The sequence below is a fragment of the Aeromonas sp. 603757 genome (assembly GCF_049171255.1).
Lineage (GTDB): Bacteria > Pseudomonadota > Gammaproteobacteria > Enterobacterales > Aeromonadaceae > Aeromonas > Aeromonas veronii_A.
Window position 1 is genome coordinate 57,672 of record NZ_JAAKOE010000001.1, and the last position, 57,671, is coordinate 115,342.

Genomic DNA, 57,671 nt, shown 5'->3' on the forward strand with positions numbered 1-57,671 from the left:
ATTCATTGCTGACCTCCTTCTTGTGCAGAGCGGGGTGCTGTGCGGGGGACGGAGAGCACTTCACCGCTCTTCTCTTCCCGACCCAGGTGATAGGCGGTTACCAGACCCGCCAGCAGCAGGATGGAGGCAAGCTCCACCGCCAGCACATAGGGGCCAAAGAGCTCGACACCCACCTGCTTGGCGGTCACCTCGGTCACTCCGATCAGGCCCCCGGTCACCCCGAGAATGCCGTGGGCCAGAAAGCCCAGCAGGATCAGCGAGAGCAGGGCTGGGCCCCCCCAGGTCATGGGGGTGAGCCACTTTTTCTCCTGTGCCTGGGCACTCCCCAGGTTCAGCATCATCACCACGAACACGAACAGCACCATGATGGCGCCAGCGTAGACGATCACCTGCAGGGCGCCCGCAAAGGCGGCACCCAGGCAGAAGAAGATCATGGCCACGGCGATGAGGGAGATGATGAGATTGAGCAGCGCATGCATGGGATTGCTGGTGCTGATCACCCGCAGCGTGCTGTAAATGGCCACCAGGGCCGAGGCATAAAATGCCAGTTCCATGATTGACTCCTCAGGGCAGCAGGCTCTTGACATCGATGGGCTTGGCTTCGTTTTCGGCATCCCCTTTCGGCTTGCCGTCGATGGCCATCCCGCTCATGCGATAGAAGTTGTAGTCCGGGTATTTGCCGGGCCCGCTGATCAGCAGATCTTCCTTCTCGTACACCAGATCCTGGCGGCGATACTCACCCATCTCGAAATCCGGTGTCAGCTGGATGGCGGTGGTGGGGCAGGCCTCTTCACACAGGCCGCAGAAGATGCAGCGAGAGAAGTTGATGCGAAAGAACTCCGGATACCAGCGACCATCTTCCCGCTCGGATTTTTGCAGCGAGATGCAGCCGACCGGGCAGGCAACTGCGCAGAGGTTGCAGGCCACGCAGCGCTCGTCCCCGTCAGGGTCGCGGGTCAGCACGATGCGACCGCGGTAGCGGGGGGCGGCATAGACTGCCTGCTCCGGATAGTTCAGGGTTTCACGGGGCCGCCAGGCATGGGAGAAGACCATGGCCAGACTGCGTAACTGGGTGCCGACACCCTGAATAATGCTAACAATTTTCATATTGAGTGCCTCACTGCGTACTTATCAGTACAACTGCCGCGGTGACCAGCATATTGATCAGGGTCAGCGGCAAGCAGACTTTCCAGCCAAACGACATCACCTGGTCAAAGCGCGGGCGAGGCAGGGAGGCCCGCAGCAGGATGAAGAACACCATGAAACAGGCGGTCTTCAGGGCAAACCAGATGAAGGGGGGCAGCCAAGGGCCGTGCCAGCCACCGAAGAAGAGGGTCACGATGAGCGAGGAGATCAGCACGATGCCGATATATTCGCCCACGAAGAAGAGGCCCCACTTCATCCCCGCATACTCGATGTGATAGCCGTCGGCGAGCTCCTGCTCGGCTTCCGGCTGATCGAACGGGTGACGGTGGGTGACGGCGACACCGGCAAACAGGAAGGTGACAAAGCCCAGGATCTGGGGCACCACGTTCCACAAGTCTGCCTGTGCCTCGACGATATCCCGCAGGTTAAAACTGCCGGTCTGGATCACAATCCCCATCAGGGAGAGCCCGAGAAACACCTCGTAGGAGAGGGTCTGAGCCGAGGCGCGCAAGCTGCCGAGCAATGAGTATTTGTTGTTGCTCGACCAGCCGGCGAACAGCACCGCATAGACCGCCAGCCCTGCGATGGCCAGGATGTAGAGCAGCCCCACATTGAGATCCGCCACGCCCCAGGTGGGGGTGATGGGCACCACCGCAAACGCCAGAATAAAGGCAGTGAAGGCGATGATGGGGGCCAGGATAAAGATCCGCCGATCAGCGAACGGCGGGATCCAGTCCTCCTTGAAGAACATCTTGATCATGTCGGCGGCCAGCTGGAGCAGACCAAACGGCCCCACCCGGTTGGGGCCGTAGCGATCCTGCCACAGGGCCAGCAGACGGCGCTCGATGAAGCTCATGAAGGCGCCAGCCCCCACGATCCCCACCAGCACGATCAGTGCCTTGCCCACCTCCAGCAACAGATCGATCAGCGACTCGCTCATGCGATCACCTCCTGCAGGTTAGTGATTGAGGCTTGTTGCAGGGCCGTCGGTAGGCCGTTCACCCCAAGGGGGAGCCCCACCAGACCGGCGCTCAGCTGTTCGCTCAGGCGCAGGCGCAGTTGCCAGTGGCTACCGCCCCAGGAGAAGGAGACCTGACTGCCCCCGTGGAGGGCCAGACGCTGCGCATCAAGGGGATTGAGCACCAGCTCGGGTTCGTTCATCCGGGCCTGAATGACCGGGCTGCGAGCGGAGAGCTCCTCGCCGCCAAACAACTGGACATAGTTGACCACTTGCAGCGCATCCTCTGCCTTGAAGGGGGAGGGGATGGTAGTAAACCAGCCAAGGGTATCTTCGCTTGCTTCCAGCAGACGGCGACCCGGATCGCCAGCACGCAGTTTGCCACCCACTTCATCCTGGAACTTGTTCCAGGCGGAGGGAGAGTTCCAGCCCGGCGCCCAGGCGAACGGTACTTGCGGCAGCGGCTGACGGGCTCCGGCATACCCTTCCATGGAGAAGTTGAAGGGGGAGTCGGGATCTTGCGCTACCCGTGGCTCGCTGACGTTCTGATCCGCCAGCATGGAGGTGCGACCGCTGTAACGATGCGGCTCACGGGCCAGTCGCATGCCACGGATCCGCAAGCCTGCGTTGGGCGCCGCTTCCAGCATGGTAGCCAGCAGCGTATTGCTGGTGGCGCAGTCATGGTTGACCTGGTCGAAGTTCTGCCAGCGCAGCGGCTTGCGTTCGATCGCCCCTTGCAGCGCCGCCAGCCAGCGCCACCCTTCACGCACCTGAATATCGGCGTTGTAAAAGGCGGGTGCATATACCTGGAAGAAGCGCTGGGCGCGCCCTTCCATGTTCACCAGGGTGCCATCGGCCTCGGCAAAACTGGCCGCTGGCAGCACCAGATCAGCCTTGTTGGCGGTCGGGGTCGCCTGATGGTCGATGACCAGCAGGTGCTGCAGCCGTGCCAGCGCAGCATCCACCCGGTTGCGCGGCGCGCGGCGGTAGAGATCGTTCTCCAGGGTGACCAGCGCCAACCCCTCTTCTGACTCGATACGCGCAAGGGCGGCTTCGAGCGGCTTGTCTGTCAAGGTTTGAGCGCCCAGCATGGCCAGACCCAGCGAGTTGGTCTCCTGGCCAACCAGCGCGATGTTGGCTTCCAGACCACGCCCTTTCAGGGCGCGGGCAATGTTGCTGGCTGCCTCAAGCAGCGCCACATCGCGGGCACTGGAGCCTGCAATGATGAGAGGCTTCCTGGCGTTGCCGAGCAGCTCGGCCCAGCGAGCCGCTTGTGCCTGCTGTTCGGGGTCGAGATCGGCCACGGCCGGTGCTACTGGGTCGAGCAGATTGGCGATGGCAAAGCCAAGGCGCGCCTGCTCGGCATAGGGGGCGTGCAGCTTGTCGGCCGCCACATCGTCCAGACGGGTGGTGTCGAGGCTGGTGATGAGCAGCGGGTAGCGCTCGTTCTGACCCAGAGTCTGAACGGCGGCGACTTGCCACAGATCGACCTTCATCTTGCGGGCCAGCTCGCGGGCCTTGCCCTTGGCGGCTTGGCGCAGCGCCAACGCGATACGGGCGGCGCTCATGGTGACATCTTCACCGAGCAGCAGAATGGCGTCGGCCTCTTCCATGTCCCGCAGGCTCGGGGTTGGCACGCCGCCCTGTTGCAGGATCTGCAGCATCTTCAGCTGACAGGCCCATTCGGCCTGCTCGACGCCAGCGTAGAAGTTGTCTGCACCCACCAGCTCGCGCAGGGCAAAGTTGCTCTCCAGCGAGGCGCGGGGCGATCCGATGCCGATGAGGCCGCGGGCCGTGCGCAGGGCATCGGCGGCTCGGTTGAGGGCGCCATCGACCGTGATGGCCAGCTGGTCGTTGCCATCTTTGAGCAGCGGTTGGCGCGGGCGGTCGGCCAGATTGACGTAGCCATAGCCAAAGCGGCCACGGTCACAGAGGAAGTAGTGGTTGACGCTGCCGTGGAAGCGGTTTTCGATGCGGCGCAGCTCGCCATAACGCTCGCCCGGACTGATGTTGCAGCCCACGGAGCATTGCTGGCAGATGCTGGGGGCAAATTGCATGTCCCACTTGCGGTTGTAACGTTCGGAGTGGGTCTTGTCGGTGAAGACGCCGGTGGGGCAGACCTCCACCAGGTTGCCGGAAAATTCACTCTCCAGGGTGCCATCCTCGACCCGCCCGAAATAGACGTTGTCGTGGGCACCATAGACCCCGAGATCCTCGCCACCGGCATAATCCTTGTAGTAACGGACGCAGCGGTAGCAGGCGATGCAGCGGTTCATCTCGTGACCGATGAAGGGGCCCAGCTCCTGATTCTGGTGGGTGCGTTTAGTGAAGCGGTAGCGACGGCTGTTGTGGCCTGTCATCACCGTCATATCCTGCAGGTGGCAGGCGCCGCCCTCTTCACACACCGGGCAGTCGTGGGGGTGGTTGGTCATCAGCCACTCCACCACGCTCTTGCGAAATTCTTTAGCCTCTTCATCCTCGATGGCGATGTAGCTGCCATCGGTGGCCGGGGTCATGCAGGACATGACCAGACGGCCGCGCTTGTCATCGGCATTCTGATACTGTTTCACCGCACACTGGCGGCAGGCGCCAACGCTACCCAGCGCCGGATGCCAGCAGAAATAGGGGACGTCCAGACCCAGCGACAGACAGGCTTGCAGCAGGTTATCTGCCCCGTCTACCTCGTACTCTTTGCCGTCTACATAAATGGTTGCCATACAACTTCCCTGAAACCTGTTTTGTGAAATCTGTGGTGTCGTTACCAGCGCTCGCCCAGCAGATTGGGCTGGATCCCTTTGACCGGCTTGCGGTTATCACCGCTGCCTTTGATCCCGGCCTCGAATTCGGAGCGGAAATATTTGATGGCGCTGGCGAGCGGCTCGACGGCGCCCGGTGCGTGGGCGCAGAATGTCTTGCCCGGGCCAAGGAAACCGCAGAGTTGCTCCAGGGTCGCCAGATCGCCGGATTGCCCTTCGCCACGTTCCAGTGCCCGCAGCAGCTTGACGCTCCAGGGCAGGCCGTCGCGGCAGGGCGTGCACCAGCCGCACGATTCGCGGGCGAAGAACTCCTCCATGTTGCGCAGCAGGGAGACCATGCTGATGGAGTCATCCACCGCCATGGCAAGACCAGTCCCCATCCGGGTGCCGACCTTGCCGATACCGGCGGTATACATCTGGGCATCGAGGTGCTCCGGCAGCAGGAAGCCGGTGCCCGCGCCGCCCGGTTGCCAGGCTTTCAGGCGATAGCCGCTCTTCATGCCGCCGGCGTAATTTTCAAACAGCTCGCGGGCGGTGATGCCAAAGGGCAGCTCCCAGACCCCGGGGTTGTTCACCTTGCCGGAGAAGCCCATCAGCTTGGTGCCGTGATCTTCCGAGCCCGGCAGCGCCAGCCCGTGATACCAGGCGACCCCGTTGCCGATAATGGCGGGGACGTTGCAGAGGGTTTCGACGTTGTTGACACAGGTGGGTTTGCCCCAGACGCCGGAAACGGCGGGGAATGGGGGTTTGGCACGCGGGTTGGCGCGGCGCCCTTCCAGCGAATTGATCAACGCCGTCTCTTCACCACAGATGTAGCGGCCGGCGCCGGTGTGGACGAACAGCTCGAAGTCAAAACCGGATCCCAGAATGTTCTTGCCCAGTAGACCGGCGGCCTTGGCCTCTTCCACCGCACGGCGCAGGTGGATGGCAGCATCTACATACTCGCCGCGCAGGAAGATATAGCCGCGATAGGCCTTGAGCGCCCGGGCCGAGATGATCATCCCCTCGATCAGCAGGTGGGGCAGTTGCTCCATCAGCAGGCGATCTTTCCAGGTGTTGGGCTCCATCTCGTCGGCGTTGCAGAGCAGGTAACGGATGTTCATGCTCTCGTCTTTGGGCATCAGCCCCCACTTCACGCCAGTGGGGAAGCCCGCACCGCCGCGCCCCTTGAGACCGGCATCCTTGACGGTGCTGACAATCTCGTCCGGGCTCATCTGGCCGAGCGCCTTGCGGGCGGCTTCATAGCCCTGTTTGGCCTGATACTCCTCCAGCCACACCGGCTGGCCGTCATCCCGCAGCCGCCAGGTGAGCGGGTGGGTCTCGGGGGCTCGCGGGGTGCGATTGGCGGTGCCAAGAGAGGCGAGGATCTTGTTTTGCGGCAGGCTCATGGGTAAGCCTCCAGCGTTTTCAGCAAGGTCACCGGATCGAGGCCGCCATAGGTGTCGTCATCGATCATGATGGCTGGCCCCTTGTCGCAGTTGCCAAGGCAGCAGACCGGCAGCAAGGTGAAGCGGCCATCCGGGGTGGTTTGACCGGGGCCGAGGTTCATCACCTCCTTGAGACCGGCCAGCAGATCTTCATGGCCATTGATGTAGCAGACCATGCTGTCGCAGACGCGGATGATGTGACGCCCCACCGGCTGGCGGAAGATCTGGCTATAGAAGGTGGCGACCCCCTCCACGTCGCTGGCGGGAATGCCGAGCTCGGCGGCGATGGCGTGAATGGCGCCGTCGGGTACCCAGCCTCTGGCCTGCTGCACGATCTTGAGCGCTTCGATGCTGGCGGCGCGGGGATCTTCGTAGTGGTGTTTCTCGTGTTCGATGGCATCGCGTTCAGCCTGGCTCAGAACGAAGTCGTCCTGTTTGCTGCTGCATGCCCCTTGCCCCTGTGGGGTCTGATTATTGTGACACTGACATTGCTGGCTCATGACTTGACCTTTGGTGGCTTGTCCTTTTACTGCTCGTTCGGTGATTCTAATTCCCGGCCATGGCCGGGAGGCGGGATCACTTAACGGTCCACATCCGACATAACGAAATCGATACTGCCCAGATAGACGATGAGGTCCGACACCATGCTGCCCTTGATCACCGAGGGGATCTGTTGCAGGTGAGCAAAGCTCGGGGTGCGGATCCGGGTCCGGTAGCTCATGGTGGAGCCGTCACTGGTCAGGTAGTAACTGTTGACCCCCTTGGTCGCCTCAATCATCTGGAACGACTCGGCAGCGGGCATCACCGGGCCCCACGACACTTGCAGGAAGTGGTTGATCAGGGTCTCGATGTGCTGCAGGGTGCGCTCTTTGGGCGGCGGTGTGGTGAGGGGGTGATCTGCCTTGAAGGGGCCCTCCGGCATGTTTTTCATGCACTGCTCGATGATCGACATGCTCTGGCGGATCTCCTCGATCCGCACGGTGGCTCTGTCGTAGGCATCGCCATTGCTGCCAACAGGCACTTCGAAGTCAAACTGGTCGTAGCCCGAGTAGGGGCGCCACTTGCGCACGTCGAAGTTGAGGCCGGTGGCGCGCAATCCGGCCCCCGTGGTGCCCCAGGACAACGCCTGCTCGGTGGTATAGGCAGAGACGCCTATGGTTCGACCGCGAAGAATGCTGTTGCGCATCGCCGCTTTTTCGTAATCCATCAGCCGCTTGGGCAGCCAGCTTAGCAGGTTGTCCTGCACCAGCCGCTGCCATCCCTTCGGCAGGTCGTGGGCCACACCGCCGATACGGAACCAGGCCGGGTGCATGCGGGCACCGGTGATCGCTTCGATGATGGTGTAGATCTTCTGCCGGTCGGTGAAGGTGAAGAAGACCGGGGTCATGGCCCCCACGTCCTGGATATAGGTCCCGAGGAACAAGAGGTGGCTCTGGATGCGGAACAGCTCCGCCATCATCACCCGGATCATGTCGACCCGCTGGGGCACCTTGATGCCAGCCAGCTTCTCGACCGCCAGCACATAGGGGAGGTTGTTCATCACCCCGCCCAGATACTCGACCCGGTCGGTATAGGGGATGTAACTGTGCCAGGATTGGCGCTCGCCCATCTTCTCGGCACCACGATGGTGATAGCCGATATCTGGCACGCAGTTGCGGATCTCCTCGCCATCGAGCTGCAACACCAACCGGAAGGCACCGTGGGCAGAGGGGTGATTGGGACCGAGGTTGAGGAACATGTAGTCCTCATTCTCGTTGCCGCGGGCCAGCCCCCACTCTTCCGGTTTGAACAGCAGGTTCTCCTGCTCCATGTCCTGTTTGGCGGCATCGAGCATGAAGGGATCGAATTCGGTAGCGCGCGCCGGGTAATCCTTGCGCAGCGGGTGACCCTGCCAGCTCTTGGGCATCATGATGCGGGTCAGATGGGGGTGGCCATCGAAGGTGATGCCCATCAGATCCCACACTTCCCGCTCGTACCAGTTGGCATTAGGGAAGTGGTTGGTGATGGTGGGCAGATGCAGGTCACTTTCGGCCAGCGCCACTTTCAACATCACATCGGCGTTACGGTCGATGGAGATGAGGTGATAGAAGACGGTGAAATCGCTCTGGGGCAGACCGTCGCGATGGCTGCGCAGCCGCTCATCGGTGGCGCTGAGATCAAACAGCATCACAAACGGGGAGGGCACCTTGCGCAAAAAGCCCATCACATCCTGCAGCAGTTCGCGGGGAAGCCAGACCACCGGCACGCCGGTGCGCGTGGTCTGCACGGTGAAGTGCTCGGCCCCGAAGTGGGCAAACAGTTCGCCAATGACTTTGGCATCCTTGTGGTCGCTGGGCTGCCACTGGGCCATGGCGTAATTGCTGGGAAAATCACGAGTCAGTTTCATGGTCAGATCTCATCCGGCGTGCGCAGGTTGGTCACATTGATCCGTTCGCCGCGCTTGCGCTCTTTTTCGGCCTGCATCTGGGGACGGTAGATCCCCTGATCGCCCACTACCCAGGAGAGGGGACGGCGCTCTTTGCCGATGGAGTCCTGCAGCAGCATCAGGGCTTGCAAAAAGGCTTCGGGACGGGGCGGGCAACCCGGAATGTAGACGTCGACCGGCAGGAACTTGTCTACCCCCTGCACCACTGAATAGATGTCATACATGCCGCCGGAGTTGGCACAGGCCCCCATGGAGATCACCCACTTGGGTTCGAGCAGCTGTTCATACAGGCGCTGGATGACTGGCGCCATCTTGATGAAGGGGGTCCCTGCAATCACCATGAAGTCGGCCTGACGGGGCGAAGCGCGGATAACTTCGGCGCCGAAGCGGGCCACATCGTGGGGGGAGGTGAAGGCGGTACACATCTCCACGTAGCAGCAGGAGATGCCGAAGTTGTAAGGCCAGAGGGAGTTTTTGCGGCCCCAGTTGACTGTGTCTTGCAGCACCTCCTCGAGACGGCCCATCATGATGCCGCGCGTCGCTTCTTGCGCCAGTGGGTCATCGACGGTCTGGCGCTGCTCCTGGGGGTAGCGCTCAACGGGTGCATCCGGGTCAATCCGGGTCAGGGTGTACTTCATGGTGCAACCTCAAGGAAAGGGTCTGTGGTTCAATCACTGTTTTTGTTGTTCAACTGCGGTTTGCGCGGTGACCAGTCCAGTGCGCCGATGCGCCAGAGGTAGATCAGGCCGATAAGCAGCAGTCCGATGAAAATGGTGGCTTCAATAAAGCCGACCCAGCCGCTCTCCCGCACGGAGACAGACCAGGCAAACAGGTAGAGCGCCTCGACGTCGAAGATGACGAAGAACATGGCGACCAGATAGAACTTGGCGGAAAAACGCAGGCGGGCACTGCCGACCGAGTCGACACCAGATTCAAATGGCTTGTTCTTGGTGCGGCCGTAGGCGCGACCTCCCAGCAGGGCAGCGAGGCCTATCATCACCAGACAGATGGTGATGGCACCGATGACATAAATGGCAAAAGCCCAATGTTGAGCAGAAATATCAGCAAACATAGAGGTTTTTCCTAACCAAATTAATCAAGCGACTTAACAATAATGTTACGCATTATGACACTTTCGCACTGATTTACATGTCATTTTTACGGGTTAATTATTAATCGGTTAACCGGTAATTAAATTTTGTTAAGAAGCGCACTTTTTTGCTGGTTATGGCGGGTGGGAAAGGCCTGGAAAGCGCAGAGAGCTGCTCCTCGTCATCACCTGAAAGGGGTAAATGCCGCGGGCGAAGCCGGATCAGGTCGGTATCGCGGGCAGGGGGCACAGGCGGGAGAAGAGCGTGATGGCGGGTTAGGTAGGGGGCGGCAAGAGCAATAAAAAGAGAGGCTTTCAAGCCTCTCCTGTCATAGCGTTCCGGTGTCGAGCGTGGGGCGGTCAGGGTTTATTGGCGACCAGCAAGACCTGGTCTGGGTAGGCGCCAATGGCGCGAAGACCGATATCTCCCGAGGTGATATCCAGATACGCCCGCTGACCATTGGCGGAGGTCACCGTGCTGCTCATCAGATAGACATAGCCCTCATTGACCTCTTTACCGCCCCCCGCCATGGCGCGCGGGAAAATGGCTTCATTGAGAGAGGGCTGGTAGCAGGCATGCTCGACCAGGGTTGCCAGCTCCTTGATGTCGGGCAGGCGCCACTGGCTGATACCGCCGAAGTGATAGAGTGCATGGCTGCTGTCACTGCGGATCCGCTCCGCCACTTGCAGCCCCTGCTGCCAGTAGTAAACGGTCGGTTCACCCAGGCAACTGCTGCCACTCCATGTCTGCCCCAGTTTGCATCGCATCCAGGTGAGGCCGGTGTGTTGATCCGTGACGGTGCCGTTGCCATGGTCAAGAAAACGGGCAGAGGGGGCGGTGCGATCCATGGTGTCATCACAAATGGCAGCACCGTGGGCCAGGGGGGCCATCAGTACCATCATGGCGAACGAAAAGCGATAAAGGCTCATGATATTCCTCGGATTATTGGGGAGTAGCGACCAGTCGTACTTGCATCAGCTCGATATATTCATCTTGCTGCACTCGCGCGGGATAGGTGGTGCCCGCATCTTCTCCCAAGAGCAGGACTGTGCGTTTGCTGATGGGGCCACCGGAGAAGCGCTGGGCGGTGTTGCTGGTGGCGCTCCAGTAGTAGCCATGGTAGGTGTCATCTTCCGAGGAGGCGATATCCGGGAAGTAACGGGTATCCACGATGATGCGCTGACCCAGCGGGTCCTTGGCCAGGCTACCGTAGTGCATCAGTGACATCAGCTCACCCATGGTGGGCAGCCGCCACTGGCTGATGCCGCAGCGCTGCTCGCCATTGAGCCACTGCTGATACGCGCGGGTGGTCAGCATGGTGGTCAGCGCCTGTGCCCGGGCGAGGGCCGCCAGATCTCCTTCGGCGGTGAGCTGTTCGATCCTCTTATGAATATGCTGGTAGGCCTCTTGCTGCTCGCCTGCGGTCGCCTTGAACTGCTCATCCTCATAGGCAAAGGGTCTGCTTTTCCAGTCAGGACTCAAGGGATCATCCGATTTGACCTCCCACACCAGACCGGTATTGAGATCCTTGACGCACTGCCAGCTCGGCGCGTTGTCGGGGAGCACCTGACCGCGATCATCGAGCTTGCGATAGGCAAGTTGGGGACGAGTGCGATTCCAGCTGGCATCTTGTCCCGGATAGTCGGCGGGTTCCTGTTCCAGCAGCGGGTCGTTGCCATCGCTAAAGGTGGTGACGCCGGTGACGGTCAGCAGGTTGCGTGGCTGCTGCTGCACCAGCAGGGCCAGCAGCTCTCTTTGGGTCTCTTCAGCAAACTGGCCGTTGCGTTGCCACTCCTGAGCCAATTGCGCCAGCATCAGGCTGATGGCGCGATAGCTGGTGGTGAGCAACTGGGTCTCCTTGGCGTTGGCAAGTCGTGCGCGGGCCTGTTGCTGCAAGCTGATCGCCACCTGCTGCAGCGCCTGATCAAACTGGCCGAGGCCCGCGAGGGCGGCGCGGTCGCTGCCCGGTTGCAGCGGGGCGAGATCGGCCAGCAGCAGTGACAGAGCGCGATCGGCGGCCACCCCTTCGGCAATGCGGCTCTGCCACAGGGTACTGAGCAGGGTTGGTTGCAGCCGTTGTGGATCCCCTTTGGCGGCCGGATGCGCCAGCAGCAGGCCTCCGCTCCTCGGTACGAACAGCAGGGGCGAGTTGACGATGTTGGCCGAACGGCTGACCAGGGCCACCGCTCCTTCGCCGCTGACGGCAGGGTCGGCAGGATCACATTGCCAGTTCTGATCCAGATCGGCGCACAGGGTACCTGCGGTTGGCAGGGCGACATCGACCCGGTAGTCCGGGATCGCCAGTGGTGCGTTATCTTCCCCGCCGCCACAGGCGCTGAGCAGGGCTGAGAGGGTTGCAATAACCAGTACGGATGGTTTCACTTCACATTCCTTGATTCGGTCACAGGTTCACGGGGGCGGTAACCCCCGTGGTACAGGATTCAATGGCGCGGGGTGCTCCGGCGCCAGAAGCGGGACCAGAGGGCCAGCAACAGCAGCAGGGGGGAAGCCGTGCCGCCACCCCCTTCATCCTGTTCAAGGGGGATGACGCCGGTGTTGGGCTGGGCTTCATCCTTGTCGCAGCGGGCGCCGACTTGCTGGGCGACCCGCCAGTTGCGCAACTGACCGCTGTCACCGGCGCTGGTGTCGTTGATCTCCAGCAGCCAGCGGCCAGCGAGCGGTTCGCCGTGCAGCTTGTCCAGCGATTCGAACGGTACCAGTTCACGGGGAAACTCCCCCTTAAGCCGGGTATGGCTGGCGTAACCCTTGTTCCACAGGCTAATCCGGGTGCCGTAAGGGGAGGTGAGCCAGATCTCCAGCTGCTCCAGCTTGCTGTGCTCCAGATCGAGGGCGACCACGAATCCGCTGTCGATGCGGGCCTTGCTCTCGGGCAAGGTGAGGGTGAAGCGGGACAGGCCGTGCCGTTCATCGCTCACCGCATCCTTGATCTGGCCACCCTGGCCGATGGCACGCTGCCAGAGCGGTTCACCGATCGGCAGTTGCAGGTCAAGACGGGTCTGGCGCTCGGTGGGGCTGGGCAGGGTGAGCTGGAACTGCAGCGGCAAGGTGACTGCCTCGCCACAGGTCAGGTTGCTCGCTGCTTCCAGCGGCAGGGTCCAGCGGGCGGTGCCATCGGCGTTGAGCTCTCCCTGCCAGTGACCGTCACCCATGAGCCCCTTGGTCGGGAGCTGGCTGGCGTCAGCCACGGTCAGGGGGCGGCCGCTCTGGTTGGTCAATTCGATGGCGAGGCTCTTTTTCTCCCCGGGCAACAGGTAGCTGTCATCGGCAAGGCGGGCCGCGATGGGCGTGGGCAGCAGGGCGTGGTGGCGGAAGGCCTGCTCCAGCAGCTTGCCATAACTGCGATCCGGATAGAGGCGGTTGGCGGTATCCACGGTGACCCGCGCCAGCTGGGGCATCCGCACCTGCGGGCCGAGGCCGAAGTGGGATTCAATCAGCAGGGTATCGAACTCGTCACGGGCTACCTCGCCATATTGTTCAACGGCCTGGCGCAGCGCGGTGAAGAGCGGGGTGCCCCACAGCTGGTCGCCGTTGCTGCCGTTGATGGTGAGGTGAGCCGGATAGAGGAAGCCCGGATGATAGCGCGCCCGCAGATCATCGAGCTGACGGGGTGTCCGGCCGCTGATCCTGGCATCCCAGTTGAAGACCATGAAAGGCTCGAACTGGCGGGCTTCGGGACTGCGCTGGCGCCAGCTGGCGGCCAGATAGTCGCTAAAGCCCTCGCCGATGGCGCCCCAGTCCCCCTCTTCTCCCATGTCGGGCAGGATATGGTGCTGCACCGCATGGCCAAATTCGTGCCAGATCACCATGGGATCTTCCGCGTCGGGCACCCCTATCCGGCCAATTTCCAACCGGCGCAGGAAGGGGTCATAGAGGGAGTTGTCCTGCTCCCCGGCATCGGTATCGATGGCCAGGGGGCCGCCCATCAGCGTCGGGTAGCCAAGGGATTCCACATGGCGCTGGGCCAGATCCAGATGGTAGTAGCCATTGATATCGAGGAAGGCGGGCTGCTGGTGATCCAGCTGGAAGCCATCGGCATCAGGGCTGCTAAAGGGGGCAGTTTCCGGCGCCGTGCCATCCACGAACCGGGCGCGTGGGCCACTCAGCTGGTAGGTGTCATCCACCTTTTGTACCGTGAGCGGCACGGTGCGATAGGCCCGGTTGTCCAGCACCAGATCGTGGCGCCACAGCAGGTTGCCATCTTGCAGTTGGGTGCGTGGGTCGAGGGCAAAGATACGGGCCTGCACCGTGGCCGCTTCCCCTGCCAGCGGGACCGCTTCGGCACGGGTGTTGGCCTCTTGCAGCGTGCGCCCCAGCAGGGCGCTGCCATCGCAGGTGACAAACAGTTGCCAGTGGCTGCTCTTGCTGTTGCCCGGCTGGCTTTCCACCGCCAGCAGACGCCAGGCCGCAGTCAGGGTGTCGCCATCCTGCCAGTACCAGGGCTGGGCTTCGTCACTGCCAGCGAATTGCCACACCGTACCATCCAGCGTGGCGGTATAGGCATCCACCCCGGCGCGGCTTGCTTCATCACATGGCGTCGCCTGTGCCTGCATCAGCCGGGTATTGTGATAAAGGCGCCACGGGCGACCCTGCTCATCGAGACTGACGGCGGCCATCAGGCCGGCGATCGGTGCGCCATTGAGCTGCTGGCGATAATGCAGATAGTGGCCCAGCTTGCCTTGGCGCTGATAGGCCGGGGCATCACTCAGGGTGACGCCGAGCTGCTGTTCGAGCCAGAGGCGGGTATCGGCCGGGGCGTCCTGTTCGACAAAACGCAGTTCGGCGGCCTGAGTGGAAAAGCCAGCCAGCCCCAGCAAGAGGGCGGGCAACAGGGGTTTCATAGTGGTACTCCCAATCAGCGGCAGGGTCATTGATTGATCCCCGCCAGATGCAACAAGAAGGCAAATTCACGAGCCCGATCGCCACCACCGGCGCGGTGGCCTCCCTCCAGTTCGGTCAGCAGCAGGTAGGGGCCGGAGCCCGTGCTGTGCTCCCGCAGGCGGGCCAGCCACTTGACCGGCTCCCAGTAGGGCACCTGGCTGTCGTGCAGGGCGGTAGTGACCAGCAGGGACGGGTAGGGGGCGCGGTGCAGGTTGTCGTAGGGGCTGATGCGGCGCATCGCCTGATACTCTGCGGGCTTGGCCGGGTTGCCCCACTCCTGATACTCCTGACGGGTCAAGGGGAGGGCGGGATCACTCATGGTGCCGAGCATATCGACGAAGGGGACCTGCAACACGGCGCCGCTAAAGAGTGTCGGTTGCTGGTTTAGGGCCGCAGCAACCAGTGTGCCCCCCGCGCTGCCCCCCATGGCAAACAGGGGCAGGGGAGCAGAGTCGGGCGACCAGTGGCGCAGGGTGTTGCCGGCAGCGATAAAGTCGCTGATGCCGTTCTGCTTGTGGATGCCCCGCCCGTCGCGGGTCCACTGCTCCCCCAGCATGCCGCCGCCGCGCACATGGGCAATGGCGTAGACAAAGCCCCGATCCAGCAGGCTCAACAGCTCTTTCTGGTAGTAGGGGCGCATCGGCGTGCCATAGGCGCCATAGCCGTAGAGCAGTACGGCGCGAGGGGCCAGATCCTTGCGCCACACCAGCGAGACAGGCACCCGGGTGCCATCGGCAGAGGTGATCCAGCGCCGCTCGCTCTGATAGGGCAATGCTTTATTGCCTGCGGTGTGCTGGTCGTTGATCCAGTGGCCGCTGGTCAAATCCAGCCAGCGTTGGCCGGGGGGCTGACTCAAGCCCTGACTGCGCACCAGAATGCGGTCGCTGGCCGGGTCATGTTCTCCTTGCAGCCAGCCGGTACCGGCGCCACTGGCCAGCGGCAGGCGCTGGCGTTCATGGCCGTTGCGATCGAGCAGGGCGAGCCAATCCTCCCCCTGCTGGCGAAACTGCACCACCAGATGGCGATCAAACAGTCGCCACTTCTCGGGATCGCCGAGATCCGCCCCTTTGGCGGGCCACAGGCGCTGCCACTCACCGAGCGGCGTGCTGGCTGAGTAGAGGGCAAACGCCCCCTCCCGGTTGCTCTTGATCACCCAGCCAGACTGGCTGTCCAGATAGTATTCCACCCCGCGCTGGCGGGGTTTGACCTGCTGCGGCTTGCCCGAGTCGAGCAGGTACTGCTCCGAGCTGTCGTGGTTGTTGCCCTGCAACACCAGATGCTGGCCATCCGTGGTGCGATAGAGGCTGAGCAGCCAGGCGGGATCCTGCTCCTCATAGAGAGTCTGCTCCTGGCCATCCTGCCAGCCGCGCAGCTGCCAGGGGCGCAGGGTGTAGCGCTCGTTGGCGATGGTGTAGAGGGTGCGACCATCTTGTGACCAGGCGAGATCAGCGCTGCGCTGCGCCAAACTGGCCAGCGCCTTGCCGCTTTGGAGATCGAGCAGGGTGACCTGATAGTCGAGATCGCCGCGCCTGTCTTCGGCGATGACCAGTGTGCGGTTATCCGGGCTCAGGGCCCAGCCGCCCGCTTCGTAATAGCCCTCGCCCGCTCTGGCGGGAAGCCGTTGCTGCACCTTGCCCCCGTGGCGTTGCCAGAGTGAGCCATCCGGGCGCAGCAGCCATGCCTGATCGCCGCGGACAAGCCAGTTCTCTGGCACAGATTCCCCCGCCGGATGACGGGCAAACTCGGCGCGCAAGGTCGCTTCCAGCGGCTGCTGGGTGGCGAGTTGCTGCTCGCTCCAGCGATTTTGCTGCTTGAGCAGGGCGAGAATGGCCGGGTTGCTACGGCTCTCGTCCCGCAACCAGAAGTAGGGATCCTGGCGTACGGGATTGCCTGAAATCAGGTGCGATTGGGACGGGATCGGCGGTGGCAGGGCCTCTTGCGCCCACGCCAACGGGGCGGCCAACAGGGCCGCCATGATTGCATGATGTTTCATCACATCCCCACGAAACGGTAGCTGAGGCTGGCTGACAGGTAGCGGCCGCTCTGGCTGTAGAGGGAGGTATCGCTGCCAGCCGGAAGTCCGGCCACATCCTGATAGCGGACGTAGCGGGTATCGAGCAGGTTGCCGATGGTGGCATTGACCTTGAGCGCCTCGGTGATCTGCCAGTCGCCGGTGAGATCAAGGCTGAACCAGCCTGCGCTGCTCTGACAGGCACCGTTGTAGCCAGTCTGCGCATTGGCGCACTGTGGCACCTTGGTCATGGCGGCGGCATAGTTGCCACTGAGCTCAACCCCCCAGTCGAGCTGTTGCCAGCGCAGGGTGGTGTTGCCTTCCAGCGGTGTCTGGGTGCGCAGCGGCTCACCGCGGTGATCCTTGCCATCCATCCAGGCCAGATTGGTCGAAAGCTCCCACTCGTCGCTCAGCCAGAGGCTGGCGGCCAGCTCGGCGCCCCAGGTTTCTGCTTTGGCGACGTTGCGATACTGGCGCAGGAAGACACCGTCATCGAGGCGAAAACCGGTCTGGCGCCAGTCGATGAAGTTGTAGTAGCGGTTGTAGAAAACGGCCGGTTTGACGCTCCAGTTGTCGCTTTGGCCATTCACTCCCCACTCCAGACTGTGGCTGGTCTCCTCCTTGAGGTTGGGGTTGGCAATGATCTCGAACGGCGGCATGGCAAAGTAGTGAGGAATGTTGCCGTAAACCTGATCGTAAGCGGGGGCGCGGAAGCCGTTGGCATAGCTGAGCCAGCTGCGCCATGTTTCGTTGAAGCGGTAACTGGCCGCCACACTGGGGGAGATGTGGTCGCTGTGGTTCTCGGCCAGATTGCTGTCCGGTGCGCGCAGGCGCTGGCGGTCAAAGCGCAGGGTCGGGGTAAACTGCCAGCTGCCCAGATCGATCACATCGCTCAGCCAGATGCCATCGCGGCGGGTCTCTGCCTTGCTGAAGGGGGCTTTCTGTCCCTGGGTGGTGATGCCATCTTCCAGGGTCATATTGCTGACCGGCCGCTCGTGGTTGGCCTGCTCCAGCTCCACACCGTAGCTGAAGGTGTGATCCAGCGAGCCGGTGCTCAGCTTGCTCTGCAACTCCAGCTCGCTGCCAAGGCGCAGCTCCTCGAACGTGGAGAGGGTGCGCTGGCTGCGATATCTGGGATAACCGCTCAGGGCATCGTTGCGCAGCAACTGGCGCTGGTTGGCTTCGTTGCGGGACTGATTGCCAAACAGGCTCCAGTTGAGGGTCTCGACCATGCCCAGATCGCTGGCTTCCCAGCTGAACTTGCCGCCCTGGGTGCGCTGATCGCCATCTTCCTTAAAACCGACCACGTCCCAGCTGCCATCGGGTTGGGGCACCGCTTTTGGCCCCATCTGGCGTTTGGCGTGATCCTCGTAGTAGTCCAGCTCCAGCCGCAGAGCGTGATGGGCATTGAGGGGGAGGCGGCTGCTGGTGGAGGCACTCATGCCATCCAAATCAGCCGGAATGCGGTTCTCTTCAAAGTTGGCGGTTTCGTTGCCACGCCAGCCGGAGAGGCGTAACAGATGTTCGCTCTCCAGTGCCCGCACCGCGCCGGTCATGCTGAGCTTCTTCTTGTTGCTGTCGCCACCGTAGAGGGTCTTGGCCGCCAGATAGCTATCTTGCTGTTGCAGATAATCTTCCGGCTGCTTGGTATTCATCACCACGGTACCGCCGATGGCATCGGAGCCATGCAGGGAGGAGCCGGCCCCCTTGGCCACCTCAATCTGTTTGATGTCATCGAGATCGAAGTTGAAGCGACCCACCTTGTCATTGATGTTGTCGGCGCCAAAGCCGTCACTGACGCGCACCCCATCCTTGATCAGCAGGATACGGTTGCCACCGATGCCGCGCACGCTGATGTTTTGCGGTCGCCCGGCAGAGCCGGTGACCGAGACACCGGGGATCTTGCGAAACACATGAGTCAGCTCGCTGGCGACCTGACGGTCCAGCTCTTCCTGGGTGATGACGGTGATGGAGCCGGAGACATCGGAGAGTTTCTGTTGTACCCGTTGCCCGGTGACAATGATGGTGTCGTCGCTGCGCGCCTTCTCCACAGGGGGAAGATCGGCCGCGCCAGCGGAGGCACACAGGAGTGCCGGCCATGCCTGAAGCAGTTTGTTCATAATGATAATTGTTTTTATTTAAGCCTGAGGGGCGGCATTATTGCAGAGGCCTGACCACTTGACAATAAATAGCAATCATTATCATTAAGATCTTATGGTGTTGATATTATTGAGTTATTTGTTTTTAAAAAGAGGCTCCCGCGCGAAGCGGGAGCGGGGGGATCAGGGCTTGAGCAGTTGCAGCGACTCTTCTGCGGCCTTGCCTTGGGAGAGGGTGATATCGACCCGGCGGTTCGCCTGGCGATGTTCTGGGGTGTCATTGGCAAAGCGGGGTTGGGTGTCGGCAACACCCTGAGCGATGACTCGTCTGGCATCCAGCTGGGGGTTGGTCAGCATGGTCTGCACGATGGAAGAGGCCCGCAGCACCGAGAGCTCCCAGTTGTTGCGATAGAGCTCCACCGGCGCCTGGGAGTTGTCGGTATGACCGGTGACCACTACCTGCCCCGGGATGTTGGCCAAAATGCCGGCGATCTTGTTGACCAGCGGGATGAACTGGGGCTGCAGGAACGCCGAATCGGCGGGAAACAGCGCCTTCTCGCCGATGCGGATCACCAGCTGACTGCCAAGCTGCTCGACCTCCAGATCCTTCGATTCAATCTGGGCCTTTAGCTGCTGCTCCAGCTTCTGCTTGGTCACCTGCACCCACTCCTGCTCCTTGGTCTTGTGGGGCCAGGCTTCGGTGGCGCTCGGTTTTTCCGAGGCACCTATGGTCTCGTTGAAGGGGTCCGATGCCGCCATGGGGGCATCTTTCTCCAGCACTGTCTCCTCTTTCGGGCTGCTCGGCGTAGTTTTTGATTCTGGCTCGAGAATCCCTGTGCCCCCCTGCATCAAGGGGGAGCCGGCAGGCGGGGAGATGAGGCCGATTTTACCCAGCGACTCGATAAAGCCCTGGATAAGCACCCGGGTTTCGGACTGTTTGGCCATGGCAAAGGAGTAGAGCACCACAAACAGGGCGAACAGCAGGGTCATGAAATCGGCATAGGAGACCAGCCAGCGTTCATGGTTCTCCGGTGCTTCAGCCTTTTTCTTTTTCGCCACCGTGACCTCCCAGATAAGGTTCGAGGGTAACTTGCAGGCGTGCCTGGGACTCGCCATCCACGATGCAGAGAATGCCGGTCAGGGTCATCTCCTTGTAGTGGCGGATCTGGTGGGCAAACCCTTTGTAACGGTTGCCGAACGGCAAGAAGATCAGGTTGGCGGCGGATACCCCGTAGATAGTGGCGATAAAGGCCACGGCGATGGCGCCGCCCAGCTTGTCGGGGGCATCCAGCAGACCCATGGCGTGGATCAGGCCAAACACCGCGCCGACGATCCCCATGGTCGGGCAGTAGCCGCCCATGGCTTCGTAGAATTTGACCGTCTGTTCGAGATCTTCCTGCTCGAACTCGATCTCGTTCTCCAGCACCTCGTGTATCTTGGTCTTTTCGTAACCATCAACCATCATCTGCACCCCTTTCTTCAGGAAAGGATCCTTGATCTCGTCGATCATCCCTTCCAGCGCCAGCATGCCGCTGCGGCGGGCGTTGCCTGCCAGGGTCTCCAGCAACTGGGCCTGTTCATGCATATCGAGCTTGAGGGGGGAGAGCAGCCATTTGAAACGCTTCATGGTGCTGCCGACGACGGAGAAAGGGAACTGGGTCAGCGCAGCACCTATGGTGCCACCGATCACAATGAGGAATGCGGGCAGATCGAGCAGTGCACTGGGGTGCCCCCCCTCGATCATGTTGCCGCCAAGGATGGCGATCAACGCCAGCACCAAGCCAATCAAGCTCATTTTTTACACGTCCCTGTATGGTGATAATCGCTAGTGTAGCTAGTTAAGTATCAGTTTTTCAAAATGATATCCAATCGCTGAGCAATTAATCGGCGTGGTATGTGGCAACGGGTGTGGCGCACAACGCTGGGGGTGCTGAGTGCTGTTATGGCATCTGTGGCTAGAGACTGATCCCATAAGAGCAAGGAGCGAAACAAGCAGTGCGCAATCATCCAGATCCGGGAATCCATGTCGCCCAATAAAGAGCTTCTCCTCTCGGGACCATGTCCTAGTGATTAGGTGAACGTGCTTATAAAGAAGGCGACCATAAGGTCGCCTTCTTGTTTCGTATTTTGCAGAGCATGGTTCGATGCCAGAGTGGCTATCAGAGCACCATGGCGGCAATCCAGCCGAAGATCACCAGCGGGATGTTGTAGTGAATAAAGGTGGGCACCACGCTGTCCCAGATATGGTCATGCTGGCCATCGGCGTTGAGGCCGGAGGTGGGGCCCAGAGTTGAATCAGATGCAGGTGAACCCGCATCCCCCAGCGCGCCTGCGGTACCGACCAGGGCGATGATCGCCATCGGTGAGAAGCCGAGCTGCAGACAGAGCGGCACATAGATGGTGGCGATGATGGGCACGGTGGAGAAGGAGGAGCCGATCCCCATGGTGATGAGCAGGCCAACCAGCAGCATCAGGAAGGCGGCGATCCCCTTGTGCTGACCGATGCCGGAGGCGACCACCTGAACCAGAGAGTCGACCCCGTGGGTCGCCTTCATCACGGCGGCAAAACCGGCGGCGGAGATCATGATGAAGCCGATCAGCGACATCATCCGCACCCCCTGGGTGAAGGCATCTTGGCTTTCGCGAAACTTGATGACGCCGCCGCAGGTGAAGATGACAAAACCGGCTAGCGCACCCAGTACGATGCTGTTGGTCATCAGTTGCAGCCCCAGCGCTACGCCAATGGCCAGCAGGGCCACCCAGATGTGGGTGAGGTTGAGCTCGACCGCTTCGGGCTCGGCATCCAGGATCTTGGCCAGATCGTACTGGCGCGGTTTGCGATAGCTGATGAATACCGCAATCAGCAGGCCCAGTACCATACCGGCAACCGGAATGGCCATCGCCAGCGGGATCTGGCTGGTGGTGATGGGCACGCCGTTATCGATCAGGTTCTTGGCCAGAATGTTATTCAGGAAGATGCCACCAAAGCCGACTGGCAGCACCATATAGGTAGCTGTCAGGCCAAAGGTGATGACACAGGCCACCTGACGACGGTCGATCTGCATCTGCGCCATCACATGCAGCAGCGGCGGGATCAGGATGGGAATAAAAGCGATGTGAACCGGGATCAGGTTCTGGGACGAGATAGCCACGGCCAGCACGGAAGAGAGCAGCAGGGTTTTGACCCACATGATGCGGGTCGAGCTGGCATCCTTGCCCAACTGGCTGATCACCTTGCGGGCCAGCAGGTCGGTGATCCCGGAGCGGGAGATGGCAACTGCAAAGGCGCCCAGCATGGCGTAGGAGAGGGCAATCTCGGCGCCACCGCCCAGGCCACCGCTGAAGGTGGTGAGGGTATCTGTCAACGACAACCCGCCCACCAGACCGCCCGCAATGGCACCCAGCGCCAGGGAGACCACCACATTGATCCGCAGCAGACTGAGCACTAGCATCAGCCCGACTGCGATAACAACTGGATTCATTTGATTTCCTTATAGTTTGTTATTGCTGTCTGTCATGTGAAGGGGAGTTAGTTTGCGAAAAATGTGACAAATGTCGAGAAAAAAATCAGTCAAACCCCTCATATTGCAGCAGCATGTGGCACAAGGTTGCTCAACCTGAGGGTTTGTGACCTGTTTGTCTCCGCGCATCCCGCGCTCAGCGGTGGATAGTGACCTTGATAGCGATTTCCGGTGCGCTGTGCAATCAATCACTTCCCCAAAAAGCGAAGGCTGCCAGTGGCAGCCTTCATCCGTTTATTCTTGTCCCTCATCATCGGTAGGGGCATCGGTTGTGTCATCATCCGGATGCGCAGGCGGCCAACCCCCCATGCTCTTCCAGCGGTTAACGATATGACAGAACAGCTCTGTGGTGCGTTCGGTGTCATAGAGGGCAGAGTGCGCCTCTTTATTGTCAAACGGGATGCGGGCGCTCTGGCACGCCTTGGCCAGCACGGTCTGACCCAGCGCCAATCCGGAGAGAGCCGCGGTGTCGAAGGTGGCAAACGGGTGGAACGGATTGCGCTTGAGGCCAGCGCGCTCGGCGGCAGCCATCACGAAGCCGTGATCGAAGGTGGCGTTGTGGGCCACTATGATGGCGCGGCCGCAATCCTGCTCCTTCATCCCCTTGCGGATCCCCTTGAAGATCTCGGTCAGTGCCTCTTTTTCCGAGACAGCGCCACGCAACGGGTTGTAGGGGTCGATGCCGGTGAACTCCAGCGCAGCCTTTTCCAGGTTGGCCCCTTCGAAAGGCTCGACATGAAAGTGGAATACCTGATCGGGAACGAGCCAGCCCTGCTCATCCATTTTCAGGGTGTAAGCCGCGATTTCGAGCAGGGCATCGGTCTTGGCGTTGAACCCGGCTGTTTCAACATCGATGACGACGGGGTAAAAACCACGGAAACGGCCCTTGAGGGTATGAACTGCGTCGGTCATGGGATCTCGGTCGGGATAAAATGAGGCGGCATTATGGCAAAAAAGCACAGGCTTGTCCTCCCATCCCACGCAGTTGGCCGCGGCAAGATGGCGCGCGATTCAATATCTGTGCAGCCACCAGCGGGCGGCAATCAGCGCCGTGAGCGTACCCAGCAGGGCGCTGGCCAGCACATCCACCGGCCAGTGCATCCCCATCACCATGCGCGACAGACCAACCCCCAGCGCCCACAAAGGCAGCAGCCAGACGCCTGTGGGGGCGCGGGCCAGCCAGATAAGGCCGAAAAATTGGGCCAGGCTGATGGCGGCGATACTGTGGCCGGAGGGGAAGGCGTAGTTCACCTCGGCCTGCCAGTGGTGGCCGAGCCACTCAGGCAGGGCCAGCAACTGGCTGGCGGCATGAACCTGTTCACTGCGCACATCGATGCTACTGGCGTAGAAGTGCTTGATGGCCGGGATCAGCGACTGACTCTCCAGCCAGATCAGATAGGGTCTGGGCTCTTCGGTCAGGTGTTTGATCAGGCTCTTGAGCACCCAGTCGCTGGCGAGCAGGGCTGCCAGCGCGCATCCCAGCGCAATGAAGGGGGTAAGCTTCAGTTTGAGTTTGTAGCGGGTCAGCAACAGCAAGAGGGCGCCACTGACCCCGATCCCGGGAATATCGACCATGCGGGTGAGGGCGTATGACCACCATAGCCAGCCTGATTGCAGGGAGTCGATCAGAAAAGGCTGCCAAGGCAGGGTGGCGAGCAGCAGCAGGGGCAGGATCAGCAGGGCAGTGAATCCAAGCACCTGACTGCGGGTGAGTGAGGAGACAGAGAGCGACGAGAAATGTGGCGGCATGGTGGGTGTGGTCGATCGCGAAAAAGAGGGGCATTGTGCCACCGTGACATGCCCGGACAAAGCCGATCAGCACGTTTGTTACCTCTGCTTACACATTTGTGGCGACATCCTCGGTTTGAACAGCAGGAGAGAGTGGCCACCGAACAATGTGGTCCCCTTTCGCGCCTGATTGCATCACAGGCTGAAATCTCGGGCGGCTTTGCGCTAGAATGGCGCCCCCGTGGCGGTTGTGACCAAAGAGAGCCCGATGAAGATAGTCGTTGATGAGAATATGCCCCATGCCGTGGAACTGTTTGCCGAATTTGGCGAGGTGATCGCCTTGCCCGGACGGCAGATGCAGGCCCGCGATCTGCTGGATGCCGATGTGCTGCTGGTGCGTTCGGTCACCCGCGTCAACGGCGATTTGCTGGCGACCAGCCCCAAACTCGGGTTTGTCGGCACCGCCACCATAGGCACCGACCATGTGGACAAGGCGCTGCTGGCAAGCCGCAATATTCCCTTCTCCAGCGCCCCCGGTTGCAACAAGTATTCGGTGGGGGATTATGTGCTCTCAGCCCTGCTGGTGCTGGCGGAGCGTTACGAACTCGAGCTCTCGGCCATGACTCTGGCGGTGATTGGCGCGGGCAATACCGGCGAGTGCGTGGCTGGCAAGGCCCAAGCGCTTGGCATGAGGGTACTGCGCTGCGATCCACCCAGGGCGCGTAATACCCCCGATGCGGGCTTTGTCGATTATCAGACCGCTCTTGGTGCCGATATCGTCAGCTTCCATGTGCCCATTACCCGTGAAGGGCCGGATGCCACCTACCATCTGCTCGATGCCGAACAGATTGCCGCGCGTCCTGCCGGGCAGATCCTGATCAACGCCTCCCGTGGCGAGGTGTGGGATAACCGGGCCCTGCTGGCGCGCCAGTTGAGCGATAAGCCGTTGCGACTGGTGATGGATGTGTGGGAGAACGAGCCCGAGCCACTGGCTGCGCTGGTGCCCCATACCGAGATTGCCACCCCCCATATCGCCGGTTACAGCCTGGAGGGGAAGGCCCGCGGTACCTGGATGCTCTATCAGGCGCTCTGCCAGCAGTTGGGACGCCAGCCTCGTCAGGATTTGAGTCGGCTGTTGCCTGCCCCCGATGTTCAGGCGGTGATGCCGGGCCGCGCACCGGATCAGGCGCTGATCAAGCAGCTGGTGCATCTGGTCTATGATGTGCGCCGCGATGATGCCCGTTTCCGGGCCCGACTCGGCTTGCCCGGCAGCTTTGACGAGCAGCGCAAACACTATCCAGAGCGCCGTGAACTATCCTCCCTGCAGGTTGAGGGGGCGTTTGCCGACCAGGCGCTGGGCGAGCTGGGATTTGCGCTGTCACGCCCCTGAGTTGGGGACTAGGAGTTGGAAGATAACCGGAAGGGGTGAGCCGTACTGGCTACCTCGAACCCATTTTTTACTGAGCTGGCGCAGATGCTACTGCGCCAGCTCAGCCATATCAGGCAGCGTCATCTCGCCGTGCGGGAGCCTGCCGACCATGGTGCCAGCCGGCGCCATTGCAGCATTATCAGAGGAGAACAGAATGAGCCAGCAGTTTAACGTAGCGGTATTGGGTGCCAGCGGCGCCGTGGGTCAGGCGATGATCGAGATCCTGGAAGAGCGCGAATTTCCGGTAGCGACCCTCTATCCGCTGGCTTCCAGCCGCAGCGCCGGTGATACCGTGCGCTTTGGCGGCAAGAACCTCGAGATCCTCGATGTGGAGGAGTTTGACTGGAGCCAGGTGCAGATCGCACTCTTCTCCGCCGGTGCCGAGGTATCTGCCAAGTGGGCGCCGATTGCTGCCGAGCACGGTTGTATCGTCATCGACAACACCTCCTGCTTCCGTTACGACGAAGATATCCCGCTGGTGATCCCGGAAGTGAACCCGGATGCGCTAGCCGATTTTCGCAATCGCAACATCATCGCCAATCCCAACTGCTCCACCATCCAGATGCTGGTGGCCCTGAAGCCGCTGCACGACGAAGTGGGCATTGCCCGCATCAATGTGGCCACCTATCAATCCGTGTCAGGCTCCGGCAAAGAGGGGGTCAGCGAGCTGGCGGGTCAGACCGCTCATCTGCTCAACGGTCGTCCGGTGGAACCGACCCTCTATCCGCAACAGATCGCCTTTAACCTGATCCCGCAGATCGACAGCTTCACCGACAACGGCTACACCCGTGAAGAGATGAAGATGGTATGGGAAACCCAGAAGATCCTCGGCGATGCCAGCATTGCCGTGAACCCCACCTGCGTGCGGGTGCCGGTCTTCTACGGCCACGCCGAGGCGGTACACGTCGAGCTGCACCAGCCGCTCGATGCCGAACAGGTCAAGGACCTGCTGCGCAGTGCGCCGGGTGTGACCCTGTTTGATGACGAAGGGGACTATCCGACCCCGGTGCGTGACGCAACCGGCAAGGATGAGGTGCTGGTGGGTCGGGTGCGTCAGGATATTTCTCATCCGAGTGGTATCAATATGTGGATCGTGGCCGATAACGTTCGTAAGGGCGCGGCAACCAACAGTGTACAGATTGCCGAGCTGCTGGTTCGCGACTATCTGTAAGGCTGGTCAGATGCCACAGATGGGCAGCAGGGAGTGCTGCGCATCCGGCCTGTGATAAATCGGGGGTGTGACCCATGCCGCACTCCGTCACTTCAAGATTCTGTTGCGATATCAACTGATTAAGTTTTTTCCTACACTCAGAGTCAAGTCGGGTGCTAAATGTGTCGGACTACTGGCTTGCGACGCGAGCCTGATTTATATTGAACCGACTGTTTTGGGGTAACTATCCAGACTTTTCAATGTGATAGGGCCGTCATACGAAGGAACGAATATGGGACATTCCCGCATAACATTGGCAACGCTACTCGCATTGGGTCTGCTGGGCTCCGTCCAGGCTGAAGACGCTGCGCGGGAGCCTTTTTTTGTCGAGCTAAAAGGCCCTGACGAGCCCGCACCTCCCGCCGTCAATTCCCAGCCGCTGGCGCAACCGGTCGCCAGACCCGTTGCGCAACCGGTACGTGCAACCGCCCAGCCTGTGGTACGTCAGGTCACGGCCAATGCCGGTAGTTATGGCCCTGTTCGTCCAACCGATACCCTCTGGAGTCTGGCGAGCAAATATCGTCCCTCCAGTAGTGTCAGCGTCTACCAGACCATGGTGGCGATCTACGAGAAAAACCCCCGCAGTTTTGCCGATGGCAATATCAACCACATTCTGGTGGGGTCACGCATCCTGCTGCCGACCGTGGCTGAAGCGAGCGTCATCACCGATGCCCAGGCGCGAGCCAGATTCCGCAGTGACAACGCCAGCTGGAAGGGGCTGAGTCCCAAGTATCTCGCCGAGAAGCATGCCCATGGCGCCAAACCAGCGGCCAAGCCCGTGAAGGTTGAGACTGCCAAAGCCGAACCGGTGAAAACCGCGCCAGCTCCCTTGCCTGCGGCAAAAGCGGCACCCATTCCTGCTCCTGTCGTAGCACCGCAACCGTCTGCTGAAACCAAAGATGTTGTCAAGGCGAGCGAGCCTGCGCCAAAAGAGGCGGTGGCCCCAGTCCCGGCGACGAGCGCCGCAGCAAGCACCACACCGGCACCTCTGCCTTCCGATCTGGAAAAACCGGTGGGCAAACCGGCCACCGAGATGGCGCTGGCACTGGAAGATGCCAATGCCCAGCTCGGTCAGGTGACCGAGATGAACCACAGGCTCAAGCTGCGTCTGCAATCCCTGACCGAAGAGGTCGAGACCCTAAAGGCCCAGTTGCAGGATCAGACCGCGCTGCAAAAAGAGCTCGCCGAGCTGAAGGCCAGACCTGTCCCCCCCGTGGTGGCAGAGCCTGAACCCAAGCAGCACTGGCTGATGGAGCTGCTCTCCTCACCGCTCAACCTTGCCATGATCATCCTGCTGCCGGTGCTGCTGGTATTGGCGCTGGTGACCCTGTGGCTGCGGGCCCGTGCCCGTCGCGAGCTGGAGGAGCAGGAGAAGAGCCTCTCCGAGTCCACCGCCATGATGATGGATCAGGAGCAGAGCGAGTTTGACGATCTGCTGAGTGTCGATGTGACCGACAACGAGCCGGTACGCCCGGTGCCGGATCTCAATACCCCTGATGGCTTTATGCCGGTCGAGCCAGATGAACCGGCTAAAAAGCCGGATGTTGATCTGGTTTTCAGCGACGATGGTGAGATCGATCTGCAAGGTTTCGAGCCGGAGCGAATGGCTGCCCAGTCAGCCAGTCGTGACCCGGATCTGGTGCCGGATCTCGATCTCTCGCTGGATGAGCCTGTCGCGTTGGCCAATGAACCCGACATGGATCTGGCCAGCGAGTTCAATCCCAAGTCCAGGGATGCTGATGAGCTCATGAGCGAAGAGGAGCTGCAGGCAGCCCTGTTTGCCGAGCTGGATGCGGATCTTTCGGCTGATCTGGAACCGGAGTTGAGTGCAAGCAGCAAGAGTACGGCTGCTGATGATCTGGCCAGTTTTGATCTGGGTGATTTTGAAAATGAGCTGGATAAACCGGCTGCGGGCGAGGGCAATAATGCCATCGACTTGAGCGTGGATGGTTCGGCTGATGATATGTTGGCCGAGTTGGGGCTTGAGCCAACCAAAGGCAAGGAGACCGAGCTCGATCTTGAGTGGGATCCCAACGAACTGGCGCTCTCCGATTTCGAGGATGCCTTTACCGAAGTGGAGTCTCATCCGGCAGAATTGCAGCCAAGGGAACAGGCCCAGGCAAGCGGTTACGTCGAGATCGACAAGCTGCTGGCCGATGCGGATGCCACCGCGCCGGAGCAGGAGCCCTATCAGGGTCTCTCGCTGGACGTGGGGCTCGATGGTTTCCCCGAGGTGTTGCCTGAATCCACCGGCTTTGATGTGGATGCCGATGACGGCGGTGTGGGGGCCAAGCTGGATCTGGCCCGCGCCTACCTCGAGATCGACGACAAGGATAGCGCCCGCGAGCTGCTGCAAGAAGCGGCAGAGCAGGGCACCGAGCATCAGCGTGCCGAGGCAGAAAAACTGCTCAAGCGGTTGGGGTAAAATTGTCCCTGTTGCGGGATCAGCAAGAAGGGGGCAGCCATTGGCTGCCCCCTTCTTCATGGCAATTTGCACAGGGTGAATTCTCCGCCCATGCAAGCCAATCAGGCGGTTTGTGGGACTTTTCGAGTTGAGCGCGTATAATCCGCCCCGTTTCTTTCACTGCGTTTCACAACAAGACAAGTTTATCCATGCGAATTGCCCTAGGTATTGAATATGACGGCAGCCGGTATTTCGGTTGGCAGCGTCAGCGTGAAGTGATCAGCGTGCAGGAGGAGTTGGAGAAGGCCATCAGCCGGATCGCCAACCACCCTGTCTCCATCCAGTGTGCCGGGCGCACCGATGCCGGCGTCCATGCGACCGGCCAGGTGATCCACTTCGATACCGAGGCGAACCGTGCCGAAGGGGCCTGGACCCTGGGGCTCAACTCCAACCTGCCGCCGGATATCGCCGTGCGCTGGGTCAAGGAGGTGGACGAAACGTTCCACGCCCGCTTCAGCGCCACCGCCCGTCGCTACCGCTACGTCATCTACAACCACAACTTCCGTCCGGCGATCCTCGGCAGTGGCGTCAGTCACTACCACGAGACCATCGATGCCGAGTTGATGCACCAGGCGGGCCAGAGCCTGCTGGGGGAGCACGACTTCAGCACCTTCCGTGCCGTTGCCTGCCAATCCAACACCCCGTGGCGCAATGTGACCCATCTGTGCGTCAGCCGCTCCGGCCCCTACATCGTGCTCGACATCAAGGCCAACGCCTTCCTGCACCACATGGTGCGCAATATCACCGGCTCCCTGCTGCTGGTGGGGCAGGGGCTCAAACCGGTGGAGTGGATTGCCGAGGTGCTGGCTGCCAAGGATCGCAATCTGGCCGGGCCGACCGCCAAGGCCGGTGGCCTCTATCTGGTCGACGTGGATTACCCGGCCGAGTTTGCTCTGCCGCAGTTGCCGCTCGGCCCGCTGTGGCTGCCGGACTCGGCACCGGGTACGACCAGTTTTTAGTAACTGCGCCCGAAAAATTGTGGTTTAATGACCCGTCATTTGTTGCCATCGAGCTATTAAGTCATTGAACAATCTAGGCTCGATGCGTTTTGTCAGGCACAAAAGCATTAAGGAATTCCATGAGCTGGCTTGAGAAGATTCTTCCCAAGAGCAAGATCACTGCACCCCGTCGTCACAACATTCCGGAAGGGGTGTGGACCAAGTGCAGTGCTTGTGAACAGGTGCTCTACCGGGCAGAGTTGGAGCGCAACCTCGAAGTGTGCCCCAAGTGTGATCATCATATGCGCATCAGCGCTCGCGCCCGTCTCGAGAGTTTCCTCGACGAGCAGGGTCGTACCGAGATCGGTGCCGAGCTGGAGCCGCAGGATGTACTGAAATTCAAGGATTCCAAGCGCTACAAGGATCGTTTGTCTGCCGCCCAGAAAGCGACAGGAGAAAAAGATGCGCTGGTGGTCATGAAAGGGACCCTCAAAGGGGTGCCGGTTGTCGCCTGTTCCTTTGAGTTCTCCTTTATCGGTGGCTCCATGTCCTCCGTGGTCGGTGCCCGCTTCGTGCGCGCTGTCGAGGAGTGCATCAAGGAGGGCCGCGGTCTGGTCTGTTTCTCCACTTCTGGTGGTGCCCGCATGCAGGAAGCCCTCTTCTCCCTGATGCAGATGGCCAAGACCAGCGCGGCGCTAGACCGACTCTCCAAGGCTGGCCTGCCCTTTATCTCTGTGCTGACCGACCCCACCATGGGGGGGGTCTCCGCCAGTCTGGCGATGCTGGGTGACATCAACGTGGGCGAGCCCAAGGCGCTGATCGGTTTTGCCGGCCCGCGCGTTATCGAGCAGACCGTACGCGAGAAACTGCCGGAAGGCTTCCAGCGCTCCGAATTCCTGCTGGAGAAGGGGGCCATCGACCTGATTATCGATCGTCGCGACATGCGTAACCGTCTGGCCAGCCTGCTCGCCAAAATGCTGAATACTCACGTCATCGAAGAGTGAAGATGAGTTCAAACATGCAACAATCCCAAAGCCGGTCGCTTGTCGACTGGCTTTCTTATTTGGAGCAGATCCATCCGGTCAATATCGACATGGGTCTGGATCGGGTCGGTGCCGTTGCCCGGCGTATGGGGCTGACCCAACTGCCGTTCAAGGTGATCACGGTGGCGGGTACCAACGGCAAGGGCTCCAGCTGTGCCATGGCGGCCAGCATTCTGATGGCCGCAGGCTATAAGGTCGGCGTCTACTCCTCTCCCCATCTGCTGCGCTTTACCGAGCGGGTGCGGATCAACGGGGCCGAACTGGCCGACAGCGATCACTGCGCCGCCTTTGCCGAAGTGGAAGCGGCTCGCGGCGAGATTGCCCTCACTTTCTTCGAGTTCGCGACACTGGCTGGGCTGTGGCTGTTTCGCCGCGCCGCGCCCGATGTGCTGCTGCTGGAGGTGGGGTTGGGTGGCCGGCTCGACGCCACCAATGTGGTGGAGTCCGATGTGGCGATGATCACCTCCATTGCCCTCGATCACTGCGACTGGCTGGGTGATACCCGTGAAGCCGTGGCGGTGGAGAAGGCTGGGGTCTATCGCGCCGGCAAACCCGCCATCAGCGGTGAGCCCAATCCACCTGCGACTATCGCGAGCGAAGCCCAGCGTCTTGGCGCCAACCTGCGTCAGGTCGGTCTCGATTTTCGTGGTGATGAGCACGAGAGCGGTTGGGATTATCACGGCCTCAACCAGTGGCGGGATCTGCCAAAACCGGCGCTGCCGCTGATGAACGCGGTGACCGTGCTGGCGGCGCTGGAATCCCTCGGCTTGCCGCTGCCGGAGTCCGCCATTCGTGACGGGCTTGCCAATGCCCGGCTGGCTGGCCGGATGCAGCAGTTGCAAAGTGCGCCGCTGGTGATCGTCGATGTGGCCCACAATCCCCATTCGGCAGCCTATCTGGCCGCGCAATTGCGTAAGATGCCCTGCACGGGTGTGCGCCGTGCCGTGGTCGGCATGCTCAAAGACAAGGACATGGCGGGGTCACTTGCTGAGCTCGACGGTCTGATCGGCGAGTGGTATCTGGCCAGCCTCACCGGCCCGCGCGCCGCCACCGCTGCGCAACTGGCTGCGGCGCTGGGGGAGGGCAAGGGGCCTGCCAGGGAGTTTGATGATGTCAGCGCCGCTTATCAGGCAGCGTTGGCCGCATCGAGTCCGGACGATATGGTCATTGTGTTTGGTTCGTTTTACACTGTCGCCGACATTCTGGCGGGTGTCGCCGTCTAGGCCACACCCCGGCTCCCCAGCCCTTTGGCGGGGAGCCAAATCGCATATTGAGTTACGTAAAGGTAGGATTCAACTTGGCCTCGAAGTTTCAAAACCGTCTGGTGGGCACCGTCATCCTGGTGGCCCTGGTTGTTATTTTCCTGCCGGACTTGCTGGATGGTCACAAGCTGGCACAAAAGGAGGAGGCCTTTGCCAAGATCCCGCTGCGCCCCGAGCTGGAGCCTGCCAAGCCTGCGCTGCAGGTCTCGGCAGCCAGCAGCCTGCCCGCCGATCATCTGGCCAGCCAGCAACAGGCCTCTGCGGCCCAGCAGTGGCAAGTGGAAGAGGTGGCTGACCCCATGACCCTCGCCGGTCAGGGCAACGGTGCGCAGCTGGCGACAACCCCTGCCGCACCGGCACCGGTTCAGCCGCAACAGAATGCCCAACCCAAGCCACAGCCCAAGCCGGAAGTGGTGGCCAAAAAACCGGTCGAACCGCCAAAGCCAGCACCCAAGCCGACGCCAGCCAAACCGGTTGAAGTGGCCAAGGCACCCGCACCGACCAAACCGCAGGCGGGTCAGATCAAGTCCCTCGACGATCTGATTGAAAGCAAGATGACCCAGCCGACCACTCCCGCGCCTGCTGCGGCACCGGCGCAGGGCAGCTGGATCCTTCAGCTTGGCGCCTTCAAGAACGTCGACAGCGTCAACGCGCTGGTGAGCAAGCTGCGGGCGGCGGGCTACTCTGCCCACACCTCGCCGCGCACACCGGTGCAGGGTCAGCTCAACCGTGTCTTTATCGGGCCGGATGTCTCCAAGGCCAAACTGCAGGGGATGCAGGGACGGATCTCCCAGATGACCGGCCTCAGTGGCTCGGTGGTCTCCTACAACCCGTAATGGCGTTGCCGTTTGCAATGGCCCTCTGAAACAAACACCGCGCCCCGTGCGCGGTGTTTTTTATCTGACCGTCGTGATTTTTAATGACGGCGTCGTACAGGCCACCACCCGGTTGGGATTTGCTGTCAGTTGGGGTAGTCTGGGGCCTTCTGCTACTCACAGGAGTTCAAGATGATCCTCTCGACGACCCCCACGCTGGAAGGCAAAACCATTCGTGAATACCGCGGCATCGTGGTTGGCGAAGCCATTCTCGGCGCCAACATTTTCAAGGATCTCTTTGCCGGGATCCGCGACATCATCGGCGGCCGCTCCGGCGCCTATGAAAAAGAGCTGGCCCGTGCCCGCGACATCGCCTTCGATGAGCTGAAAGAGCGCGCTGCCGCCCTTGGCGCCAATGCGGTGGTCGGTATCGATATCGACTACGAAGTGGTGGGGCAAAACGGCAGCATGCTGATGGTCAGCATCAGTGGTACTGCCGTGCTGGTGTGATGCGCCACGCAAGGGTTGCCGACAACTGCCGTCGCAGGCAGGGTCACGGATAAAGTGGATAACTGCTGGCTGCCCAAGGGCCGACAACCCGGTTGTCGGCCCTTCTCGTTTATTGATCAATTTCTGTCGTTGCTATACCAGTCGAGCTGGTCGGCCAGAGTGACCACCGAGCCGATGATGATGAGGCTCGGGCTCTTCACCTGACGGGCCAGTTCGGCCAACTGCTGCAGCTCGCCGCGCACCACCCGCTGACTTAGCTGGGTGCCTTGCTCCACCAGCGCCACCGGGGTATGACCGGGCATGCCGTGGGTTTGCAGCTCATCCTGAATGCGGGCAGCGTGGGCCAGCCCCATGTAGAAGACCAGAGTCTGGCGGCGGGCCGCCAGCGCCGACCACTCCTGGGCGATATTGCCCTCCTTGTCGTGGCCGGTGATGAACTGCACCCGCTGGGCATGATCGCGGTGGGTGAGGGGAATGCCGCTGTAGGCGGCGCAGCCCGACGCAGCCGTAATGCCCGGTACTACCGAGAAGGGGATGCCCGCCTCGGCCAGGGTTTCCAGCTCCTCGCCACCCCGGCCAAAGATAAAGGGATCGCCCCCCTTGAGCCGCACCACCTGTTTGCCGAGGCGGGCCTGCTCCAGCAATAGCTGGTTGATCGCCTGCTGGGGCACACAGTGGCGGCCCGCCTCCTTGCCAACAAAGATCCGCTCGGCATCCCGGCGCACAAGTGCCAGCACCTCCTGCGACACCAGCCGGTCATAGACCACTACATCCGCCTGCTGCAACTGCTGCAGACCGCTTAGGGTAAGCAGTCCCGCATCGCCAGGGCCGGCGCCCACCAGGGTTACGCTTCCCTTGCTCTGCAGTGGCTCATTCAATAGCTCTGCGACGCTCTGCTCGGCAGCTTGCTGCTGGCCGCGGGCCAGCTGGCATGCCAGTCGCTCATGGCTAAAGAGTCGCTCCCAGAAGCGGCGGCGGGCCAGCTTGTCCGGAATGAGTTTGACCCGCTCGCGCAGCTTGCCCGCCAGCGCCGCGAGCTGGCCGAGGTGTTGCGGCAGCATGGCTTCAAGTTTTTCCCGCAGCTGGCGGCTTAGAACCGGGGCCGCGCCTGCGCTGGAGATGGCCACCATCAGCGGCGAGCGGTCGATGATGGCAGGCATGATGGCGCTGCAGTGGGCCGGAGAGTCCACCACATTGCAGAAGATCTGGCGCAGGCTCGCCTCATGAAAGACCTGATGGTTGACCTCTGGATTATTGGTGGCAGCGATCACCAGCCACTTGCCATCGAGCAGTTCGGGATGAAAATTGGCGGCGCAGATGGTCAGGCGGCCCTGCTCGGCCCAGCTCATCAGCTGGGGTTCCAGATGCGGGGCATTGATGGTGATCTTCGCCTTGGCATCGAGCAGCAGGCGCGCCTTGCGTACCGCCACCTCACCGCCGCCGACGATCAGGACCGGTTTGTTTTGCAGCTGACAAAAGAGAGGGAGAAAGTCCATAACAGGCTCCGGATGCTGGCCCGCTCGCAATGCCGCGCCGGGCGAGATAGCAGGGCGCGCCGTGACGCACCCCGGATGGTCGGGGGAAAGATCCCCCGACGGGAATAAAAAAGGGGAAGGGTGATCTACGCCCGGGCCAACGACAGATCCCCACCGGTGTCGGCCACTTGATCACGCTTCCCCAAACGAGGTTTTTCCTATGGCACTGCTTTGACGTGCATGTTGGCGACGTACTGATCTTCGGCCCAGAAGATGCGGTCAGCGACCATGGCTTCCGGATTGAGGGTGACGCCGCGCAGCACCCGCTCCTTGAACTTGTGATAACCGGCCCGGTCGATAAGGTGACCCATGTGCAGATAGATGGGTTTGCCATCCAGCATCTCGGTCTCGAACTCGAACAGGTTCTTGATCACCGCATGCAGCACCTCTTCGGTGACCCAGTTGAGAAACAGCTTGCCGGTACGGGGAGTCTTTTTGCTGGTGCGTCCTCCCAGCTTGACCATGTAGAGCTGCTTGGGATCCCGCTGCCAGGCCAGGGTCGGGCAGGCCAGTACGCACTCGCCACAGCCGATGCACTTGCTCTCCTCCTTGACCGCCTTGCCATGCTTGATGGCGAGGCAATCCACCGCGTGGTGGCTGCATGCCTTGACGCAGGCGCCGCAGCCGATGCAGCGCTCGGCATTGAAGTGGATTTTGGCGATGCCGAGGATGCCGAAGTCGGCCATGTTGGCCTTGGCGCAGTCGTTGGGACAGCCGGCGATCACCATCTTGAGGTGATAGGGGTTGGGGTAGAGGTGTTTCTCCATCCGCTGAGCCAGCCCGGTGCAGTCGATATTGCCCTTCTGGCAGATGGTGTTGCCCTGACAGGCGACGATGTTGCGCCCGCCGATGGTCTGGTAACCGGCGCGGGTGTCCTCAACCTCGATGCCGCAGGTCTCCACCTCGATCTCCTTGATAAAGGGTTCGAGGGCGGCGTTGACCTTGTCCATGTCCTGATACTTGATGCCGGGCATCGCCAGCTTCTGGCGGGTAGTGAGGTGGATCAGGCCGTTGCCGTACTGTTCGGCGATCTGCTGGGCCACCGCCAGCAGGTGGGCGGGCATGATCCCGCCGGGAATGCGCACGCTGATCATCGCCTCACCGCGCACCTTGGAGAGACGGTATTCGTTCTTGGCGCGGGCCTTGATGATGTCGATATCGAGACTCATGGTGTTCTCCCTTAGTCGATCAGATGCTGGGCCTGGTCAAAACGAAAGACTGGTCCATCCACGCAGATATAGGTGTCGCCCATCCGGCAGTGGCCACACTTGCCCACGGCGCAGGCCATGCGGCGTTCGTAGTCGACCCAGATGCGATCCTTGGGGATGCCGCGCTCAAGCAGGGCGAGTACCACGAAACGGATCATGACGGGAGGGCCGACCACGATGGCCTGGATATCCTCGCTATCCGAGAGATCCAGCTGGTCGATGTAGTCGGTGACCCGGCCGATGCGAAACTGCTCGCTCTCCTTGCCCTCGTCCAGAGTGACGATGAGGTTCTGCTGTTCGGCCCAGAGTTGCATCTCGTGGCGATAGAGCACCGCCTGCTCGTTCTTGAAGCCGAGGATCATGTCGAGGGACTTCACCTGTTCCGGATGCTTGCTAAAGCGACGCAGCAGCCCCTTGACCGGGGCGACGCCGGTGCCGCCCGCCACCACGATGAGGTGCTGGTTGCGGTAGGTCTCCAGCGGATAGCCGTTACCGTGGACGCCGCGCATCCACACCTTGTCGCCCACATCGAGGGCAAACAGCGCATCGGTCACCTTGCCGACTTTGCGGATCAACAGATCCACATAGCCATCGCCATAGTCGGAGACCGAGATGGGCGCTTCGCCGACGGTGGGCAGGGAGATCTCCACAAACTGGCCGTAGTGGACATCAAAGTCGCGGGAGACCCGAAAGTTCCACTCAAGCTCGGTGTGGCGCTCGATGGCCAGAATGGTGTAGGCCTTGGGCAGCAGGCGGTTTTCGACCACGCCCTGCTGCTGTTCTGCTATTGCGGTTTGCTGGCACTGGCACATATCAGTTCGCCCCCTGCGCGTTGTCGGCTGCGATGGTCTGTTCGACCACATCGGTCATCTTGTTGATGATGTTGCTAAAGGAGATGTAGTGAGGGCAGCGATCGTCGCAGCGGCCACAGCCGACGCACATGTGCTCCTCTCCCTGACGGGCCTTGTAGTCGTTGACCTTGTGCAGGGCGCGATAACGCAGGCGCTCGCCATGTTTGGCGCGAAAACCGTGGCCACCGGCCATGTCGCTGAAGCCATCCACCATGCAGCTGGCCCATTGGCGACGGCGCTCGCCCTGCTGGGGGTTCTCCGCATAGGTGAGGTCATGCACGCTGTAGCAGCTGCAGGTCGGGCAGGAGGTGGTACAGCGGCCGCAGCCGATGCAGCGGCTGTCGTACTCGGCCCAGACCGGATGGGCGGTGAGGATCTGGCGGATCCGCTGGGGGTCGTCACAGACGCTATCCGGGGTGCGTACCTTGACCGGGTTGCTCTGGACAAATTCCGGGGTGAAGTCATCGGCTTCGCCCAGTTCGGCAAAGTAGCCGAGCAGCTCGGGATCCTTCACCTCGATGCGGGCACCCTCATCGCTCAGACGAATGGCGGCGGCGTAGTCCTGGGTCTCGTTGCTGCCCATGGAGACGCAGAAGCAGTTCTCGAAGCTCTCGCGGCACTCCAGCAGCACCAGCTTGAGCTTGCTGCGCAGCCGGGCGTAGTAGACGTCGCTGTTCTGGCCATTTTTCAGGTAGACCTGATCCAGCCTGCGCAGAGCGTGGATATCACAGCTGCGCAAGAACAGCAGGGTGGGCTTGGCCTCCACCTTTGATTCGCGCAGCTCCAGATTGTCGAAGTGGAACAGGGTCTGGGTGATGGGGAGCACCACCTCTTTCGGGGAGAAGTGGGACTTCTCCTGCCACACCAGATCGGCCGGATGGCGGATGCTGTGGTAGGTGACGTTGTCGGTGTCGGAGAAGCGGCCGCCCCGATATTCGGCCGCGGGCGCCATGATCCGGTAATCGGGCAGCAGCCGCTCGAACAGCTGCGCCAGCGCGGGATGGGTGAGAAGAAACGACATAAATAAACACCTTGTATGAGGGTGAGATGCCCTGGCATAGGGATGAGGAGCGGGCCGGTCAGGATGTCTGGCACCGGTTCTGGCCGCGCTTGCCTCGCCACGGTCTGTTTTTATGACTCATGTTGCTCAACTGACCCGATTGTTATTGTGTTGGCGGCGCGTGCGTCGCGGCAGGTCGGGTCATGCCTGTAAAAGCCTTATCAATTGAGCAGGGCGGCCTGATAGCCTGCGCACTTGCCCATCACGTATCCCATCTCCAGCTTGTTGATATCGCGGGTAAAACGGGAAACGGGGAAGTAGTCAGCCGGGGCGATCACCTCGATCTGGCAGTCCTCCGGCGGATTGGCGATAAAATCGAGCGCCTCGTTGTAGCTGCGATCCCGCTGCTCCAGCGCCTGTGCCAGCGCGGGGCGGGTCTTGAGCAGAGTGCGGATCATCCAGGGGAAAGGCATCGGCTTGAGCCGATAGCCAAGGGGCTCGGAGAGGATCACCGTCAGGTGACGGGCACCGCGGCGGTAGGCTTCGATCACCGGGATGGAGTCGGCCACCCCGCCATCTGTCATCGGTACCCCGTGCACCTCCGGGTATTCGTGGGAGGCGAGGGGAATGGCGCAGCTGGCGGGGAGCACCTCGTTCATGTTTTCCGGCTTGACCCGGATGTACTCCGCCTTGCCGGTCAGGGTATTGGTCACCACCGCATAGAAGGGGATGCCGGTCTCCCGGTAGGCGTGAATGTCGAGGGGATACTTGCGGCAGCTGGTGTTCCACAGCCAGTGGATATCCACCAAATTGCCTCCTTTGGCAAAACGCAGGGGATCCATAAACTGCTGGCTGCACGCCAGTTTGGTCAGGATCTCGTGGCTGCGACCATGCTGGCTGGCGAGATAAGCCAGCAAGTTGGTGGCTCCCGCCGAGACACCGATGGCGAAGTCAAAGGGGCGATAGTCATGCTCGATAAACGCATCCAGCACGCCGCTGGCAAATATGCCGCGCATGGCGCCGCCTTCTACAACCAATGCGCTGGGGGATGCGTTTTTGTTCATGACAGGCACCTCATTGATAAGTCAGAGAGAAAAAGTGGGAAAGAGAACGTTCGGGCTGTCAGGCCGACCATTCTGACAACCAACCGGGGTTGGCCATCGCAATGAGGTCATTCTAGGAAGGGGATGGTGTTTAGAATATCTGTTAATAATGAATCAAGTGTTTTGTATTTCTAAACGATAGTGATAAACCCGTTGTGATCAAAGGGGTTGTGTAGGAGTCTCAACGACTCTGTGATGGCTGGATATTGGCAAGGATGAGTGTGTCATGACGTTATTGGTTCCCCCGCTGCTCCAACGTGGCGATACCATCGCTTTTTTCTCCCCCTCCAGCGCGGCGACCGCCTGGGCACCCAACCGTTTTGCCCGCGCAAAAGCCTTTCTTGAGGGGCAGGGCTTTAGGCTCAAGGCGGGCAGCCTCACCGGCCAGCAGGATCACTGGCGTTCCGGCTCCATCGCCGCGCGGGCCGAGGAGCTCAATGCCCTTATTCGCGACCCAGAAGTGCGCTGCATCATGTCGGTGATTGGTGGCAGCAACTCCAACTCCCTGCTGCCCTACCTCGATTTTGAGGCGCTGAGGCGCGACCCCAAGATCATCGTCGGCTACTCCGATGTGACGTCGCTGCTGCTCGGCATCCACGCCCAAACTGGCCTGGTTACCTTTTATGGCCCGGCGCTGGTGGCCTCCTTTGGCGAGTTGCCGCCGCTGGTGGATGAAACGTTGGCCAGTTTTTTACAGATTGCATTGGCCGACGAAGCTGGCGTCCCTTGCACTTTGCCCACCCCGACGCAGTGGAGCGATGAACGGCTGGACTGGGAAAATCAGACCCGGGCCAAGCGCTGCCAGCCCAACCGGCTGAGCTCGGTGGGCTCAGGCCGGGTGCAGGGACGGCTGATCGGCGGCAACCTCAACACCATGGCGGGGATCTGGGGCTCCCCCTATATGCCGCCCATCGAGCGCGGTGACATTTTGCTGCTGGAGGACAGCTTGAAATCAGCCGAGACGCTGGAGCGATCCTTTGCTCACCTCAAGTTGTGCGGGGTGTTTGATCGGATCGGCGCCCTTATCCTCGGCAAGCACGAGCTGTTCAACGATCAGGGTAGCGGGAAGCGCCCACTCGATATCCTGCTGGAGGTGGTGGGGGAGCCGAGCTTCCCCATTCTGGCGGAGTTTGACTGCGCCCATACCCACCCCATGCTGACGCTGCCGCTGGGCATCGAGGTAGCGCTCGATCTCGACCGCCAGCAGCTCACCTTGCTGGATCCCTGGTGGGATGACTGTTGAGGCTATGTTGCCAAGGGAGATGAAGCACACATGCTATGTGCTGAAGAGGATTGATGAATGCTCGACACCGCCCATCAAGGGTAGTTTGCGGCAACAAGCGCGACTCGGGAGCGCGCTTGTTGCCATTGGCTGGATTACCAGCGGTAGGTTTTCAGCAAGGCCTCCAGTTTTTGACACTGCTCGACCAGCTGGATACTGGCGAGGTTGGCGGCATGGGCCTGACCCAGAGTGTCATTTGACGTATTGCGAATGTCGCTGACCGCGTGATCCACTTCGCTGCAGACCCTGTCCTGCTCTTCTGCTGATTGTGCCATCTGGGCGTTGAGGTCATTGATGCTGGCGATGCGTCCAATGATGTTTTGCATGGCCGCCAGGGTCGCCTCTGTCTTGCTGATGCTCTCACCGGCTTTGCTTTTTGCATCCCCGATCACCACAACGGCGCTTTGGGCCTCGTTTTGCAGGGCGGCGATCATCTGGGAGATCTCCTCGCTGGCGGCACGGCTACGGTTGGAGAGGGCCCGCACTTCATCGGCTACCACCGCAAAGCCACGGCCTTGCTCGCCGGCCCTGGCCGCTTCAATGGCGGCGTTGAGGGCCAGCAGGTTGGTCTGATCGGCAATCCCCTTGATCACCTCAAGCACACCGTCAACGGCGAGGCAGCGGCTATCGAGTTGCTGGATCACCTGATCCACCCGATCAATTTCTGCCGACATCTCGCCCATATCTATGATGGAGTGCTGGGCGAGGCGGCTGGTATTGGCGGCATCCTGATTGGTTAGGGCGGAGAGCTCGGCGCTCTTGCGGGCATGTTCGCGCACTTCGTGGGAGCTTGCCGCAAGCTCGCTTACAGCGGCGGCAACCTGAGTGGTCATCGACTCTTGCTGACGGGCCGAGTTTTCTGTCTGGGTCGCCACCTGACGGATCTGGCTCGACTCCTGATAGAGCTGATGGGTCGCCCCTTCTACTTCCTGCAGGCTGTGCCTGAAGCCCTGCACCATCTCATTGACGGCACGGGTCATCTGGCCCAGCTCATCCTGACTCTGGTTGAGCAGGGGGATAGCGAGGTTACGCTCTTTGGCCATCTGGAGCATGGTACGTTGCAGTTGCCGCAGCGGGTGTTTTACATAGCGTTGCAATACCCACCACAGCAGGCCGAAACCGAGGCTGAAGACAAGGGCCAGACTGCCGCTCAGGATCAGGTTGTTGTGGCGGATCTCGCCGAAGGTGTGGCTGAGATCGTAACTGATCCGCACTGCCCCCATTACGGTCCCTTCATTGACCTGGTGACAGGTGAGACATTGGGTGCCGCGATACTCCTTGTAGGCTTTGAACGGTTTGATCAGGGTGAGCCGGTTGCCCTGCTGCTCCAGAATGGCTTCGCCTTGATTGATAGCACGCTCATCGAGGGGATCCTGCGCTTTCTGGTCTGGGTGACCCGGGCCAAACAGGTTGCTGACGGCAGGGGCGCGGATCAGGCGAGCCTCGACGATGCCCGCTTCACTCTTGAGTTTGGTCTGCACTATCTGCCGGTTGGCCATGCCACCTGTCATCATCAGCACGTTGACCTGATCCATATAGGTGTTGGCCATGCTCTCAACCTTCTCCTCTGCCAGCCGGATGGCGAGATCCCGTTGCAGCCAGGCAGAGAGCTCGAAGCTGAGGCCAAAGGTGGTGCTGATGACCAGCGCAAGAGGGAGAAAGATTTTCCAGTTCAGGGAGAGGTTATGCATAGTCGGGGCGTTCCATGCGTTGTTGTGTTTTATCTGTTCCAGCTTCATCTGAGCGTAGGCGAGGAGAGCAAGAATGATGGTTCTCTATCGGCACACCATAACCGCTCTTTAGTAAATAATCTGTTAAGCAGATCGGTAATGCTGGTTGCCAAAATGACTTCGACGAGCTGCACGGCTCTGCGGGTTGATCCAGAACAAAACGCCAGTAACGATAATCGTTATCATTGTTATTATTTACTAAATAGTGACCACCATGAATCTGACCCCTTCCATGACCGGTATCTCCTCGCCGGATCCCCTCAAGTTTGCCTTTAGCGCCAAGACCTCGGCCCACGCCAGTCGGGGAGGGATGCGCCCCTTCCCGCTGGATGAGGCTGGCTGGCAGAGCTGGTGGCAGCGAGAGAGTGAAGCTGAGGAGCGCGCCCTCTACATCCATATTCCGTTTTGCCGAAAGCGCTGCAGCTTCTGCAATTTCTTTGAAAATGGCGCCAACCCGGCGCGGATCAACCGCTATGTCAACGCGCTCTGCGCCTCCCTTGCGCAGGCGGCTGACACCCCGCTGGCGCAGAGCCTGCCATTTTCAGCCGTCTATGTGGGGGGCGGTACGCCGACCGACATGAGCGCCGACGAGCTGGCCATGCTGGCCGCCGTGATCCGCCGTTTTCCGTTGTCGGCCGATGCCGAGGTGACGCTGGAGGGGCGGCTCAACGGCTTTGATAATGAGAAATGGCAGGTGGCGCTGGCCGGGGGCTTCAACCGCTTCTCATTCGGGGTGCAGAGCTTTGATACCCGGGTTCGTCAGCAGGCGGCCCGTTTCGATGACAGGGAGACGCTGCTGACCCGTCTGGGTGAGCTGACCCGGGATGATGCGGCTGTGATCGTGGCGGATCTCATCTTTGGTCTGCCCGGTCAGGATGATGCCGTGTGGCAGCAGGATATCCGCGATGTGATGGCGAGCGGTGTACACGGGGCCGATCTCTATCAGCTCATCGCCATGCAGGGCACCAATCTGGAGCGGGCGCAGGAGAAGGGCACCCTGGATTGGCTCGCCGATGGCCAGCAGCGGGCGGCCATGTATGCCTATGGCGGGGCGCAACTGGAAGCCCACGGCTGGGAGCGTCTCTCTTGCAGTCACTGGCGGCGCAGTCCGGCCGAGCAGAGTCGTTATAACCAGATGGCCAAGCGCGGTGCGGAGATCCTCCCCTTTGGCGCCGGTGCGGGGGGCAGCATTCTTGGCCACGGCTTGATGTATGGACGGGATCTGGCCCCCTGGCACGACGCGCTGGCCAGTGGCAAGCGGGCGCCCGGGATGGTGATGGGGCGCAATCCCAATGCAAGGATGGACGGTCTGCTGCGCGGTGCCCTCGACAGTGGCGTGCTGGCGCTGGATCGTCTGCCGGTCTCCTTGCGTGCTCATCTGATGCCGCTCTTCTCGGCCTGGCAGCAGCATGGCTTGGCCGAGATAAGCCATGAGCGACTGCAACTCACCCTTGCCGGACGCTTCTGGAACGTCAATATGCAGGCTGGCTTGTTCGAGTTCCTGCAGCTCAATCCGCTCGATGGTTCAGCGCCGCCCAGCCATGGTACCGCCGCGGTGCGCCATTCGCTGGTCTGAGCCCGAGTGGAGCATTTGCACGGCTCCGTGTGATCCACAACGAAAGAGGGAGCCTTGCAGGCTCCCTCTTTTGGCTTGGCAGTTAGCGTCGCGCGAGCTTACTCGTCGCTGCTCTCCTGATAGCTGTCGCGCATTGCTTTGGGCAAGCGGCGCATTGGCGCAAAGCCGATATCCTCGCCCACCACTTCCCGCTTGCGGGACTTGTTTTGAGGAGACTGGGCGGGCTTCTTGGAGGCATCATCCTTGGCTTTGCCCTTGCCTGCGGCAGGTTTGCCTTTGGCATTGCTCTTGGCGTTGGCATGGCCGCGAGCCCGGGGCGGGTTCTGCACCGGCTTGCTGCCCGGCAGAGTCTGGCGACTCGGCTTGCCGCTTGGCTCATACCCTTCCAGGATCTCCACGGTCAGGGATTGGCCGATCAAGGCTTCGATAGCCTTGAGCTGACCCAGCTCGTCCTGGCTGACCAGCGAGATGGCCTCGCCGCCACGACCGGCGCGGCCGGTACGGCCGATACGGTGGATGTAATCCTCTGCCATCTGGGGCAGTTCGAAGTTGATCACGTAGGGCAGTTGATCGATATCCAGACCGCGGGCGGCGATATCGGTCGCCACCAGCACCCGCACCTCGCCACTGCGAAAATCGGCCAGCGCCCGGTTGCGGGCACCTTGGCTCTTGTCACCGTGGATCGCCACGGTATTGAGACCATCTTTTTGCATCTGCTGGGCGAGGCGGTCGGCGATCTGCTTGGTGCGAACAAACACCAGCACCCGTTGCCAGTTGCCACGGCCAATCATGTGGGAGAGTAGCTCGCGGCGGCGTTCCCGATCCACCTGAATGATGCGCTGGGTCACCTGCTCGGCGGCAGTATTGCTGGGGTCCACCTCGATCAGGGTGGGGTCGTTCAGCAGGTCATCCGCCAGCGCCTTGATGTCGTTTGAGAAGGTGGCAGAGAAGAGCAGGGTTTGCCGCTCTGCAGGCAGCGCCTTCATGATGCGGCGGATGTCGACGATAAAGCCCATGTCGAGCATGCGATCCGCTTCATCCAGCACCAGCACTTCCAGTTGGCTCAGGGTCAGGGCGCCCTGGGTCAGCAGATCCAGCAGACGGCCCGGGGTGGCGACCAGAATGTCCACACCCAGCTTGATGGCGTCCAGATTGGGCTTGATGCTGACACCGCCATAGGCGATCAGAGTCTTGAACGGCAGGTGGTGGGCATACTTGATGATGCTCTCGCCCACCTGTGCCGCCAGTTCGCGGGTCGGGGTCAGTACCAGGGCGCGCACCTGACGACGGCCACGACCGTGGTTGGCCAGCAGACGCTGCAACATCGGCAGGGTGAAACCGGCCGTTTTGCCTGTGCCTGTCTGGGCACCGCCGAGCACATCCTGACCAGCCAGAATAGCCGGAATGGCTTGCTGCTGGATGGGGGTTGGCTGTTCGTAACCCAGCTCCTTGACGGCCCGCAGGATGTGCGGGGACAGACCCAGTTCGTTGAATGACATGTTCGAGAGAAACTCCTGAGATGAGCCTTTGGCTCAACGGGCAGCCAGCGTATTGGGGCCAGCCACGATATGGAAATGATAACGGGGGCGTAATATAGCAAAAGAGCGGCCGCTGCGCAGTAGCTGTTGTACCGGCCGCTCTTTTGTATCGCGAAAAGCAATCAGAGCAGGTCGCGGATGGGGGTGACCAGACTCTCCGGCTTGGTGGTGGGAGCAAAGCGGTCAACCACCTTGCCATCACGGTCGATCAGGAACTTGGTGAAGTTCCACTTGACGTTTTCGAGCCCCAGCAGCCCCGGTTTCTCTTTCTTGAGCCATTGATAGAGGGGGTGGGCCTGTTCACCGTTGACATCGCACTTGGCCATGATGGGGAAGCTGACCGGATAATCGAGAGAGCAGAAGCGAGCGATCTCGTCCGCATCCCCCGGCTCCTGATTGCCGAACTGGTTGCAGGGGAAGCCCAAAATCACCAGCCCCTTGGGGCCGAGCTCCTGATAGAGCGTTTCCAGCCCTTCATATTGGGGAGTAAAGCCGCAGCGACTGGCCACATTGACCACCAGTACCACCTTGCCCGCCAGTTGAGTCAGCGGGTAGGGGCTTCCATCCAGTTGTTGCAAAATAAGGTCGGGCAGAGGCATAAGCAGATCCTTCTCGTGGTTATCCGTGGAGTGTCAGGTCGGTTGTGGCGATGAGCGCCGGCCTAACGACATGATGGTGATGTGGCTACGGTATCGGTTGGCTCTTTTAACGGCAAGGTGAGAGCAAGGATCCGTCCCCTTGATTGCAAGGGCCATCACAGTTTCGACAGCCAATACGCTCCTTGGCAGAGCGGGATCACAACTGTCGACAAAAACGCGGGGCGGCGGGCAGCAACTCGCGTATTGATGTTGGGACTTCTCAAGAGAAGCAAACCGGTTTGTGACTTTGCCGGTAAGTCGCTACAAAGCGCCCTCTTTCTACTCATTGTGAGCCAATCTTGGACTATCAAGCTGCCATGGATGCCATTTACACCCGGGGATGGGTGATAGTGGATGATTTTTTGACTGCCGCCGAGGTGGATGCCCTCAAAGCCTGTTTGCCAAGCGAATGGCAACCGGCCGGGATCGGCCGTGACGCCCTGCATCAGGGCAATCCCGACATTCGCCGTGACCAGATCCACTGGCTGGAGCCCTCCCTCGGTGCGCCGGTGGCTGACTACCTCGCTCGGATGGAGTCCCTGCGTCTTGCCGCCAACCGGATGCTGATGCTGGGATTGTTCGACTACGAGGCCCACTTCGCCCGCTATTGCAGCGGGGATTTTTACGCCACCCATCGGGATGCCTTTGCCGGTCGCTCCAACCGCCGTCTTACCACCGTGTTTTACCTCAACAACGACTGGCTGCCCGAAGCGGGTGGAGTGCTGCGCATGTATGACAACAAGGAGCAGTTTCTGATGGATGTCAGCCCCAAGGGGGGCCGGCTGGTCATGTTTCTCTCCGAGGAGTTTCCCCACGAGGTGCTGCCTGCCAATCGCGAGCGCTACAGCATTGCCGGCTGGTTTCGGGTCAATGGCAACGGCATGGGAAGGGTCGATCCCCCGCGCTGAGGGGCAATGTGTCCCGATTTTGACACAGGGGAGACTTTTCACTGCAAGAAGTGGGGTCATGGGTCTCCCATCAGCTGACAAGGGTTGATCTCCCTTGCTACACTGGCGCGCACTTATGTTCGTATCTGGCTTCGTCCGGTTTTTATGGTGGTTGGCTTATCAAATGGTCATGACGAGGCCGCTTTTCCCAAGGGATCACATCTAATGAAGAGGCCGGAATATGCAGCCAAATCAAGCAGATGTGAAACCTTCGATAGCCCCTTCAAGGGTCTGCATTGACGTTACAACTCGTAGTTCAACTGGGCGTTCATTCATCCGGTTGCGGACATCTGGACGGCTAAATGCTTGGTCTGGTACACTGGCCTTACCCGCTGGGGAAGACCCCGAGGAAGTCCGCAAGTTCGTAAACGAGAAGGTAAAGCCAGTGTTCAATTCATATTCCCATCTGATAGCCCCTTCTAAGTGGGACGCAATGTCATACCTTCAGCGTCTGATGCTTCAGCGTGGCTGGGGAGAGGAACGGGCATTGGCTGTTATGATTGAGCTTGAACAGAAGGCAATGAGAGGCCCTGAGCCGAAGACGGTAAGGGACTGGCGCTATGTCATGACCGAGACGTTGAAACCTTACGGTGAAGCGTTAGAGCCTGTACAAGAAGAGCTGACAGAGGCTGCTGCTACCAGTATTAGACCTGAAGAGGTGGCCCCTGTTACCAGTGTTAAGCCGACGCCTATTGCCAGTGACAATACCTCCATAACGGTCTCCAACGCGTACAGCCGCTTTATCACCTTGAAGTCTGGCCCTGCTGGGGACTGGAAGAGTAGTACCGAGTCCACACACCGAGCGAACCTCCGCAAGATTGAATCTCTGGGTCTGGGCGCATTGGCTGTTGAGTGTCTGACTCGAAGTGACCTCGAAGAGGCTCGCCTTGCCATGATTGACAGCGGTATGCGGTCAGGTGCCATCAACAATGTGTTTCGTTACCTCCGACAAGCTATCAATGATTGCGCTATTGCATACGCTGCTGACCATGACTGGGATTGGCAACGCACCAGACAGACCCTGGCTGACTTTAAGCCTATGAAGGATACAGCCGCAAAGGTTGCCCGCCATTGGTCACAAGAAGCCTGTCAGAGAGCAGACAAGGCGTTATCTGAAGGTCTAAACGTTGAGTTATCCGCCAAGTCCACGGGGAGCCGTCAGGCGCTTCAAAGGGGAGCCCTCTGGCATCTCAGGTTAGCCCTTGCGACTGGGGCCAGAAAGTCAGAGCTTGAAGAGCTGCGCAAGGATGACATTCAGATTGACCCTGAGTCAGGTAAGGCCGCATTGCATATCAGGGGAACGAAGACTGAAGCAGCAGACCGCTTTATCCCGCTTGTAGATGGCCTGCTTGGTTTCCCCTTGGGGGAGTTCCTAGAGTTCATCAAGACGCTGCCAAACGGCGATTCAAGCGTGATTCATGGGCGTTCAATCGCCGGTCTGACCCAAGACATCCGAGAGGGGTACACCTTGGCAGACGGTACAGGTTTAACTGTCCATGGTCTTCGGCATACCTTCGCAAGCAATATCACTGCAATGGGCATCGACTCCAAATCATTCGATACGCTTATGGGCCACGGAGGGTCAGACGATAGGTCATTGCAGAAGCGATACAGTACGGCTGCCTTTGAGCTAGCCCGTAAGGACTGGCTGACGTTGCACGATAAGCTGACCGAGGCTATGACCGGAAAGCCTACCTTCATGGTGTGATGTTCTCGATTAGAAAATTATCAGAAATTTATGAGACCCCATGTAATGGTATACCGCAGGGCGACCCCCCCATATACCCTTCAAGTTCATACACTTAGGCGCGTCTCTGTGTGTAATCAACAGGGGCTACACCTTGCCAGTCTTAAAGATTTCAAGTAGGAGCGCGAAGAGTTCTCATTCGGATGGGCCTCAGATAGACCAAAGAGCTGTATTCCTCGATAGAACTGTGAAGCGGCAAGGAATGGCGACCATGTGATGGCTCTTTGGTGTCGTGGCGGTGTGTGGGTGCAGAGAGCGGCTTGCTGGTCTGGTTCATACAGTTCTCATACAGTCCTTATTCAGCGTTGGTGAATTATGGTTCGCGCCCTATTGACTCCATATACACACAACAACTTAAGGGCCGCCGTATGACCAGCAAGTGTTTCACCCTAAAAGCAACCATGTTCAATGTGAGCGGATATACAGAAGTAAAGGCTCTGCGTACTGCTGCGCCGACCATAATCCTCGTTACTGGGCTGTTGCTTCTTGCGACTGGTTGTTCTTCTCCTGTGTCGAGATTCAAAGGGCCGCAGGGCGAGGACATGGTGCAAGTTAACTGCTCTGGGACTCTGCGTGACTGGTCAGGTTGCTACCAAGCCATTTCGGAAGCATGCCCCAATGGGTACGCCATCATAGACAGGCAACAGCAGGCTGGCGCATTCAGCATGTACAACATGAATACAGGTGGGTATGACAGGGTGAATACATTGACCCGTGAAGCTGTTGCCGTGTGTAAATAAGTCTTAAGCGCACTGAATGTAGCCTAGGGGGATGCTTAATATAAAGCCAAGGACGGCAATGTAAGACAGGGGGCTAACAGGCAGGGCCCCTCATCGGTGTGCCGTAAAGTGTTTCCCTGTGTCTTCCTATCTGTATATACGCATCTATTAAATCACCCCAGTTAACAGGGTGTCATCAGATAGAATGACTGCTCACTATAGGGGAGGAAAATTAACCCTGACTTGCGGAGGGGGGGAGCGCGAACGTAACAATCAGTAGGCATAGCGTCTACCACTGGCATCTAACCATTCAGTTAGTTTGCATTAAAAGTCATAAATGAATTAACCCACACAGAAGGGAGAGACACCGTGTCCACCCTTTATGTATCCATGCACCATCACCATTAACCAGTAGCGTGAGCAGTATCACTGTGACCAGCTACGCCCACACCAACATTCTGATACCGAGCTTTGACCATCGACACCTTGAATAGGCTACCGCCTACCTTGCGCGTCCATCGTTGAAGTGGTGACCAAACGACAACCTGAAAGAGACAGCCAGAAGCTGCCTTGGGGATGGATTTATTGTCGTGTGAATGTTTCCGATTAACCGTAGCTTTAGGCCCTCAGGCAGCCTTCATAAGTGAATTGAATATGACTGAGGTAATAAATACCTTGGTAAGTGGGAGACCGCGGTAATAAGGTTGCCAGTGAGCTAGCGTTATTGGCTACAGGCCAGACATTGTTAAATACATTGAGTTAAAAATATCTGGTTAAGCATTGAGACCAATTGAAGGTTTGACCAGATAGAACATGACCAAGGTTTAGATGGATTAATATTGGTAATTAATATCCATCAAGACAAAGAGTAACACCTTGGTAAGAACTCAATGTTTCAACTCTCTTGATATGAGCAACTGGTCTCTGAGGCGAAGCTAAAGACTTCTGCAATGGGTCTCGATACTCCCTGCTTTCACTCTGATAAACCTGTCTGTGTCAAGGACTTAATAAACCCACACAGAAGGGAGACAGAGAGATAAAACTTTCTGCATCACCCATTCCGGTCTACTGCCATTGACCATATTTCAACATTCATCAGCCTGTTTATGATTGCCTTCTTTGCCTTGTCATTGATTCCCTATTAGGTGGGAGCTGATGGTCAGTGACAGGGAGGCAGCTTAGATGGCAATACATAAGGAGAAACCTAATATGAATATCGAATTAGCTGACATTCTGGCCACCATTAAGTTTAATCAGGGTCATATGCCGACTCATGAATTAGCGATGATGCTGGGTAAGCAGCACACTAACTTATTGCGTAAGCTGGAGGGCCAAGGGGTACGTCTACTCAATTTGAAGAGACATAAAATCGACGTACCAATGCCCAACGGAGGTGTGAAATCTGCTGATTCCTACCTACTCAATGACGAACAAGCCGTAGCCCTTGCGATGTCCTACGATATGCAACTCGGGATGATGGTCTACCGTGGCTTCAAGTCTGTCCTAGAGGTAGTCGATGCGGTCAACGCTGGGGAAGACCCTGTCATCATCGCTCAGAAGGCCGAAGAGGCTACCCTAGAGCTCCTCTTTAAATCCGTGGTCTCTTCGGTCTGTGGCAAGGTATGCGTCAATACCATGACCAAGCCAAAGCGTGAAGCCATCATGAAGTGCCTACGTATGGTCACCGTTCAAATGGGCGGAGTGTTGAACGCAAAGGCTGACATTGTAGAGACCCAGCGTCTATTTGCAGTTCAAGCCAAATTGGCTGATATTCCGTTATATGCCCATTACGCTGAGAAAGCCCTTGCTGTAATTGACAAGGCTGTACTTGAAGATAAGCGGAAGGTTGAAAACTGGAAAGAGGAGACCGTGGGTAGATTCTCTAGTTGGTGACTCCGATAAAGAGTGCAGTTGCGCAATCTGCGTAGCTGTGAAATAGAGTTAATACCGTCGTGTTTAGCGGCCTAAATTTTCAGGCGGCTGAATCGGAATACCCCCAAAGTTCAAACCCATCCAATTGACCCGTAAGGCCGCTGATTGAGTTCAGAGGGCAGGGTAATATCTGAATTTCATTAATCACCAACTAATCACACCATCAAATCAACAATAGGAGAAACCACTATGACTAACACCTCTGCACTCTCATTAAATAACCCTATGTCCAACAAAGAGAAGCCAAAGTTTATTCATACTGTCCGCCTCATTCGCAAGCAACAGGATGTATTAGAGGAGCGCGGCGATCCGATTTCTCTGAGCGTCTTCGATAAATTAGAAGCAATCATGAACGGTGCCCGAGGTATTCGCTTCACACCTCAGGAGCGTGGCCGTCAGGAACAAGCGTTTATTATCGCCAAGCATCGCCTGAAAGCCGAGGATGCCGAATACAACTGGGAACGGTTTGAGACCTGTGTCCACCTGACCAGCGCCTATCACAAAGCAAGTGAAGCAAACAGCGAGGAGGCCCGAGCATGATTACCAACTACAACGAGCAGACCCAAGCAGTGACCCTCTGTGGCCAAGTGTTCACCCTTGAGTTCTTCCAGCGCGTACAGGCCCCTTTGCTGGTCGAATGTCTGCACTGGTCAGTACCAACCTTGGTCAACTGGATGGAGTCCGCAGGGGTTCCCCTTGGTCAGTTCGCCAGAGTACCCAAGGTGCAGAACTTCCTGATTGAACGGGAAGAAGAACGCCAAGCAGCCGAGAAGGCCCGCAAAGAGGCTGAATACCGAGCGTGGTACAACAGTCCCGAGCAGGTAGCCCAGAGAGCCCGAGACGCTGAGGCACTGCATCAGTCCCGTCTGAAGCACTCGCAAGAGATGCGCCGTGGTCGTAACTCCCGCCCTCGTGGTGGTGATGTCGATTACGCACCAACCATCATGTTTGACTGATGGCTATCAACTACCGCAGCAGAGCTGTAAGCAACTCGAAGGTAGGACAGAGCGTCCTGCCTTACAAGACCCCGAAGTATCAACCTGAGGCGAAGCTAAAGGCTTCTAAAGCACAACACAACACACACAAACCCACTACCAAAGGAGACCAATAATTATGACTATTCGTGCCGCTTATAACCCTTCCGAGTTTTCCCTTGATTCCATGGTCAACGAGAACGCCCTGCGCGTCAACGTGACCGACCTCAACGCCGAGGTGCCATACCGTAACCGTATTGAGACCGACAACGAGTCTGCCATTGAGTTGACCAACACAGGCCCATCAAGCGTCTACTTGAAATGTCTGGGCGAGAACCTGAACACCATGTTGAACTCTGGTGAATGGGCTGCGGCCATCTCCGAAGAGTCCCACTTCCGTGTTCACCGTGCAGGTGATGAACCCACCCCGATTGTGGTGCCGACCATGGCGAATCGTACCCTGTCTGTGAAGATGAAAGAACCGTATTCGACTAACACCATTCCGGCAAAGCTGACAGTCCGCCAAGGTGAAACCGTTCGGTCTAAACCTGTGGAAGACTCCCTGATGATTTCCCTGTCTCTGGAGCGTTTCGACTCTGAGGTTGACGGGGTGATTACCGCTAACACCATGAAGTCTGAAATCGCGTCTATCGCTGAGCAGTTGGACACTGTGGTGACCGAGGGCATTATCAAGACTCTGGTCGAGCACGAGAACAATGCCAAATACCTTTCTAAGCAGCAGGTAGCCCTCAAGGCTGGCCAATCGTTCAGTGAGCGTCTGGAAGCTATCGAAGATGCTATCGACCATGCGCAGATTGTTGGTAAGCAGTTCGGTAACGACATCTCTGATTTCACCATTGGGTTCAACGCTCAGACCATGCGTGACCTGCAACGAGCTGCTCGCCGTGCTGGTGCTGCTGACGTATCTGCTTACCTTGGCTGTGATGTCTATTCCTTCAACGGTAATTCTACCGATGGTGAAGATATTCAGATGGTAGTAGCCCCACGCCGATACTGTGCGGTCTCATTCAGAGAGCAAGCCGATGGCACCATCTTTGACATTATCGTGAGCCGTCAGGCAGACAAGCAGTCCACTACTTTGGAAATCATGGGGGGGGCTGACCTGCTGGTTGCTGGTTTCACCAAGGCCAAGACGGAGGACGGTAAAGACGTTGACGTAACCTTGCCGCTGGTACAGGTCTATATCGCTAGTGTACCGACCCCTGAATAGCCCTTAACGTTGCCGCTTCGTAAGAGGCGGCTCTTTTAAGTGTTATGTAATAACATTTCTCCAATCCAATTAAACATAAAGGAGGTAACCAAATGTCTAAAACCCAAGAGGTAGTGCTGGCCCTTCTCAAAGCCAAGCCCCTGTACGCCCTGCTGGCTACCTTCCTGACCATGCTAGGAGTAACCCAAGGGGAGGCCATTGTGAGTCATCTACAGGCGCTCATGGCGTTGTTGATACCCTGATAGCATGGGCGGGTCATAGGCTAGTATTCTTGACACCAAGAAGTCACCAGCGTAGCATCTTATAGATACCCCCAAATCACCAAAACTCTAATCTAATGAAGAACATGCATGTCTTGCTGCTGTGCGGCGGCGGTGGCTCCGAGCACGAGGTTTCTCTGCGCAGCGCCAATTTCCTCGAGCAACAACTGGGCCTTCTGCCCGGTGTCGAAGTGACCCGCGTCGAGATGTTCGCCGATCGCTGGCTCAGTGCCGATGGCCGCGAGTGCAAGCTGGGGCTCGACAAGCTGCTTTCGTTTGACAGCGTGGCCCGTCCGGTGGATTACGTGGTGCCCTGCATCCACGGCTACCCGGGTGAGACCGGCGATCTGCAATCCTTCCTCGAGCTGGCCGGATTGCCTTATCTCGGTTGCGATGCCGAGGCGAGCAAGATCTGCTTCAACAAGATCAGCACCAAGCTGTGGCTCTCCGCTATCGGTATTCCCAACACCCCGTACCTGTTCCTGACCGAGCAAAATGAGGCGGCGCTCGCCGAGGCGAAGGCCGCGCTGGCCAAGTGGGGCAAGGTCTTTATCAAGGCGGCCTCCCAGGGCTCTTCCGTTGGCTGCTACTCCGCCAGCAACGAAGCGGATCTGGTGAAAGGCATTGCCGATGCATTTGGTTACTCCGAACAGGTTCTGATCGAGAAAGCGGTCAAGCCGCGCGAGCTGGAAGTGGCGGTTTACCAGTATGGTGACGAGCTGGTGGCGACGTATCCGGGCGAGATCTGCGTGCCGCAGGACAAGTTCTACACCTATGAAGAGAAATACAGCAGCGCCAGCCATACCGAGACCGCATTGCGTGCCGAGGGGCTGACCCAGGCGCAGGCCGATGCGATCCACGAGTATGCCCTCAAGGCATTCCGTCAGCTGAAGCTGACCCACCTCTCGCGCATCGACTTCTTCCTGACCGACGAGGGCGAGATCCTGCTCAACGAAATCAACACCTTCCCGGGCATGACCTCTATCTCCATGTTCCCGAAACTGCTGGAGCATCACGGTCACCGCTTCGCCGACTACCTTGAGCAGATCCTGCGCAAGGCCAGTTAAGCGCGCTCTCCCGCTCGCGGGATGAAGCAGGACCCAATAAAAATCCCCGCCAATTGGCGGGGATTTTTTTATGCCTTTATCAAGCGGGGCAGGCCAGCTTGAAGGGATAAACAGGCGGGGAGGGGATGACTCTTCCCCGCCTGTTGCTAGCTGTGGGTGTTACCGGTGGTTAGCCGCGAGCCACCCGAAAGCGCACGCTGCGGGAGTGGCAGGGCGCCAGATCGCCAAACTCGCCAGCGGCCAGTTCAAGGGGCAGGGGTTGTTCATCCATCCGCACCGCTTGCCAGTCGCTCAAGGTGTGCTGGCTGGTCACCTTGCCTCCCTTCAGCACCGCCTGTTCGCTCGGGTTGTAGACCCTGATCACCAGCGCCTCTTCATCCTCGGCTTTTTTCAGGGCGCTCAGCACCGGACCGGACGGGTCCATGGTGAGCAGGCTGAAGTGCAGCGGGGTGGTGAAGCTCGCCTTGTTGAGCTTCATGGCATCGAACGGGATCTTGTTGTAGCAGCGCACCGGGGTGAGGTAGCTGCGCGCCGCCTGCATCACGTTGGCGCTGATGTGATCGCCGGCAAACGCCAGCAGGCTGAAACGGCAGCTGAGCTTGCCACGCACCTGGGAGTCCGGGGTCGGCAGCTTGATGCCGGAGGGGCGACCCGGGCGCAGCAGCAACTCCTCTTTACCGAGTACGCCGACCCCGCGCAGCAGGGTGAGTGCCAGGGTGTCGCACTGCTCACCGATCACTTCAAACTCGCGCAGACCGTCGCTCAGCACCGCCAGTCCCTGCTTGCCATCTTGCAGGGCGACGAAGTTCATCAGCTGCCAGACCGGAATGGGGGCCTCTTTCCACCCCTCCGCTTCCCAGTTCGCCATGGCGCTGTCGCGGGTGGGGCGGGTGATGCAGCCAAACTGGTTGTCAGAGACCACAGTGTCGCTCGGGAAGGGGGTGGGGATCAGCACCCGCACCCGATGATCATCGGCCTGATTGTCGAGCTCCAGCTCGATATCGATACGCGGGCTCTGATGCGCCAGGGTGATGCGGCAGATGACATCGAGGTGGCCGCTGCACTGGCGATCCGCACGCTCGGCGAGATTGGCCGGCAAGGCCATACGCAGTTTGAGAGTGGCGATGCTCTGCCACGCCTGATGGGTGACCTCGCGGGTCACCGCATACTCGGTGGAGTAGCGCAGCCACTCGTCCCGCGACGGCGAGTAGTCATATTCGTCGCCATCATCGGAGCCCTCCTCCAGCGTGAGCACCTGATCAAAGGTGGTGCCGCGCAGCTTGTCCAGGATCTGCAAGGTGCCGTTGTCATTGAGGGCGATGCGGTAAAAATCGTTCTCCAGCAGCTCGCCGCTGGCCGTCACCGGCTGCTCCAGTCCCGGCTGATTGCCCTCGATATGGAGAGTGCAGTAGCCCATGGCCGGCAGCGGATGGCAGAGTTGGATATCGTACTCCATAAAGGGGTCGTAGTTGCCGTAGTGAACGATCTGTCTGTCCACCAGTCCCGGGTCAATCTCGCGTCTGGCGCGGATGAAGTAGGGGATCGGCTGGCCTGCCTCGTCGCGCAGGGCAAAGGATTGAGCGCGAATGCGGATACTGGTGTTGACCACCTCCTGACGGGGGAAGGGCATCAGGTTGAACAGGCAGAGCTTGTCAGCCACCTGTACCCCGTCTTCACAGAGCGCCACCGGCATGTTGTCGACAATCTTGCGCATGTAGAAGCGGATCAGGTTCTCGGCCATGTCGTCGGCCAGAATGAAGCGGGTCATCACCTCCTGATGCACCTTGTCGCTGCAGCAGCAGCCGATGCTGTCATGGGCGTGGTTCTTCATGATCTCCTTCCACATCTTCTCCAGCAGCCCGTGGTGGTACTCAAAGCCGAGTGCCCAGGCGATGCTCGCCAGTGGCTCGAGGATGTTGACGATCTTGTTCTCGATGGCAGCGTGGGCCAGCTTGATGTCCATCCGGGTGGAGGAGATGGTGCGGTGTACCCGCATGTATTTGCCGTCGTTGAACTCCCCCTTGAGGGTGGCCAGCTGATCGCGGCACGCCTCGATGCGCTCGAATACCTGCTCGAAGCGGCTCATGTGGAATTCACGCTGGGGGTAGATCTCCCGCAGCTTGTCGATGATGGCGAAGATGTTCTGTTGCAGAGGCATCTGATCGTGGCCGTTGGGCAGCAGGATATCCTTGGTCACCGAGGCCTTCTCCAGCACCTCGAAGTAGGATTCGAGCCGCTTGCGCAGGCCCGCTTCATCTTCCGGCAGGTACTTGCCGATGGCGTAGCCAAGCGGTAGCACCTGGGCGGTCACCTCGCTGCCATCGTTGCTCTGCCAGAGGAACTCGGTCTTGTCGGTACCGTGACGCTCGGAGCAGCCGCGCCAGAACATGGCACGGTTAATCCCGAAGCCGTTGAAGATGTGGGGTAGCTGGGAGGACATGCCGAACGAGTCGGGCAGGTAACCGATCTTCATCGGCTCGCCAAGGCTAAGGCAGTCGCGCATCCCGTAGAGCAGGTTGCGCAGGATGGACTCGCCGCTCACCTGCATGGTGTCGGTCTGGGTGTACCAGGGGCCGATGATGAGTTTGCCCGCTTCCACCA

Annotated in this window: 49 protein-coding genes (2 of these 49 cut by a window edge); 19 read left to right on the forward strand and 30 right to left on the reverse strand. The window is 59.7% G+C overall.

Annotated elements, in window-relative coordinates; genetic code table 11:
* The 21 genes from nuoK to G5332_RS00355 all read right to left on the reverse strand — a co-directional run.
* Positions 1-6, reverse strand: partial view of an NADH-quinone oxidoreductase subunit NuoK gene (gene nuoK, locus G5332_RS00255; RefSeq protein WP_005337247.1) — the 5' portion only. 303 nt of this gene lie to the left of the window's left edge; the window shows 6 of its 309 coding nt (coding positions 1-6); it begins with the start codon at positions 4-6; its stop codon lies off the left edge, out of view.
* Positions 3-554, reverse strand: a complete 552-nt coding sequence (nuoJ, locus tag G5332_RS00260; RefSeq protein WP_158113451.1) for an NADH-quinone oxidoreductase subunit J — start codon at positions 552-554, stop codon at positions 3-5. Before nuoJ ends, nuoK begins: the two co-directional genes overlap by 4 nt.
* 10 nt (positions 555-564) lie before the next feature.
* On the reverse strand, positions 565-1,107 hold the full coding sequence (gene nuoI, locus G5332_RS00265; RefSeq protein ID WP_005337245.1) for an NADH-quinone oxidoreductase subunit NuoI: 543 nt from the start codon (positions 1,105-1,107) through the stop codon (positions 565-567).
* 10 nt (positions 1,108-1,117) lie between these two features.
* Entirely contained in the window at positions 1,118-2,086 is a 969-nt protein-coding gene (gene nuoH, locus G5332_RS00270) for an NADH-quinone oxidoreductase subunit NuoH (RefSeq protein ID WP_005337244.1), read from the reverse strand.
* Positions 2,083-4,821 (reverse strand): NADH-quinone oxidoreductase subunit NuoG, encoded by a 2,739-nt coding sequence (gene nuoG / locus G5332_RS00275; protein WP_421311012.1) that lies wholly within the window; start codon positions 4,819-4,821, stop codon positions 2,083-2,085. The genes nuoH and nuoG overlap by 4 nt, the downstream gene beginning before the upstream one ends.
* 41 nt (positions 4,822-4,862) lie before the next feature.
* Positions 4,863-6,248 (reverse strand): NADH-quinone oxidoreductase subunit NuoF, encoded by a 1,386-nt coding sequence (nuoF, locus tag G5332_RS00280; RefSeq protein WP_139463864.1) that lies wholly within the window; start codon positions 6,246-6,248, stop codon positions 4,863-4,865.
* On the reverse strand, positions 6,245-6,787 hold the full coding sequence (gene nuoE / locus G5332_RS00285; RefSeq protein ID WP_005337236.1) for an NADH-quinone oxidoreductase subunit NuoE: 543 nt from the start codon (positions 6,785-6,787) through the stop codon (positions 6,245-6,247). Before nuoE ends, nuoF begins: the two co-directional genes overlap by 4 nt.
* Before the next feature lie 80 nt (positions 6,788-6,867).
* Positions 6,868-8,673, reverse strand: coding sequence for an NADH-quinone oxidoreductase subunit C/D (nuoC, locus tag G5332_RS00290; RefSeq protein ID WP_040067274.1), 1,806 nt, complete (start codon positions 8,671-8,673; stop codon positions 6,868-6,870).
* A gap of 2 nt (positions 8,674-8,675) precedes the next feature.
* Positions 8,676-9,350, reverse strand: a complete 675-nt coding sequence (locus tag G5332_RS00295) for a NuoB/complex I 20 kDa subunit family protein (RefSeq protein WP_005344917.1) — start codon at positions 9,348-9,350, stop codon at positions 8,676-8,678.
* Between the two features lie 29 nt (positions 9,351-9,379).
* Positions 9,380-9,784: an NADH-quinone oxidoreductase subunit A gene (locus G5332_RS00300; RefSeq protein ID WP_005344919.1), complete on the reverse strand. Its 405-nt coding sequence runs from the start codon at positions 9,782-9,784 to the stop codon at positions 9,380-9,382.
* Positions 9,785-9,884: 100 nt separating this feature from the next.
* Positions 9,885-10,121 (reverse strand): hypothetical protein, encoded by a 237-nt coding sequence (locus G5332_RS00305; protein WP_371167836.1) that lies wholly within the window; start codon positions 10,119-10,121, stop codon positions 9,885-9,887.
* 41 nt (positions 10,122-10,162) lie between these two features.
* A complete protein-coding gene (locus tag G5332_RS00310; protein WP_371167837.1) occupies positions 10,163-10,732 on the reverse strand; it encodes a DUF1566 domain-containing protein in 570 nt (189 codons plus the stop codon).
* 13 nt (positions 10,733-10,745) lie between these two features.
* Positions 10,746-12,185 (reverse strand): DUF1566 domain-containing protein, encoded by a 1,440-nt coding sequence (locus G5332_RS00315; RefSeq protein WP_111899620.1) that lies wholly within the window; start codon positions 12,183-12,185, stop codon positions 10,746-10,748.
* Between the two features lie 59 nt (positions 12,186-12,244).
* The gene (locus G5332_RS00320) at positions 12,245-14,692 is read right to left on the reverse strand and encodes a proprotein convertase P-domain-containing protein (protein ID WP_421311013.1); all 2,448 of its coding nucleotides are present in this window, start codon (positions 14,690-14,692) and stop codon (positions 12,245-12,247) included.
* The gene (locus tag G5332_RS00325) at positions 14,689-16,695 is read right to left on the reverse strand and encodes a prolyl oligopeptidase family serine peptidase (RefSeq protein WP_421311014.1); all 2,007 of its coding nucleotides are present in this window, start codon (positions 16,693-16,695) and stop codon (positions 14,689-14,691) included. The genes G5332_RS00320 and G5332_RS00325 overlap by 4 nt, the downstream gene beginning before the upstream one ends.
* A complete protein-coding gene (locus tag G5332_RS00330; protein ID WP_421172206.1) occupies positions 16,695-18,833 on the reverse strand; it encodes a TonB-dependent hemoglobin/transferrin/lactoferrin family receptor in 2,139 nt (712 codons plus the stop codon). Before G5332_RS00330 ends, G5332_RS00325 begins: the two co-directional genes overlap by 1 nt.
* Positions 18,834-18,995: 162 nt before the next feature.
* Positions 18,996-19,871, reverse strand: coding sequence for a flagellar motor protein MotB (locus tag G5332_RS00335; protein ID WP_101529948.1), 876 nt, complete (start codon positions 19,869-19,871; stop codon positions 18,996-18,998).
* Positions 19,849-20,607: a flagellar motor protein gene (locus G5332_RS00340; RefSeq protein ID WP_040067282.1), complete on the reverse strand. Its 759-nt coding sequence runs from the start codon at positions 20,605-20,607 to the stop codon at positions 19,849-19,851. The genes G5332_RS00335 and G5332_RS00340 overlap by 23 nt, the downstream gene beginning before the upstream one ends.
* 364 nt (positions 20,608-20,971) lie before the next feature.
* On the reverse strand, positions 20,972-22,294 hold the full coding sequence (locus G5332_RS00345; protein WP_005344933.1) for a Na+/H+ antiporter family protein: 1,323 nt from the start codon (positions 22,292-22,294) through the stop codon (positions 20,972-20,974).
* 273 nt (positions 22,295-22,567) lie between these two features.
* On the reverse strand, positions 22,568-23,245 hold the full coding sequence (rnt, locus tag G5332_RS00350; RefSeq protein WP_160880297.1) for a ribonuclease T: 678 nt from the start codon (positions 23,243-23,245) through the stop codon (positions 22,568-22,570).
* A 99-nt stretch (positions 23,246-23,344) separates the two neighbouring features.
* The gene (locus tag G5332_RS00355; RefSeq protein WP_421172205.1) at positions 23,345-24,082 is read right to left on the reverse strand and encodes a phosphatase PAP2 family protein; all 738 of its coding nucleotides are present in this window, start codon (positions 24,080-24,082) and stop codon (positions 23,345-23,347) included.
* 247 nt (positions 24,083-24,329) lie between these two features.
* On the opposite strand from G5332_RS00355, the gene G5332_RS00360 reads away from it, so the two are divergent.
* The 8 genes from G5332_RS00360 (at position 24,330) to G5332_RS00395 (ending at position 33,732) form a co-directional block, all read left to right on the forward strand.
* Positions 24,330-25,451, forward strand: coding sequence for a 4-phosphoerythronate dehydrogenase (locus G5332_RS00360; RefSeq protein ID WP_204418772.1), 1,122 nt, complete (start codon positions 24,330-24,332; stop codon positions 25,449-25,451).
* Positions 25,452-25,644: 193 nt separating this feature from the next.
* Positions 25,645-26,661, forward strand: coding sequence for an aspartate-semialdehyde dehydrogenase (locus G5332_RS00365; protein WP_040066449.1), 1,017 nt, complete (start codon positions 25,645-25,647; stop codon positions 26,659-26,661).
* Positions 26,662-26,932: 271 nt separating this feature from the next.
* Complete coding sequence (locus G5332_RS00370) at positions 26,933-29,125, forward strand: FimV/HubP family polar landmark protein (protein WP_421254056.1); 2,193 nt, start codon at positions 26,933-26,935, stop codon at positions 29,123-29,125.
* 188 nt (positions 29,126-29,313) lie between these two features.
* Positions 29,314-30,123, forward strand: coding sequence for a tRNA pseudouridine(38-40) synthase TruA (gene truA, locus G5332_RS00375; RefSeq protein ID WP_216953903.1), 810 nt, complete (start codon positions 29,314-29,316; stop codon positions 30,121-30,123).
* Positions 30,124-30,242: 119 nt separating this feature from the next.
* The gene (accD, locus tag G5332_RS00380) at positions 30,243-31,106 is read left to right on the forward strand and encodes an acetyl-CoA carboxylase, carboxyltransferase subunit beta (protein ID WP_005344944.1); all 864 of its coding nucleotides are present in this window, start codon (positions 30,243-30,245) and stop codon (positions 31,104-31,106) included.
* Positions 31,107-31,108: 2 nt separating this feature from the next.
* Positions 31,109-32,368, forward strand: coding sequence for a bifunctional tetrahydrofolate synthase/dihydrofolate synthase (gene folC / locus G5332_RS00385; protein WP_266133884.1), 1,260 nt, complete (start codon positions 31,109-31,111; stop codon positions 32,366-32,368).
* Positions 32,369-32,442: 74 nt separating this feature from the next.
* The gene (dedD, locus tag G5332_RS00390) at positions 32,443-33,243 is read left to right on the forward strand and encodes a cell division protein DedD (RefSeq protein ID WP_421231466.1); all 801 of its coding nucleotides are present in this window, start codon (positions 32,443-32,445) and stop codon (positions 33,241-33,243) included.
* A gap of 171 nt (positions 33,244-33,414) precedes the next feature.
* Positions 33,415-33,732, forward strand: coding sequence for a heavy metal-binding domain-containing protein (locus tag G5332_RS00395; protein WP_216953896.1), 318 nt, complete (start codon positions 33,415-33,417; stop codon positions 33,730-33,732).
* 116 nt (positions 33,733-33,848) lie between these two features.
* Here G5332_RS00395 and cysG read toward each other — a convergent pair whose 3' ends face one another.
* From cysG to G5332_RS00420, 5 genes are all read right to left on the reverse strand, one after another.
* The gene (cysG, locus tag G5332_RS00400) at positions 33,849-35,228 is read right to left on the reverse strand and encodes a siroheme synthase CysG (protein WP_421311015.1); all 1,380 of its coding nucleotides are present in this window, start codon (positions 35,226-35,228) and stop codon (positions 33,849-33,851) included.
* Positions 35,229-35,425: 197 nt separating this feature from the next.
* Positions 35,426-36,436: a sulfite reductase subunit C gene (gene asrC / locus G5332_RS00405; RefSeq protein ID WP_421249195.1), complete on the reverse strand. Its 1,011-nt coding sequence runs from the start codon at positions 36,434-36,436 to the stop codon at positions 35,426-35,428.
* Positions 36,437-36,447: 11 nt separating this feature from the next.
* A complete protein-coding gene (gene asrB, locus G5332_RS00410) occupies positions 36,448-37,287 on the reverse strand; it encodes an anaerobic sulfite reductase subunit AsrB (RefSeq protein ID WP_421311016.1) in 840 nt (279 codons plus the stop codon).
* Between the two features lies 1 nt (position 37,288).
* A complete protein-coding gene (gene asrA / locus G5332_RS00415; RefSeq protein ID WP_204479064.1) occupies positions 37,289-38,347 on the reverse strand; it encodes an anaerobic sulfite reductase subunit AsrA in 1,059 nt (352 codons plus the stop codon).
* Between the two features lie 200 nt (positions 38,348-38,547).
* The gene (locus tag G5332_RS00420) at positions 38,548-39,390 is read right to left on the reverse strand and encodes a patatin-like phospholipase family protein (protein WP_005333746.1); all 843 of its coding nucleotides are present in this window, start codon (positions 39,388-39,390) and stop codon (positions 38,548-38,550) included.
* Positions 39,391-39,655: 265 nt separating this feature from the next.
* Between G5332_RS00420 and G5332_RS00425 the strand changes: the two genes are divergently transcribed.
* A complete protein-coding gene (locus G5332_RS00425) occupies positions 39,656-40,672 on the forward strand; it encodes a S66 family peptidase (RefSeq protein ID WP_421311017.1) in 1,017 nt (338 codons plus the stop codon).
* A 134-nt stretch (positions 40,673-40,806) separates the two neighbouring features.
* Here G5332_RS00425 and G5332_RS00430 read toward each other — a convergent pair whose 3' ends face one another.
* Positions 40,807-42,402, reverse strand: coding sequence for a methyl-accepting chemotaxis protein (locus tag G5332_RS00430; RefSeq protein WP_421172200.1), 1,596 nt, complete (start codon positions 42,400-42,402; stop codon positions 40,807-40,809).
* Positions 42,403-42,655: 253 nt separating this feature from the next.
* Here G5332_RS00430 and hutW point away from each other — a divergent pair, with 253 nt between their 5' ends.
* On the forward strand, positions 42,656-44,017 hold the full coding sequence (gene hutW / locus G5332_RS00435) for a heme anaerobic degradation radical SAM methyltransferase ChuW/HutW (RefSeq protein ID WP_335844357.1): 1,362 nt from the start codon (positions 42,656-42,658) through the stop codon (positions 44,015-44,017).
* Positions 44,018-44,115: 98 nt separating this feature from the next.
* Here hutW and G5332_RS00440 read toward each other — a convergent pair whose 3' ends face one another.
* Positions 44,116-45,516 carry a DEAD/DEAH box helicase gene (locus G5332_RS00440; RefSeq protein WP_216953860.1) on the reverse strand — a complete coding sequence of 467 codons (1,401 nt, stop codon included), beginning with the start codon at positions 45,514-45,516 and terminating at the stop codon, positions 44,116-44,118.
* Between the two features lie 161 nt (positions 45,517-45,677).
* A complete protein-coding gene (locus G5332_RS00445; protein WP_421249196.1) occupies positions 45,678-46,154 on the reverse strand; it encodes a glutathione peroxidase in 477 nt (158 codons plus the stop codon).
* Between the two features lie 338 nt (positions 46,155-46,492).
* Here G5332_RS00445 and G5332_RS00450 point away from each other — a divergent pair, with 338 nt between their 5' ends.
* The 9 genes from G5332_RS00450 to G5332_RS00490 all read left to right on the forward strand — a co-directional run bounded on the left by G5332_RS00450 (position 46,493) and on the right by G5332_RS00490 (position 55,070).
* Complete coding sequence (locus G5332_RS00450; RefSeq protein WP_421249197.1) at positions 46,493-47,101, forward strand: 2OG-Fe(II) oxygenase; 609 nt, start codon at positions 46,493-46,495, stop codon at positions 47,099-47,101.
* A 472-nt stretch (positions 47,102-47,573) separates the two neighbouring features.
* Positions 47,574-48,848, forward strand: coding sequence for a hypothetical protein (locus tag G5332_RS00455; RefSeq protein ID WP_421311018.1), 1,275 nt, complete (start codon positions 47,574-47,576; stop codon positions 48,846-48,848).
* Positions 48,849-49,255: 407 nt separating this feature from the next.
* Positions 49,256-49,627: a hypothetical protein gene (locus tag G5332_RS00460; RefSeq protein ID WP_421311019.1), complete on the forward strand. Its 372-nt coding sequence runs from the start codon at positions 49,256-49,258 to the stop codon at positions 49,625-49,627.
* 1,188 nt (positions 49,628-50,815) lie between these two features.
* Positions 50,816-51,499, forward strand: a complete 684-nt coding sequence (locus tag G5332_RS00465) for a hypothetical protein (RefSeq protein ID WP_421311020.1) — start codon at positions 50,816-50,818, stop codon at positions 51,497-51,499.
* A gap of 228 nt (positions 51,500-51,727) precedes the next feature.
* Positions 51,728-52,078 carry a hypothetical protein gene (locus G5332_RS00470; RefSeq protein WP_421311021.1) on the forward strand — a complete coding sequence of 117 codons (351 nt, stop codon included), beginning with the start codon at positions 51,728-51,730 and terminating at the stop codon, positions 52,076-52,078.
* Positions 52,075-52,494 carry a hypothetical protein gene (locus G5332_RS00475; protein ID WP_421311022.1) on the forward strand — a complete coding sequence of 140 codons (420 nt, stop codon included), beginning with the start codon at positions 52,075-52,077 and terminating at the stop codon, positions 52,492-52,494. Before G5332_RS00470 ends, G5332_RS00475 begins: the two co-directional genes overlap by 4 nt.
* 157 nt (positions 52,495-52,651) lie before the next feature.
* Positions 52,652-53,743, forward strand: coding sequence for a hypothetical protein (locus tag G5332_RS00480; RefSeq protein WP_421311023.1), 1,092 nt, complete (start codon positions 52,652-52,654; stop codon positions 53,741-53,743).
* A gap of 92 nt (positions 53,744-53,835) precedes the next feature.
* On the forward strand, positions 53,836-53,985 hold the full coding sequence (locus G5332_RS00485) for a hypothetical protein (protein WP_421311024.1): 150 nt from the start codon (positions 53,836-53,838) through the stop codon (positions 53,983-53,985).
* Positions 53,986-54,080: 95 nt separating this feature from the next.
* Entirely contained in the window at positions 54,081-55,070 is a 990-nt protein-coding gene (locus G5332_RS00490) for a D-alanine--D-alanine ligase (protein WP_064338123.1), read from the forward strand.
* A 169-nt stretch (positions 55,071-55,239) separates the two neighbouring features.
* Here the strand turns inward: G5332_RS00490 and mngB are convergent, their stop codons facing one another.
* On the reverse strand, positions 55,240-57,671 hold the 3' portion of the coding sequence (gene mngB, locus G5332_RS00495; RefSeq protein ID WP_421249199.1) for a mannosylglycerate hydrolase. It continues 223 nt past the right edge of the window; the window shows 2,432 of its 2,655 coding nt (coding positions 224-2,655); its start codon lies off the right edge, out of view; the stop codon is at positions 55,240-55,242.

What these genes read in the sequence shown, in the direction of transcription:
- G5332_RS00445 (WP_421249196.1), bottom strand. Translation starts at nt 46,154, where the DNA reads ATGCCTCTGCCCGACCTTATTTTGCAACAACTGGATGGAAGCCCCTAC.
- G5332_RS00320 (WP_421311013.1), bottom strand. Translation starts at nt 14,692, where the DNA reads ATGACCCTGCCGCTGATTGGGAGTACCACTATGAAACCCCTGTTGCCC.
- G5332_RS00440 (WP_216953860.1), bottom strand. Translation starts at nt 45,516, where the DNA reads ATGTCATTCAACGAACTGGGTCTGTCCCCGCACATCCTGCGGGCCGTC.
- G5332_RS00300 (WP_005344919.1), bottom strand. Translation starts at nt 9,784, where the DNA reads ATGTTTGCTGATATTTCTGCTCAACATTGGGCTTTTGCCATTTATGTC.
- nuoH (WP_005337244.1), bottom strand. Translation starts at nt 2,086, where the DNA reads ATGAGCGAGTCGCTGATCGATCTGTTGCTGGAGGTGGGCAAGGCACTG.
- G5332_RS00340 (WP_040067282.1), bottom strand. Translation starts at nt 20,607, where the DNA reads ATGAGCTTGATTGGCTTGGTGCTGGCGTTGATCGCCATCCTTGGCGGC.
- truA (WP_216953903.1), top strand. Translation starts at nt 29,314, where the DNA reads ATGCGAATTGCCCTAGGTATTGAATATGACGGCAGCCGGTATTTCGGT.
- hutW (WP_335844357.1), top strand. Translation starts at nt 42,656, where the DNA reads ATGAATCTGACCCCTTCCATGACCGGTATCTCCTCGCCGGATCCCCTC.
- accD (WP_005344944.1), top strand. Translation starts at nt 30,243, where the DNA reads ATGAGCTGGCTTGAGAAGATTCTTCCCAAGAGCAAGATCACTGCACCC.
- asrB (WP_421311016.1), bottom strand. Translation starts at nt 37,287, where the DNA reads ATGTGCCAGTGCCAGCAAACCGCAATAGCAGAACAGCAGCAGGGCGTG.
- G5332_RS00345 (WP_005344933.1), bottom strand. Translation starts at nt 22,294, where the DNA reads ATGAATCCAGTTGTTATCGCAGTCGGGCTGATGCTAGTGCTCAGTCTG.
- G5332_RS00490 (WP_064338123.1), top strand. Translation starts at nt 54,081, where the DNA reads ATGAAGAACATGCATGTCTTGCTGCTGTGCGGCGGCGGTGGCTCCGAG.
- G5332_RS00465 (WP_421311020.1), top strand. Translation starts at nt 50,816, where the DNA reads ATGAATATCGAATTAGCTGACATTCTGGCCACCATTAAGTTTAATCAG.
- folC (WP_266133884.1), top strand. Translation starts at nt 31,109, where the DNA reads ATGAGTTCAAACATGCAACAATCCCAAAGCCGGTCGCTTGTCGACTGG.
- G5332_RS00425 (WP_421311017.1), top strand. Translation starts at nt 39,656, where the DNA reads ATGACGTTATTGGTTCCCCCGCTGCTCCAACGTGGCGATACCATCGCT.
- asrC (WP_421249195.1), bottom strand. Translation starts at nt 36,436, where the DNA reads ATGAGTCTCGATATCGACATCATCAAGGCCCGCGCCAAGAACGAATAC.
- G5332_RS00360 (WP_204418772.1), top strand. Translation starts at nt 24,330, where the DNA reads ATGAAGATAGTCGTTGATGAGAATATGCCCCATGCCGTGGAACTGTTT.
- nuoJ (WP_158113451.1), bottom strand. Translation starts at nt 554, where the DNA reads ATGGAACTGGCATTTTATGCCTCGGCCCTGGTGGCCATTTACAGCACG.
- G5332_RS00330 (WP_421172206.1), bottom strand. Translation starts at nt 18,833, where the DNA reads ATGAACAAACTGCTTCAGGCATGGCCGGCACTCCTGTGTGCCTCCGCT.
- G5332_RS00480 (WP_421311023.1), top strand. Translation starts at nt 52,652, where the DNA reads ATGACTATTCGTGCCGCTTATAACCCTTCCGAGTTTTCCCTTGATTCC.
- G5332_RS00395 (WP_216953896.1), top strand. Translation starts at nt 33,415, where the DNA reads ATGATCCTCTCGACGACCCCCACGCTGGAAGGCAAAACCATTCGTGAA.
- G5332_RS00485 (WP_421311024.1), top strand. Translation starts at nt 53,836, where the DNA reads ATGTCTAAAACCCAAGAGGTAGTGCTGGCCCTTCTCAAAGCCAAGCCC.
- G5332_RS00365 (WP_040066449.1), top strand. Translation starts at nt 25,645, where the DNA reads ATGAGCCAGCAGTTTAACGTAGCGGTATTGGGTGCCAGCGGCGCCGTG.
- nuoG (WP_421311012.1), bottom strand. Translation starts at nt 4,821, where the DNA reads ATGGCAACCATTTATGTAGACGGCAAAGAGTACGAGGTAGACGGGGCA.
- nuoC (WP_040067274.1), bottom strand. Translation starts at nt 8,673, where the DNA reads ATGAAACTGACTCGTGATTTTCCCAGCAATTACGCCATGGCCCAGTGG.
- G5332_RS00475 (WP_421311022.1), top strand. Translation starts at nt 52,075, where the DNA reads ATGATTACCAACTACAACGAGCAGACCCAAGCAGTGACCCTCTGTGGC.
- rnt (WP_160880297.1), bottom strand. Translation starts at nt 23,245, where the DNA reads ATGACCGACGCAGTTCATACCCTCAAGGGCCGTTTCCGTGGTTTTTAC.
- nuoE (WP_005337236.1), bottom strand. Translation starts at nt 6,787, where the DNA reads ATGAGCCAGCAATGTCAGTGTCACAATAATCAGACCCCACAGGGGCAA.
- cysG (WP_421311015.1), bottom strand. Translation starts at nt 35,228, where the DNA reads ATGGACTTTCTCCCTCTCTTTTGTCAGCTGCAAAACAAACCGGTCCTG.
- G5332_RS00430 (WP_421172200.1), bottom strand. Translation starts at nt 42,402, where the DNA reads ATGCATAACCTCTCCCTGAACTGGAAAATCTTTCTCCCTCTTGCGCTG.
- G5332_RS00355 (WP_421172205.1), bottom strand. Translation starts at nt 24,082, where the DNA reads ATGCCGCCACATTTCTCGTCGCTCTCTGTCTCCTCACTCACCCGCAGT.
- nuoI (WP_005337245.1), bottom strand. Translation starts at nt 1,107, where the DNA reads ATGAAAATTGTTAGCATTATTCAGGGTGTCGGCACCCAGTTACGCAGT.
- G5332_RS00295 (WP_005344917.1), bottom strand. Translation starts at nt 9,350, where the DNA reads ATGAAGTACACCCTGACCCGGATTGACCCGGATGCACCCGTTGAGCGC.
- nuoF (WP_139463864.1), bottom strand. Translation starts at nt 6,248, where the DNA reads ATGAGCCTGCCGCAAAACAAGATCCTCGCCTCTCTTGGCACCGCCAAT.
- G5332_RS00455 (WP_421311018.1), top strand. Translation starts at nt 47,574, where the DNA reads ATGTCATACCTTCAGCGTCTGATGCTTCAGCGTGGCTGGGGAGAGGAA.
- G5332_RS00420 (WP_005333746.1), bottom strand. Translation starts at nt 39,390, where the DNA reads ATGAACAAAAACGCATCCCCCAGCGCATTGGTTGTAGAAGGCGGCGCC.
- G5332_RS00470 (WP_421311021.1), top strand. Translation starts at nt 51,728, where the DNA reads ATGACTAACACCTCTGCACTCTCATTAAATAACCCTATGTCCAACAAA.
- G5332_RS00310 (WP_371167837.1), bottom strand. Translation starts at nt 10,732, where the DNA reads ATGAGCCTTTATCGCTTTTCGTTCGCCATGATGGTACTGATGGCCCCC.
- asrA (WP_204479064.1), bottom strand. Translation starts at nt 38,347, where the DNA reads ATGTCGTTTCTTCTCACCCATCCCGCGCTGGCGCAGCTGTTCGAGCGG.
- G5332_RS00460 (WP_421311019.1), top strand. Translation starts at nt 49,256, where the DNA reads ATGACCAGCAAGTGTTTCACCCTAAAAGCAACCATGTTCAATGTGAGC.
- G5332_RS00325 (WP_421311014.1), bottom strand. Translation starts at nt 16,695, where the DNA reads ATGAAACATCATGCAATCATGGCGGCCCTGTTGGCCGCCCCGTTGGCG.
- G5332_RS00370 (WP_421254056.1), top strand. Translation starts at nt 26,933, where the DNA reads ATGGGACATTCCCGCATAACATTGGCAACGCTACTCGCATTGGGTCTG.